Origin of the sequence: Erythrobacter sp. (assembly GCF_035194505.1) — a bacterium.
Lineage (GTDB): Bacteria > Pseudomonadota > Alphaproteobacteria > Sphingomonadales > Sphingomonadaceae > Erythrobacter.
This window is the reverse complement of record NZ_CP136573.1, coordinates 1,401,839-1,458,134: the sequence shown is the minus strand read 5'-3', so window position 1 is coordinate 1,458,134 and position 56,296 is coordinate 1,401,839. Positions and strand designations below refer to the sequence as shown.

General features: G+C 66.5%; 50 protein-coding genes and 1 tRNA gene (2 of these 51 cut by a window edge). 22 read left to right on the top strand and 29 right to left on the bottom strand.

Annotation, left to right across the window (positions count from 1 at the left end; genetic code table 11):
- The 4 genes in view from RSE14_RS07235 to RSE14_RS07220 are tightly spaced (at most 60 nt apart) and all read right to left on the bottom strand, a layout consistent with a single transcriptional unit that may run on beyond the window.
- Positions 1-235, bottom strand: the 5' portion of a protein-coding gene (locus tag RSE14_RS07235; protein ID WP_324076662.1) for a response regulator. The gene continues 131 nt to the left of window position 1, outside the view; only the first 235 of its 366 coding nucleotides appear in the window; its start codon is at positions 233-235; the stop codon falls past the left edge of the window.
- A 56-nt stretch (positions 236-291) separates the two neighbouring features.
- Positions 292-744 carry a chemotaxis protein CheW gene (locus RSE14_RS07230; protein WP_324076661.1) on the bottom strand — a complete coding sequence of 151 codons (453 nt, stop codon included), beginning with the start codon at positions 742-744 and terminating at the stop codon, positions 292-294.
- Positions 741-3,236: a chemotaxis protein CheA gene (locus tag RSE14_RS07225; RefSeq protein WP_324076660.1), complete on the bottom strand. Its 2,496-nt coding sequence runs from the start codon at positions 3,234-3,236 to the stop codon at positions 741-743. The genes RSE14_RS07230 and RSE14_RS07225 overlap by 4 nt, the downstream gene beginning before the upstream one ends.
- A 60-nt stretch (positions 3,237-3,296) precedes the next feature.
- Entirely contained in the window at positions 3,297-4,676 is a 1,380-nt protein-coding gene (locus RSE14_RS07220; RefSeq protein WP_324076659.1) for an MATE family efflux transporter, read from the bottom strand.
- 94 nt (positions 4,677-4,770) lie between these two features.
- Between RSE14_RS07220 and RSE14_RS07215 the strand changes: the two genes are divergently transcribed.
- Positions 4,771-5,535 carry a class II aldolase/adducin family protein gene (locus RSE14_RS07215; RefSeq protein ID WP_324076658.1) on the top strand — a complete coding sequence of 255 codons (765 nt, stop codon included), beginning with the start codon at positions 4,771-4,773 and terminating at the stop codon, positions 5,533-5,535.
- A 20-nt stretch (positions 5,536-5,555) separates the two neighbouring features.
- Positions 5,556-6,101: a (2Fe-2S)-binding protein gene (locus RSE14_RS07210; RefSeq protein ID WP_324076657.1), complete on the top strand. Its 546-nt coding sequence runs from the start codon at positions 5,556-5,558 to the stop codon at positions 6,099-6,101.
- A 26-nt stretch (positions 6,102-6,127) separates the two neighbouring features.
- On the opposite strand, the gene RSE14_RS07205 is transcribed toward RSE14_RS07210, so the two are convergent.
- Entirely contained in the window at positions 6,128-8,446 is a 2,319-nt protein-coding gene (locus RSE14_RS07205; RefSeq protein ID WP_324076656.1) for a TonB-dependent receptor family protein, read from the bottom strand.
- Positions 8,447-8,599: 153 nt separating this feature from the next.
- Here RSE14_RS07205 and arsC point away from each other — a divergent pair, with 153 nt between their 5' ends.
- The gene (gene arsC / locus RSE14_RS07200; RefSeq protein WP_324076655.1) at positions 8,600-8,944 is read left to right on the top strand and encodes an arsenate reductase (glutaredoxin); all 345 of its coding nucleotides are present in this window, start codon (positions 8,600-8,602) and stop codon (positions 8,942-8,944) included.
- Between the two features lie 241 nt (positions 8,945-9,185).
- Here the strand turns inward: arsC and RSE14_RS07195 are convergent, their stop codons facing one another.
- Positions 9,186-10,535, bottom strand: coding sequence for an MFS transporter (locus RSE14_RS07195; protein ID WP_324076654.1), 1,350 nt, complete (start codon positions 10,533-10,535; stop codon positions 9,186-9,188).
- A 20-nt stretch (positions 10,536-10,555) separates the two neighbouring features.
- Entirely contained in the window at positions 10,556-11,410 is an 855-nt protein-coding gene (locus RSE14_RS07190; protein ID WP_324076652.1) for a DUF7847 domain-containing protein, read from the bottom strand.
- An 80-nt stretch (positions 11,411-11,490) separates the two neighbouring features.
- Here RSE14_RS07190 and lipB point away from each other — a divergent pair, with 80 nt between their 5' ends.
- Positions 11,491-12,180 carry a lipoyl(octanoyl) transferase LipB gene (gene lipB / locus RSE14_RS07185; protein WP_324076649.1) on the top strand — a complete coding sequence of 230 codons (690 nt, stop codon included), beginning with the start codon at positions 11,491-11,493 and terminating at the stop codon, positions 12,178-12,180.
- Positions 12,177-12,485: a hypothetical protein gene (locus RSE14_RS07180; RefSeq protein WP_324076647.1), complete on the top strand. Its 309-nt coding sequence runs from the start codon at positions 12,177-12,179 to the stop codon at positions 12,483-12,485. Before lipB ends, RSE14_RS07180 begins: the two co-directional genes overlap by 4 nt.
- A gap of 11 nt (positions 12,486-12,496) precedes the next feature.
- Here the strand turns inward: RSE14_RS07180 and RSE14_RS07175 are convergent, their stop codons facing one another.
- Positions 12,497-13,609, bottom strand: a complete 1,113-nt coding sequence (locus RSE14_RS07175; protein WP_324076646.1) for an alkene reductase — start codon at positions 13,607-13,609, stop codon at positions 12,497-12,499.
- Between the two features lie 70 nt (positions 13,610-13,679).
- Here RSE14_RS07175 and RSE14_RS07170 point away from each other — a divergent pair, with 70 nt between their 5' ends.
- Entirely contained in the window at positions 13,680-14,579 is a 900-nt protein-coding gene (locus RSE14_RS07170; RefSeq protein WP_324076645.1) for a DMT family transporter, read from the top strand.
- A gap of 1 nt (position 14,580) precedes the next feature.
- Here the strand turns inward: RSE14_RS07170 and RSE14_RS07165 are convergent, their stop codons facing one another.
- From RSE14_RS07165 to RSE14_RS07145, 5 genes are all read right to left on the bottom strand, one after another.
- Positions 14,581-16,050 carry a hypothetical protein gene (locus RSE14_RS07165; protein WP_324076644.1) on the bottom strand — a complete coding sequence of 490 codons (1,470 nt, stop codon included), beginning with the start codon at positions 16,048-16,050 and terminating at the stop codon, positions 14,581-14,583.
- Positions 16,040-17,041: a quinolinate synthase NadA gene (nadA, locus tag RSE14_RS07160; protein WP_324076642.1), complete on the bottom strand. Its 1,002-nt coding sequence runs from the start codon at positions 17,039-17,041 to the stop codon at positions 16,040-16,042. Before nadA ends, RSE14_RS07165 begins: the two co-directional genes overlap by 11 nt.
- 69 nt (positions 17,042-17,110) lie before the next feature.
- A complete protein-coding gene (locus RSE14_RS07155) occupies positions 17,111-17,881 on the bottom strand; it encodes a hypothetical protein (RefSeq protein WP_324076640.1) in 771 nt (256 codons plus the stop codon).
- A gap of 111 nt (positions 17,882-17,992) precedes the next feature.
- On the bottom strand, positions 17,993-18,997 hold the full coding sequence (locus RSE14_RS07150) for a hypothetical protein (protein WP_324076639.1): 1,005 nt from the start codon (positions 18,995-18,997) through the stop codon (positions 17,993-17,995).
- Positions 18,994-19,872 (bottom strand): MBL fold metallo-hydrolase, encoded by an 879-nt coding sequence (locus tag RSE14_RS07145; protein WP_324076637.1) that lies wholly within the window; start codon positions 19,870-19,872, stop codon positions 18,994-18,996. Before RSE14_RS07145 ends, RSE14_RS07150 begins: the two co-directional genes overlap by 4 nt.
- Positions 19,873-19,927: 55 nt before the next feature.
- Here RSE14_RS07145 and glpK point away from each other — a divergent pair, with 55 nt between their 5' ends.
- Positions 19,928-21,400, top strand: a complete 1,473-nt coding sequence (gene glpK / locus RSE14_RS07140; RefSeq protein ID WP_324076635.1) for a glycerol kinase GlpK — start codon at positions 19,928-19,930, stop codon at positions 21,398-21,400.
- Positions 21,401-21,445: 45 nt separating this feature from the next.
- Here the strand turns inward: glpK and RSE14_RS07135 are convergent, their stop codons facing one another.
- Together RSE14_RS07135 and RSE14_RS07130 are read right to left on the bottom strand one after the other, a co-directional pair.
- Positions 21,446-21,907 (bottom strand): DUF1465 family protein, encoded by a 462-nt coding sequence (locus tag RSE14_RS07135; protein WP_324076634.1) that lies wholly within the window; start codon positions 21,905-21,907, stop codon positions 21,446-21,448.
- Between the two features lie 248 nt (positions 21,908-22,155).
- On the bottom strand, positions 22,156-22,365 hold the full coding sequence (locus RSE14_RS07130; protein WP_068863954.1) for a DUF465 domain-containing protein: 210 nt from the start codon (positions 22,363-22,365) through the stop codon (positions 22,156-22,158).
- Between the two features lie 298 nt (positions 22,366-22,663).
- On the opposite strand from RSE14_RS07130, the gene RSE14_RS07125 reads away from it, so the two are divergent.
- The 5 genes from RSE14_RS07125 (at position 22,664) to tilS (ending at position 28,540) form a co-directional block, all read left to right on the top strand.
- The gene (locus tag RSE14_RS07125; RefSeq protein ID WP_324076632.1) at positions 22,664-22,831 is read left to right on the top strand and encodes a YdcH family protein; all 168 of its coding nucleotides are present in this window, start codon (positions 22,664-22,666) and stop codon (positions 22,829-22,831) included.
- A 93-nt stretch (positions 22,832-22,924) separates the two neighbouring features.
- Entirely contained in the window at positions 22,925-25,195 is a 2,271-nt protein-coding gene (ptsP, locus tag RSE14_RS07120; protein ID WP_324076630.1) for a phosphoenolpyruvate--protein phosphotransferase, read from the top strand.
- 158 nt (positions 25,196-25,353) lie between these two features.
- Positions 25,354-26,346, top strand: coding sequence for a helix-turn-helix domain-containing protein (locus RSE14_RS07115; protein ID WP_324076627.1), 993 nt, complete (start codon positions 25,354-25,356; stop codon positions 26,344-26,346).
- Between the two features lie 149 nt (positions 26,347-26,495).
- A complete protein-coding gene (locus tag RSE14_RS07110; RefSeq protein WP_324076625.1) occupies positions 26,496-27,548 on the top strand; it encodes a tetratricopeptide repeat protein in 1,053 nt (350 codons plus the stop codon).
- The gene (gene tilS, locus RSE14_RS07105) at positions 27,539-28,540 is read left to right on the top strand and encodes a tRNA lysidine(34) synthetase TilS (RefSeq protein ID WP_324076624.1); all 1,002 of its coding nucleotides are present in this window, start codon (positions 27,539-27,541) and stop codon (positions 28,538-28,540) included. Before RSE14_RS07110 ends, tilS begins: the two co-directional genes overlap by 10 nt.
- A 4-nt stretch (positions 28,541-28,544) precedes the next feature.
- Here tilS and RSE14_RS07100 read toward each other — a convergent pair whose 3' ends face one another.
- Entirely contained in the window at positions 28,545-29,354 is an 810-nt protein-coding gene (locus RSE14_RS07100) for a L,D-transpeptidase family protein (RefSeq protein WP_324076623.1), read from the bottom strand.
- Positions 29,355-29,534: 180 nt separating this feature from the next.
- Here RSE14_RS07100 and RSE14_RS07095 point away from each other — a divergent pair, with 180 nt between their 5' ends.
- Positions 29,535-31,085: a hypothetical protein gene (locus RSE14_RS07095; protein ID WP_324076621.1), complete on the top strand. Its 1,551-nt coding sequence runs from the start codon at positions 29,535-29,537 to the stop codon at positions 31,083-31,085.
- Between the two features lie 10 nt (positions 31,086-31,095).
- Here the strand turns inward: RSE14_RS07095 and rimO are convergent, their stop codons facing one another.
- Positions 31,096-32,463, bottom strand: coding sequence for a 30S ribosomal protein S12 methylthiotransferase RimO (rimO, locus tag RSE14_RS07090; protein ID WP_324076619.1), 1,368 nt, complete (start codon positions 32,461-32,463; stop codon positions 31,096-31,098).
- Between the two features lie 39 nt (positions 32,464-32,502).
- Here rimO and RSE14_RS07085 point away from each other — a divergent pair, with 39 nt between their 5' ends.
- Genes RSE14_RS07085 through RSE14_RS07075 form a run of 3 tightly spaced genes read left to right on the top strand, consistent with a single transcriptional unit; the run spans position 32,503 to position 33,750 of the window.
- The gene (locus tag RSE14_RS07085) at positions 32,503-32,784 is read left to right on the top strand and encodes a DUF6356 family protein (protein ID WP_324076617.1); all 282 of its coding nucleotides are present in this window, start codon (positions 32,503-32,505) and stop codon (positions 32,782-32,784) included.
- Positions 32,785-32,827: 43 nt separating this feature from the next.
- The gene (locus RSE14_RS07080) at positions 32,828-33,349 is read left to right on the top strand and encodes a hypothetical protein (protein WP_324076616.1); all 522 of its coding nucleotides are present in this window, start codon (positions 32,828-32,830) and stop codon (positions 33,347-33,349) included.
- Positions 33,346-33,750, top strand: a complete 405-nt coding sequence (locus RSE14_RS07075) for a DUF1761 domain-containing protein (RefSeq protein WP_324076614.1) — start codon at positions 33,346-33,348, stop codon at positions 33,748-33,750. Before RSE14_RS07080 ends, RSE14_RS07075 begins: the two co-directional genes overlap by 4 nt.
- Before the next feature lie 4 nt (positions 33,751-33,754).
- Here RSE14_RS07075 and surE read toward each other — a convergent pair whose 3' ends face one another.
- The 3 genes from surE to RSE14_RS07060 all read right to left on the bottom strand — a co-directional run bounded on the left by surE (position 33,755) and on the right by RSE14_RS07060 (position 38,321).
- The gene (surE, locus tag RSE14_RS07070; RefSeq protein ID WP_324076613.1) at positions 33,755-34,516 is read right to left on the bottom strand and encodes a 5'/3'-nucleotidase SurE; all 762 of its coding nucleotides are present in this window, start codon (positions 34,514-34,516) and stop codon (positions 33,755-33,757) included.
- A 114-nt stretch (positions 34,517-34,630) separates the two neighbouring features.
- On the bottom strand, positions 34,631-35,908 hold the full coding sequence (gene serS, locus RSE14_RS07065; RefSeq protein WP_324076612.1) for a serine--tRNA ligase: 1,278 nt from the start codon (positions 35,906-35,908) through the stop codon (positions 34,631-34,633).
- Between the two features lie 94 nt (positions 35,909-36,002).
- Entirely contained in the window at positions 36,003-38,321 is a 2,319-nt protein-coding gene (locus RSE14_RS07060) for a TonB-dependent receptor (protein WP_324076611.1), read from the bottom strand.
- Positions 38,322-38,442: 121 nt separating this feature from the next.
- Between RSE14_RS07060 and RSE14_RS07055 the strand changes: the two genes are divergently transcribed.
- The gene (locus tag RSE14_RS07055) at positions 38,443-39,084 is read left to right on the top strand and encodes a TetR/AcrR family transcriptional regulator (RefSeq protein ID WP_324076610.1); all 642 of its coding nucleotides are present in this window, start codon (positions 38,443-38,445) and stop codon (positions 39,082-39,084) included.
- Between the two features lie 10 nt (positions 39,085-39,094).
- Positions 39,095-39,772 (top strand): Fe2+-dependent dioxygenase, encoded by a 678-nt coding sequence (locus RSE14_RS07050; RefSeq protein ID WP_324076609.1) that lies wholly within the window; start codon positions 39,095-39,097, stop codon positions 39,770-39,772.
- Here RSE14_RS07050 and RSE14_RS07045 read toward each other — a convergent pair.
- From RSE14_RS07045 to sppA, 6 genes are all read right to left on the bottom strand, one after another.
- Positions 39,746-40,492, bottom strand: coding sequence for a hypothetical protein (locus tag RSE14_RS07045; protein ID WP_324076608.1), 747 nt, complete (start codon positions 40,490-40,492; stop codon positions 39,746-39,748). The genes RSE14_RS07050 and RSE14_RS07045 overlap by 27 nt on opposite strands.
- 49 nt (positions 40,493-40,541) lie before the next feature.
- Positions 40,542-43,169, bottom strand: coding sequence for a M14 family zinc carboxypeptidase (locus tag RSE14_RS07040; RefSeq protein ID WP_324076607.1), 2,628 nt, complete (start codon positions 43,167-43,169; stop codon positions 40,542-40,544).
- Positions 43,170-43,273: 104 nt separating this feature from the next.
- On the bottom strand, positions 43,274-46,024 hold the full coding sequence (locus RSE14_RS07035; RefSeq protein WP_324076606.1) for a M10 family metallopeptidase C-terminal domain-containing protein: 2,751 nt from the start codon (positions 46,022-46,024) through the stop codon (positions 43,274-43,276).
- Positions 46,025-46,026: 2 nt separating this feature from the next.
- Positions 46,027-46,419 (bottom strand): hypothetical protein, encoded by a 393-nt coding sequence (locus RSE14_RS07030; RefSeq protein ID WP_324076605.1) that lies wholly within the window; start codon positions 46,417-46,419, stop codon positions 46,027-46,029.
- A gap of 224 nt (positions 46,420-46,643) precedes the next feature.
- Positions 46,644-46,718: transfer RNA gene (locus RSE14_RS07025), tRNA-Val, on the bottom strand.
- A gap of 107 nt (positions 46,719-46,825) precedes the next feature.
- A complete protein-coding gene (sppA, locus tag RSE14_RS07020; RefSeq protein WP_324076603.1) occupies positions 46,826-48,721 on the bottom strand; it encodes a signal peptide peptidase SppA in 1,896 nt (631 codons plus the stop codon).
- Positions 48,722-48,841: 120 nt separating this feature from the next.
- Between sppA and RSE14_RS07015 the strand changes: the two genes are divergently transcribed.
- Together RSE14_RS07015 and RSE14_RS07010 are read left to right on the top strand one after the other, a co-directional pair.
- Positions 48,842-49,858: an aspartate carbamoyltransferase catalytic subunit gene (locus tag RSE14_RS07015; RefSeq protein WP_324076600.1), complete on the top strand. Its 1,017-nt coding sequence runs from the start codon at positions 48,842-48,844 to the stop codon at positions 49,856-49,858.
- Positions 49,855-51,087: a dihydroorotase gene (locus RSE14_RS07010; protein WP_324076599.1), complete on the top strand. Its 1,233-nt coding sequence runs from the start codon at positions 49,855-49,857 to the stop codon at positions 51,085-51,087. The genes RSE14_RS07015 and RSE14_RS07010 overlap by 4 nt, the downstream gene beginning before the upstream one ends.
- A 341-nt stretch (positions 51,088-51,428) precedes the next feature.
- Here RSE14_RS07010 and RSE14_RS07005 read toward each other — a convergent pair whose 3' ends face one another.
- From RSE14_RS07005 to RSE14_RS06995, 3 genes are read right to left on the bottom strand one after another with little or no spacing between them, the layout of a single operon-like run.
- Positions 51,429-52,775, bottom strand: a complete 1,347-nt coding sequence (locus tag RSE14_RS07005; RefSeq protein ID WP_324076598.1) for an SPOR domain-containing protein — start codon at positions 52,773-52,775, stop codon at positions 51,429-51,431.
- A 41-nt stretch (positions 52,776-52,816) separates the two neighbouring features.
- Positions 52,817-53,542, bottom strand: coding sequence for a toxin-antitoxin system HicB family antitoxin (locus tag RSE14_RS07000; protein WP_324076597.1), 726 nt, complete (start codon positions 53,540-53,542; stop codon positions 52,817-52,819).
- 24 nt (positions 53,543-53,566) lie between these two features.
- Entirely contained in the window at positions 53,567-54,292 is a 726-nt protein-coding gene (locus RSE14_RS06995; protein ID WP_324076596.1) for an AAA family ATPase, read from the bottom strand.
- 252 nt (positions 54,293-54,544) lie between these two features.
- Between RSE14_RS06995 and RSE14_RS06990 the strand changes: the two genes are divergently transcribed.
- Both RSE14_RS06990 and RSE14_RS06985 read left to right on the top strand, forming a co-directional pair.
- Positions 54,545-55,717, top strand: coding sequence for an SPOR domain-containing protein (locus RSE14_RS06990; protein WP_324076595.1), 1,173 nt, complete (start codon positions 54,545-54,547; stop codon positions 55,715-55,717).
- Between the two features lie 85 nt (positions 55,718-55,802).
- On the top strand, positions 55,803-56,296 hold the beginning of the coding sequence (locus RSE14_RS06985; protein ID WP_324076594.1) for a DUF418 domain-containing protein. 808 nt of this gene lie beyond the right edge of the window; the window shows 494 of its 1,302 coding nt (coding positions 1-494); its start codon is at positions 55,803-55,805; its stop codon lies off the right edge, out of view.

Sequence of the window (56,296 nt, the reverse complement as noted above, 5' to 3'; positions counted from 1 at the left end):
CGACCTTGGGCCGGTCACCGCCGGGGAACTTGCGCAGGTGGACGAGGAATTCGATGCCCGTCATCACCGGCATGTTCCAGTCGAGCAGCACGACATCGGGCATGGATGCCTCGCAGGCATCCAGCGCCGCGCGGCCGTTCTCGACCTCGTCGACGGTAAAGCCGAGGGTTTCGAGGATATGCCGCGAAACCTTGCGGATGACCCGCGAATCATCGACGATCAGGCACGTTTTCATGGCATTTCCTGCGTTGGACCCGGCACCGGCATAGGCCCCATCTGGTAAGTATTGGATTAAGCCGCCGCCTCGATTTCGCTGCGGGCGCCTTCGGGGCCGGCGATCAGCGCAGCCAGATCGATCAGCAGGGCAGGGCCGGTCATGGTCTCGACCATGCCGGTCGCCACGCGCGACCATTCCGGGCCGAAGCCGCCGGGCACCTGCCCGGGCTCGGCGGTGGCGGTGGTGATATCCTCGATCGCATCGACCATCAGCGCATAGGAGTGCCCGCCATGGGCAACCACGGCAGCGCGATCATCGGTCGGGCTTTCGTCATTGGGCAGGCTGAGCGCGCGGCGGCAATCGATCACGGTCAGCGACTGGCTGCGCAGCGCGGTGATGCCGGTGATGAAATCGGGCGTGCGCGGCACCGGGGTGATGCTGCCCAGTTCGATCACCGATTTGACGTCATGCGCGCTCAAGGCGCAGCGCCGTCCGGCGATCTGGATGACGACAAGCAGTTCGGTCATTGCCCCAGCCCCCCGGCAATCTGGCGATGGCGCGTCGCGGCCTGCGCGGCAATCAGGCCTTCACGGTCATAGCGATAGATCGTGCCGCTGGCGGTTGCTTCGTCCGGATGATCGCGCAGGCGGATCACCGGGCCGGCGGGCATGCGCCCCAGCACTTCGGCGGCTTCATAGACATCATCGAACAGGATCGAGACGATATCGGGATCGTCCACCGCCGGTGCGCTGACCACCTCGTAACCCGCCGCGCTCACCAGCGGGGCAAGGATCGCGCGCGCCCATTCGCTGTCGGGCAGGGCGCAGCGCGGGCGCTGGCCGGGGGCGCCGAGCGGCGGCTCGCCGTAGCGGGCGAAAAGTTCGTGCGCGTCGATCAGAGTGACGGGCCTGCCCTCGACCAGCGTCATCGCCTCGACCAGCGGGTCTTCCGGCACAGCCACCAGCGCCTCGGCGAGTTCGGCAGCATCCTCGATCTCGCGCACCGCGTGGAGCAGTTCGCAGGCCCCGTCCGACAGGCGCAGCAGGCGCAGCTTGCCGCCGCGCAGTTGCAGTTCGCCATCCTCGGGCAGGCCTACCAGCGGCAGGATCTGCCCGTCGATCACGACACGCGGGCGCGCGGCAGAACGATCGATCGCAGAGGCAGGCGTGGTCTCGATGCGCTGCACCAGTTCCATCCGGATCGCCGAGCGGCGGCCGGCAAAATCGGTGAACAGCATCGCGCGCGGCGCAGCCTCGGCGGCAGCGGCGGCATCATCCTCGATGGGCTGGAGCACGCGCGAGCGGCCATCGGACACCAGATCATGCTGGGCGGCGATGTTGGTGACATCGAGCAGCAGCACCGGCTGGCCATCGTCGAGCAAGGTCGATCCGGCATAGAGCCCGCTCTTCATCACCGCGGGCGCCAGCGGCTTGACCACCAGATCGCCGTGGCTGTGGATGCGGTCCACCACCAGCGCGAAGAGGTCGCCGCTGGCCAGTCGCAGCAGCACCAGCGTCAGCTCGCGGCGTTTTTGGCCGGGTTCGATGCCGAGCACATCGGCCAGCATCAGGCAGGGGATGCGATTGCCGCGGAAGGTGACCAGTGCGGCCTCGCCCATGCGGGTGAATTCGAGCGCCTGCTCGCTCGCCTGGACGATTTCCTCGACATAGCCTTGCGGGATCGCGAAGCGCTGCGGGCCGATCTCGACGGTCAGCCCGGCAATGATGCTGAGCGTGAGCGGGATCTGGAGCGTGAACTGCGTGCCTTCGCCCGGAATGCTGGCGACCTTGATCGAGCCGCCGACCTTTTCGAGGTTCATGCGCACCACATCGAGCCCGACGCCGCGTCCGGAGACATTGCTGACTGTTTCAGCGGTCGAAAAGCCGGGTTCGAAGATCAGGTTAAGCAGCTTATCGCGGCTTATGATGTGCCGATCGCTGGCAGTTAGCAGGCCTGTGGCGAGCGCTTTTTCGGCGATTCTGTGCTCGTCGAGGCCGCGTCCGTCGTCGCGGATGACGATGGCGATGGTGTTGCCCGCCTGCCGCGCGGCAATCGCCAGCATCCCGATTTCGCGCTTGCCCTGCGCCAGACGGGCCGAGGGGGCTTCGATGCCATGATCGATGGCGTTGCGGATGATGTGGGTGAGCGGATCGCGGATCGTCTCGATCATCTCGCGGTCAAGCTCGACATCGCCGCCATCGATATCGACCATCACCTGCTTGCCGAGTTCGGCGGAAAGGTCGCGCACAAGGCGGGGAAGGGCGCTGAACAGGGTCTCGATACGCTGCATCCGCATCCGCGTGATCGCGTCGCGCACGTCGGTGAGGATCGCGGTGAGGCGCTCGAACGGGCCGTCGATGGTCGGCTGGGTGCCGGCCTGACGCAGGCGGTGGGCGAGATCATTGCGCGCCAGCACCATGTCGGACACGCCGCTCATCACCCGGTCGAGCAGTTCCACGGGAAGCCGGATGGTGCGCTGGGCGGCGGGGTTTTCGGCGCGGCGGGCGGCGGCAGTGCCAGCCTCTTCGCTGCGCTCCATCAGCGCGCTCGCAGGGGCGTGCAAGGGTGTGGGCAGGGCAGGGTTAGACTCCTCCTTGACCCCCTCCAGCCCCGTTATGGCGCTATCGAACCCTGCGTCATCGGATGTTTCACGTGAAACATTGACCGCGGCAATCAGGGTGTCATCGTCGCCTAGCGGGAATTCGTCGCCCGCTTCGATGGCATCGACCATCGCCGCAATCCGGTCGATGATGGCGAGCACGGCATTGACCAGCTCGCGGTCAGGCTCGCGCCGGCCAGCGCGGCAATCGGCCAGCGCATCCTCGGCGGCGTGGGACAGGGCGGCAAGGCGCGGGAAGTCGAAGAACCCGCAATTGCCCTTCACCGTGTGGACGAAGCGGAAGATCGTATCGAGCCGCGCGCGATCGGCCGGATCGGCTTCCCAGGCGACGATTTCGCCGCCCGAAGCCTCCAGCATCTCGCGGGTCTCGGCGATGAAATCCGCCAGCAGATCATCCATGCGGTTTGCGCCCCTTGTGCATACGGGCGCACTCTATGCGGCAGGTTGGTTAATGAACGCCTAGCGCGGGGCCCAAGCGGGCTGTTTTTGCACAAAGACATGGCGCACCAGCACCACCGCCGAAACCGCGCCGAACAGGTTGGCGGCCAGCTCTGCGGTGTAGATCGCGCTGCTTCCCATCGATGGTTGCAGAATGAGCGCGGTCGGCAGCATCACGCAGAACACGCGGGCGACCGATTGCAGCAGCGCAAAGCTCGCCTTGTCGACCGCGTTCATGATGCCGTTGCCGACGATCAGCAGGCCGAACCCGGCATAGCCCCAGGCGGCAATCTGGAGGTAGCGGGCGAACTCGGCAATCACGGCGGGATCATCGGTGAAGACGGTCGCAAAGCTGCGCCCTGCGGCCATCATCGCGCCCGCCACCAGCAGGCCCCAGACGATGCAGAACCCCGCCGCCCACAGCGCCGCCTCGCGCGCCCGGTCATGGTGGCCCGCGCCCCAGTTCTGCCCGACAATCGCGCCGATTGCGCCGGACAGGCCGAGCAGCGGGACAATCACGAAGCTTTGCAAACGGCCCGCCGCGCCGAAGCCCGCCACCGCCGCCTCGCCCTCCAGCGCCACGCGGGCGGTAAGGATCGAGAGGGCCAGGGGATTGATCGCATTCGAAAAAGCGGCTGGCAGGCCGACCTTGATGATCGCCCGGGCGGGATCGATGAGGTCGCAATCGCGCAAGGCACCGAGGCGGAAGGGCAGGCTGGTGCCGCGCAGCAGCACCATCGCCGTCACAACGCCGATGCCCCAGCCGATCACCGTGGCATAGGCCGATCCGGCAATCCCGAAGCCCTCGAAACCGCCCAAAATCTCGGGGGCTCCGGTGATCAGGATCGGGTTCAGCACCCAGTTGGCGGCGGCATAGGTGATGCTGACCGTGCTGGTGCGCTTGGCCTCGCCTTGCCCTCGTAGCACGCCGTTGAAGCCCATGATTGCAAGGCTGAAGGGGAAGCCTGCGGCATAGGGCGTCATGTAAGCGCGGATCAGCGGCATGAGGTGCGCGGGCGCGTTCATCGCGGCGAAGATCGGCTCGATCGCGAGCCACAGGGAAAGGCCCATCACCACGCCGATCAGGGCCGCGAACAGGATGCCGAAACTGGCCCGCCGCTCGGCGCTTGCATGGTCGCCTTCGCCAAGCGCCCGGGCCACCACCGAATTGATCCCGACCATCACGCCCACCCCCAGCGAGGTGCTGGCGACGGCAACCGGGAAGATGAAGCTGATCGCGGCCAACGGCGCGCTTCCCAGCTGGCCGATGAAATAGGCGTCCACGATCCCGATCGACATGATCGCCGCCACACCGATCACAGCCGGCAGCGTCTGGTTGACGAGGTGGCGGGGAATGGAGCCGCTGACCAGTTTGGCAAGCGGAGGGGCGGATGCGTTCATGTGGCGTAAGGCGTAGCCGCCTCGCGCGCGGCTTGCAAAGCATTCCCTGCCCATGCGATAGCGCAGGGCAACAGCAGACGGAGAGGAACAGGCCATGGCAACCCAGCTCAAACCGACGATCGAGTGCAGCAAGGAAGAGTGGCAGGCGCGGCTTGATCTTGCGGCTTGCTACCGCATTTTCGATCACCTCGGCTGGTCGGAATCGATCTACAACCACATCTCGCTGAAGGTGCCGGGGGAGAAGGATACCTTCCTCATCAACCCCTTCGGCCTGCTCTATTCCGAAGTCACCGCATCGAACCTCGTGAAGATCGATGTCGAGGGCAATAATGTCGGCGGCTCGCCCTATATGGTGAACAAGGCGGGCTTCACCCAGCACGCCTATTTCCACAAGCATCTGGGCGAGCGTGCGGACGCGATCTGCCATGTCCACACCACCGCGACCATGGCTGTGGCGAGCCACAAGGACGGCTTGCTGCCGACCAATTTCTACGCCTGCAACTTCCAGGGCCAGATCGGCTATCACGACTTCGAGGGCGTCACTGTGCGCCCCGAGGAAGGCGAGCGGCTGGTTCAGAACCTCGGCAACCACACCATCCTGATGCTGCGCAACCACGGCCCCGTGGTGATGGATCGCACCATCCAGGGCATGTTCGTGAAGATGTGGGCCTTGCAGCGCGCCTGCGAGATCCAGGTGGCGACGCTTTCGATGGGCAACCCCAACCTCGTCCCGCAGGCAGTGGTCGATGTGCACCAGCGCGATCTTTCCGTGATGAGCGGGCAGGGCGGCGCGGGGATGTTCGACTTCGAGGCGTGGAAGCGCCGGGTCGACAAGATCGACGACAGCTGGCGCAGCTAAGCCGCTAAAAGGGCGGCACAATGTCGCGCATGACCGTCAACGAGCGGCCGGTCGAGTTCGATCTCGATCCGCGCATGCCGCTGCTCTACGCGCTGCGTGAGGCGATGAACCTCACCGGCACCAAGGCCTGTGGCGGCGGCGAATGCGGCGGGGCCTGCATGGTGCTGGTTGACGGGGTTGCGCTCAGATCGTGCAAGATCACGCTGGCCGAGGCCGAGGGGCGGATCATCACCACGATCGAGGGGCTGAGCCGCGATCGCTCGCATCCGGTGCAGCAGGCCATGGTGGCGCAGCAGGCGATCCAGTGCGGATATTGCACGCCCGGGATCGTCATCGCCGCGGCTGCGCTGATCCAGCGCAATCCAGCCCCCACCCGCGAGGAGATCGAGGGGGCAATCCCCAATATCTGCCGCTGCGGGGTCTATCCCCGGCTGATCAAGGCGGTGGAGCAGGCTGGCCGCGTGGCGCAGCGCAGCGAAAGCATCAGCGCCGCGCCTGCGCCCGGCATCAGTCCCGAGGACGCGGCAAAAGCCGTCCCCGCGCTGCGGGTGGTGAAGCCGGAATAAGCGAGACGGGGCGGGGGGCTGCCCCCTCAAAGCCTGAACGTCACGCCGACCTGGATCGTGAAGGGCTGGCCCGGCAGGATGCCGCGCGCGCGATCAGTGATGTAGAGCCGGTCGAAGAGGTTGCGCGCGGTCGCGAACACCTCCCACTTGCCCTCCGGCGGGCCGTATGAGGCGGCGACATTGAACTGGGTCCAGCCTGGGATCAGCCCGCGCTGGCCATCGGGCGTGACGGGAATGAGGTTTACGTCGTCGGCAAAGATCGAGGACTGGCTGACCATCTCGATCTGGCCGGTGAAGCCCTTGTGCTCCACCCCGATTGCGCCCGACACCAGCCACTCGGGCGAGTAAGGCAGGCGATTGCCTTCGACATTGCGGGCAACGCCGCAAGGCACCGGGCCAGCGCCGGTTGCGACCAGCGTGCCGGTGGTGGCCCCGTCAAAGCACGGCGCGTTGGCGATACGGGTGCTGTTGTACTCAGCGTCCGCCACCCAGGTGACAGCAAGCCGCGCGAAGATATCGGTATCGCCTTCGGTAAGGCCCGCCGCGCGCGAGGAGGCGTTGAGCGCCAGCTCGCCGCCGCGGTGCATCGTTTCGCCCGCCGAGGTCAACGTCGCCCCGACCCCGCCGGCGACCGACTGGGCGACGATCTGGTTCTGGAAATCCATCACGAAGATGGTCGCATCGGCATTGAGACCGGGCAGCACTTCGCCGCGAATGCCGAATTCGTAATTCCAGCTGAGCTCCGCGCCGAGATCGACCGAGCCGCCCGCCGCGGTGATGATGTCCTCGACACGCGGGGGTGCAAAGCCGCGGTGGACGCCGCCGTAGAGCGTCACGTTCTCGGCAATATCCCAGGTCGCCCCGAGACCGGGCAGCACCTTGTCGAGGCTCTGGCTGCCACTCGAGGGGGCGGTGACAGCGCCCGAGGGCCGCCCGCCAACCAGCACGTCGATTGGCAGATTGCGACGGGCAAAGTCGATGAACTCGCCGCGCACGCCCGGGGTCAGGGCGAAGTTGCCGATCACAAAGCGCGACTGGATGAAGGCGGAGAAGGCGTTGGCGTCGCGCTCGTTGTTCTCGCGCACACCGGCGTTGACGCTGGTGCCGGGGGTGCGGGCGTCAGGCGTATCGCCGTTCCACTGGCGGCGGGTCTGGCGCTCCTCGTGATAGCGCACGCCGATTTCGGTCTCGCCCCCGATCCCCAGCAGTGCGTGTTCGATGGCAAGGCGGGTCTCGATCCCGTAGGTGTCGTAATCGCGCAGGCGGCCTTCATTGCCACAAGTGGTCAGCAGGTTGGCGAGCCCGCCGCAGGTCGGGTCGCTGGCATCGTTCGGGCGCTGGCCCGAGTTCGAGGATTGCCGCCACCAGTCGCGCGTGAAGTAGTGGTAATAGGCGGTGGTGCGAAGGGTCAGGTGCTCGGCCAGATCCCAGCGGTGGGCGATGGTGGCATTGAGCCGTTCGGTCTGGAATTCGTCATTGATGAAGATGTTGCCGCGCGGATTGGCAGCGAATTCGTCGCGGCGCAGGCCCGAGTAGGTGACTTCGCTGTCCTCGGTAAATCGCGACAGCTTGATCGTCAGGCCGTGGCTTGCGCCCAGCTCCCACGCACCCTTGATGAAGATGTCGGTGAACTTCATCGACTGGTTGTCGCGGTTGCCATCGGTCTGGTTGTGGTTGACGTGGACCAGCACCCCGCCGCCCAGCAGCTTGCCGCCGACCTGTCCGTCAAGCATCAGCTGATCGAGGTTGCCCCCTGCGACGGTCCCGCGTGCGGTGAATTCATCCGGCACGTCGGGCGTGATGTAGTTGACCACCCCGCCGATGGTCTGCGGGCCGAAGCGCACTTGCGCTGCGCCTTTCAGCACTTCGACCGATGTGAAGCGCTGGATCGGCGGGTGGTAATAGGCTGCATTGTCGCCATAGGGCGCATAGCCGAGCGGAATGCCGTCTTCGAGCAGCAGCACCTTGGTCGAACGCACCGGGTTGAGGCCGCGGATACCGATATTGGGGCGCATCCCGGCGCCTTCCTCGTCCCGCGCGAAGACGCCCGCCACCTGCCGCAGCGCGTCATTGACATTGAGCACGCGGCTGCGGCGCAAGTCATCGTTGGTCACCTTGCCGAAGGAGCCGGCGATGGCCTCGGCATCCTGGGCCTCGCCCACCACGACGATCTCGGTCGCGGGCTGGGCGGTGGTTGTGGCGGCGAGAGCGGAGGTCGAAAGGCCCTGCTCGGTGCTCTTGCTCGTACCCTTGGTCGCCTCGGCAGGCGCGGTTTCGGCCAGGGCGGGGAAGGCAAGGGTGGCGCATCCGAGGGCAAGGATGGTGCGCGCTTGGGCGAGAATCATGGAAGGCCTTTCGTGTCTTGCGGGCCAGATATTGCAACTCACTCGCAACTGCAACCCATGAAGCGCAATGAAATTGATTATCATCAATCTGTAGCGAATCTCTGCGCAGGGGCTTACTCCGCATCGAACTCTGGCAGTTTCAGGAGCACGGCCATGAAAGCGACGATCTGGCACAACCCGGCTTGCGGCACGTCGAGGAAGACGCTTGCGATCCTCGAGAACCTGAGCCGCGTCGAGGTGACGGTGGTGGAGTATCTCAAGACCCCGCCGAGCGCGGAAAAGCTCGCCCAGCTCTATCGCGATGCCGGGATCACCCCGCAGCAGGGCCTGCGTCTGCGCGGCACCGATGCCGCAGAACGCGGTCTGCCTGATGCCGACGATGGGACAGTGCTGGCCGCGATGGTCGCTAACCCGGTGCTGATCGAACGCCCGCTGGTCGAGACCGACAAGGGCGTGCGCCTTTGCCGCCCGCAGGATGTGGTGCTGGAGGTGCTTTGACTTCCGCAGCCCCTCCGGGCTGCGATATCCTCGCTCACACGGCCTGCCGGCCGCGTCGCTGCGGGCGGCCGTTCGGCCTTGCGGCCCGTCTAATGGCGGGCCGAGCTCTCCTGCCTCCTTGGGTTTGGCGAAAGCATCGGTCGCGCAGCGACCGCGAGCGCACGCGCGCGAGCCGCAGGCGCTCAAGCCCGCAGGGCTTGAAACAGCGCCGAGGACGGGCCCGTGGAGGCGGGCCCGCAAATCAGGAACGCGTCAGTTCCCGGTCCGCCTGAAGGCTCGTCCACCCGTGCAGCAGCACGGCGGCGCACAGGGCGACGATCAGGCCGAAGCCCAGCCAATTGGAATGGCCGTAGAGCCACACGCCGAGCGCAGGTGCGTAGATATAGCTCGCCCCGGCCAGTGACGCGACGATCCCGCTCGCCTGCCCCTGCTCGGCGCGCGTGACCGCCAGCGAGGTGCCCGCTGTGGTTCCCGGACGGAACAGCCCGAAGCCGAGGGAAGCGATGGCATAGCCCAATGCAATCAGGTGCAGATCGCCCGCCACCGCCAGCACCATGGTGCCGAAAGCAGCCGTCGCAATGCCCCACAGCGTCGCTGCGCGCGGGCCGAGGTCGAAGCGCGGGATCAGGCCCCATTGCGCGAGCAAAGTGGCAATCGCGCCGCTCATCAATACGAGGCCAACCGGCCCTGCGCCTTCGGTCGGCGTATCGCGCAGGCCCAGCCTGTCGAGCACCAGAAAGCCCGAGATCCCCAGCACCATCGCCTGCGCATGACCGCCGAAGAAGCCTGCGAAGACCCAGGGCCTCAGGCGCGGGTCACGCCAGCTGAGACGCGGCGGCTCGCCCGCAGCCTCGGCATCGAGCGTATCCTGCGGATCGCTCGGCGCGCCCGAAGGGCTTGAATAGGGGGCAGCGTCCCCGCGCGCGGCGAATTGCGGCTCGTCATTGGGCAGCCGCCAGCGCAGCAGCACCAACGCGACCACGCCGATGGCGGCAAAGGCGATGAACGGCCCCGTCAGCCCGATGCCGAGGAAAGGCACCACCATCAGCGGGGCCAGCGCCGGGCCGATCACGGTGCCGAGCCCGAAGCTCGATGCAATCAGCGAGAGCGCCTGGGTGCGTTCGGCGCGGGGCGTGCGCGAGGCGACATAGGCTTGCACCGCCGGGGGCGCAGCGCTGCCGAACCCGCCATAAAGGCTGCGCGCGGCGGCAAAGGCGGCGAGCGTCCAGAAGGCGCCCATCCATCCCGCAAGGCCCGCCCACAAGGCTGCGCCGCATAGCACGAAGGAGACGATGAAGCCGGCGAGGCCCAGCGCCATCATCGCCTTGCGCCCGCGCTTGTCCGAGCGCCGCGCCCAGAACGGCGCGCACACCACCCACAGCAGCGCCGACCAGCTATAGGCGAGGCTGATCCACACATCCTGCACCTTCAGCGCGGTGCCGATCGAGGGCATCACCGATTGCATCGCGGTGTTGCCCGCCGCGGTCACCAGCATGACGGTGAACAGCAGCGCCATGCGCGACGGCGGGATCGCGCCGGTGGCGGGCGCCTTTTGCGCAGACGGCGTCAGATGCGGGTCGGTTTCGGCCATGATGCGCGGGCGGTCAGAGCCTATTCGAAGGCTTCGGCAATCTTTTCGGGCGTCCCGCCGGACAGCTGGCGATGGATCGACGCGATCACGACGAGGAAGATCACCGTCATTACGGTGTTGACCAGCGCACTTACCAGCGCGACGCCGATGGCCTCCACCTGTCCGCCGATCGCCGAGAGAATCAGCGTCAGCACCCCTTGCACCAGCGCACCGATGATCACGATCACCGCAAACAGCAGCACGATGAAGGCAAAGATGCGCACCGAATTGCCCTTGGTCAGCCGCCACGAGCGGGTCATGGCGGCGATCGGATTGCGCTCCTGATCGATGGCGATCACCGGGGCGATCAGGGAGAATTTCACGAACAGGTAGATCACCAGCACGATCAGCGCGAGCCCGGCGGTCGCGGTGAGGGCGGGCGGAGCGAGTGCGGCCATCAGGCCCAGCGGAAGGCCCACCACCACCCCTGCGGCCAGCGCGCTGATGATCTGCGCGGCGATGTAGGTCGGGATCGAGCGGATGCCTTGCCCCAGCGCCTCGCCCACGGTCGGGCGGCCCTTGTCGGTCAGCAGGGCGAGCAGGCTGAGCGAGCCGATGAAGCCCGCGATACTGATCGCCAGCAGCACCGGCCAGTTATCGGCATAGAGCGCGGAAATCTGGTCGATCGCCTGTTGCATCGCCACCTCCGGATCGCCGCCCTGGCGTTGGCCGGCGACAGGAATGGTGGTGCTCGTTTCGGGCAGCAGCAGAGCGGCGGCAAAGGTCGGCAGGAAGAAGAACAAGCCGGCGATGGCCGAGATCGTGTCCTTGTTGGCCCCGATCAGCGCCGTGGTCTGTGTCCACGCCTTTCCCATGTCGAGCTTGATGTTTGCCATGTTGCTGTCCGATCCCCGGCTGAAAGGGCGATACGCAATCGCCTCTTGATATGCGCGTTCAATGCCCCCACCGGAGCATCATGGCAAGCACTGCTCCCCAAAACGAGAGGCCGCCCCTGCCCGAATGGCGGCGCGAGACGCAGCCGGTTCCCTACGGGGAGGCGCTGGCGGCAATGGAGGCGCGCAATCAGGCGGTTGCGAGCGGCGAGGCAGACGAACTGATCTGGCTGCTCGAACACCCGCCGGTCTATACCGCCGGCACAAGCGCCGACCCGTCCGAACTGGTCGACCCGCGCTTCGAGGTGGTCGCGACCGGACGCGGCGGGCGCTACACATATCACGGGCCGGGCCAGCGGGTCGGCTATCTGGTGCTCGACCTCAATCGGCGGGGCAAGGACGTGCGCTGCTTCGTCCATGCGATCGAGGGCTGGGTAATAGCGACGCTTCGCACCTTCGGGGTGGAAAGCTGGCGGGCCGAGGGCCGCGTCGGCATCTGGACCCGCGATATCGACGGATCGGAAGCCAAGATCGGCGCCATCGGCGTGCGCGTGCGGCGCTGGGTGACGATGCACGGCTTTTCGGTGAACCTTGATCCCGACCTCACGCATTTCGGCGGGATCGTGCCTTGCGGGATTGCCGAATATGGCGTCACCAGCATGGCGAAGCTGGGCCTTGCGGTTTCGGCCGAGGAATGGGACGCGGCCCTGCTGGCGACGCGCGATGATTTCCTTGACGCGCTCGATGCGGCAGCGAAAAGGGCTTGCCGATGATGCGCCCTGCCTGCCTTGCTTTGGCCCTGCTGGCCACCGCCGCCTGTTCGGAAGCGCCGGGCGCGCCTGCCAAGCAGGGCGGCGCGGCTGCGGGCGAGGTGCAGGGCGGCACTATCAGCGATGCGATGATCCCGCTGGAACAGCTGGAATCGCAGGCCCCGCTCGCCCCGCGTCAGGGCCCCGCGCCAACCGATCTCGATGCTGAACAGCCCGAAGTCGATCAGGCCGAGGGCGTCGAAGGCACCCCGACAAGCGAAGGGGCCGAAGCAGCCCCTGCTGCCCCGGCCCCCGCCAACGTCCAGTAAGGCCGCGCCGCTTACTCGGCGGCTTCGGCCTGCTCCTCTGCAAGGGTCGGGTAGTCGACGTAGCCTTCGGGGATCGGGAAGTACCAGCTCTTGGGCACGTCCTTGTTCGGGTTCCAGTGCGCGCCTGCCGCGATCCGCTTTTCGAGATCGGGGTTGGAGATATAGGGGCGGCCAAAGCTCACCGCATCGCACTTACCGCTCGTCACATCGGCCTCGGCTTCTTCCGCGGTGTAGTCCGAATTGAGGATCAGCTTGCCGGTGTAGATCTGGCGGATCAGCGGGCTTTGCTTGGGCACATCGGTCTGGCCGAAAGTACCGTCCGGCCCGGGTTCGCGCAGTTCGACGAAGGCGAGGCCCAGTTCCTCGCACACCTTGGCAGCAGCACCGAAGGTTGCGGCGGGGTTGCTGTCATCGGTGCCTTGCGAATCGCCATTGGGCGAGAGGCGGATGCCGACGCGGTCCGCGCCCCACACGTCGATCAGCGATTCGAGGATCTCGCGCATGAAGCGGGTGCGGTTCTCGGGCGAGCCGCCATATTCGTCGGTGCGCAGGTTGGTCTTGTCGCGCAGGAACTGGTCGACGAGATAGCCATTCGCGCTGTGCAGCTGCACGCCGTCAAAGCCCGCCTTCTTGGCGTTTTCAGCGGCGCGGCGGTAATCGCCGATGGTGCGCTTGATATCCTCGTGTGTCATTTCGCGCGCGACGGCATAGGGAGCCTTGCCGGTCGGCGTGTGGGCCTCGCCCGGAGCCTGCGTGGCACTCGCCGAGAAAGGCGGCTCGCCGCCGAGGAAGTAGGGGTGGACGATGCGCCCCATGTGCCACAGCTGCATGACGATGAGGCCGCCTTCCTCGTGCACCGCCTTGGTGGTCGCCTTCCACGCTTCGGTCTGCTCGTCGCTCCAGATACCGGGCGCCGAGGGCCAGCCAAGACCTTCGGTGCTGATGCCCGTGGCTTCGGTCAGGATCATGCCCGCGCCTGCGCGCTGGCGATAATAGAGCGCCATCAATTCGTTGGGCACGAACATCGGCTCGGCTGCGCGCCCGCGGGTGAGCGGGGCCATGTGGATGCGGTTCTTCGCGTGAAGCGCGCCCATCTGGAGCGGCTGGAACAGAGCGTCGTGCATTTGTGGGTAATCCTCATCGGTCAGTTTTGATTGGCTATCCACTTGGGGCGCGCGCGGCTAGGGCGCAAGCATGGAAAATGAGGGTGCGCCCCAAGAAGAAGTTGTTCCCCACGAGACACGCCCGGCGGCGTGGCTGCTGCTGTTCGCGCTGTTCGGCGGCAATGTGGCGCTGGCGATTGGCCCGTGGTTCGTGCGGGTGGCGGATACCGGTCCGGTAGCGGCGGGCTTCTGGCGGCTGTTTCTGGCGCTGCCCTTCATGGTGCTGCTGGCGCGGGCCAATGGCCAGCGGCTGACGGGGATGCCCGGCAAGACCCTCGCCCTTGTGGCGCTCGGCGCTGTCACCTTCGCGCTGGATCTCGCCAGCTGGCACATCGGCATCGAGATGACGCGGATTGGCAATGCCACGCTGTTCGGCAATGCCGGCTCGATCGTGCTGCTGTTCTGGGGCTTCATCATCGCCCGCACCCTTCCCGGGCGGCTCGAGACGCTGGCGATCATCTTCGCACTGGCAGGCGCGGCGATCCTGATGGGACGCAGTCTCGAAATCAGCCACGAGACCCTGATCGGTGACTTGTTCTCGGTCGCGGCGGGGCTGCTTTACGCGGTCTATCTCCTCACCTTGCAGAACGCCCGCAGTGCCTTCGGCTCGTGGAGCCTGCTGGTCTGGGTGAGCATCTTTGGCGCGCCGGTGCTCCTCGCCATCGCGCTGGCACTGGGCGAGCCTGTGTGGCCGCAGGCGTGGGGGCCGGTGGTGGGACTGTTCGTCCTCAGCCAGCTGGTCGGGCAGGGGCTGATGGTGTTCGCGCTCAGATACTTCCCGCCGCTGGTGGTCGGCCTTGCCCTGCTGACGCAGCCTGCGGTCGCCTCGATCTACGGCTGGCTGGCGTTCGGCGAGGTGCTGTCAGGGATGGATATCGTCGGCATGATGCTGGTCGGAGCAGCGCTGGCGGTGAGCCGGGCGAAGGCCTGACCTAGCGCCACTCGTCCTTCAGCGGTCTGCCGGGGTTGATCCACGGGCCAACGTTGAGGCCGTTCTCTTGCCGTTTGGCTTCGTAATCGGCCTTGGCGGGGAAGTCGGCCAGCATGTTCGCCTCGCTATTCTGGTCGCGCGCCTCGGCGATCATCCGCGTCCAGTCCTTCGCCTTCACACCTTGAGGGGCGCGTTTGTAGAGCGGAAACTGCAATTCGTAGCGGATTGCGCGCCGCCAAAGCGCCATCATCGCATCGTAATCGCTGCCCACCCATTCGAGCACGACCGGCCCCACGCCCGCGGCCAGCGCGCCGCGCAGCTGGGCGATGTTGCTGTCGGCCGCCATCCATGGGCGGGTGCGGGTCTGCCAGATGAAATACCAGAAGGTCGCGCGCTCCATGTCGCCGCGTTCGATAAGCGCTGTGACCGCGTAGATGAGGTTCATCGGATCGGCCGCATCGGGGTGATCGAGCAGGTAATCGGCTGCCGCCGCGCGCTCCGCCTCGTCCTCGCTTTGCAGCGCCAGTTGAAGGTCGAGCTCGGAATAGCCGGCGCTCTTTTCGCGATACTCCGTGCCGAGAAACTCCAGCACTGGCCCGAAGGCGGGCAGCATGTCCTTCAGATTGGGGCAGAAGTCGGGGACGCCGGGGCGCTCGTCCGCGTTGCCGTCCCGTTCGGGGTTGGCGTAGTTCGCCTCGAGAATGGCGATGATCGCGTCGAGGTTCATGCGCTCGTCGAATGTCGCGCCGCCGTCCTCGAAATACTTGCCGCTGATGGTGCAGCGGGTGTTCGAGACATCGAAGGGCGGCGTGTCGCCTTCAAACGCATAGCGCACGGCCCAGTCGGGGATGCCTGCGCGCAGGGTCTCGATCTCGCCATTGGGGCGCAGGCCGATGAGCAGCCAGCCCTTGGCGCGCTCCTTGTGGGCATAGGCGCGAAAGGCGATGCCCTGCACGGTAAAGCGGCGCTCGAGGGTGAAGCCGGATGCCGCCAGCGCCTGTTCATGGGCGTCGAGCACTGCGGGCCATGCGGCGTCGATCCCGCCGGTCATGGTCAGCGCCATCAGCCTTTCGGCCTGATAGAGCCCGTAGCTGCGATCCCCCGGCTGGACGTCGGCGCGGGCCAGCACTTCGAGCGCACGCTGCGGCTCGGCGTTAAAGCGTGCGCGCTGGGCATCGAGGATCAGGATATCGGCCAGCGCAGTCCGGTCTTTGGCGCAGATCTCGGCCAGCTTCGCAAGATCGCCGCGAAGCGGATCTCTTGTAAGTGCATTGGCGGGCTCTTCCACCACCGCAGCGGTGCCAATCGTGATGACGGGCGGATTGCCCGGGCGATCGGCGCGCACCAGATCGGGCCACTGCGCTGCCATGGCCGCGCGGCATTCGGGAACCGCGCCATCCTCTGCCCATGCAGGAGCGGCGTGCGCGAGAAGAGCGATCAGCGCCGCAGCGCCGAAAGCTCTAGTCCCCACTGAAGGGCACCTTGCCCAGATCACCCAGGCCCACGGTTCCACCTGCCATGTCCAGCATCCGGTCGAGGCTGCGCTTGGCTTTCAGGCGGATGCCTTCCTCGATCTCGATGCGCGGCTCCAGATCACGGAGCGCCACGTAGAGCTTCTCCATCGTGTTCAGCGCCATGTAGGGGCAGATGTTGCACGAGCAGTTGCCGTCCGCACCCGGCGCGCCGATGAAGGTCTTGTGCGGCAGCGCCTTCTGCATCTGGTGGATAATGTGCGGCTCGGTCGCCACGATCAGGGTGTCGCCTTCGAACTCCTGCGCATATTTCAGGATACCGCTGGTCGAACCGACGTAATCCGCGTGATCGATGATCGTCGGCGGACATTCGGGATGCGCCGCGATGGGCGCGCCGGGGTACTGCTCCTTGAGCTTGAGCAGTTCGGTTTCGCTGAAGGCCTCGTGCACGATGCACACGCCCGGCCACAGTAGCATCTCGCGGTTGAACTTGCGGCTGAGGTAGCCGCCAAGGTGCCGGTCCGGCCCGAAGATGATCTTCTGCTCGGGCGGGATCTGGGCAAGGATGGTCTCGGCGCTGGAACTGGTGACGATGATGTCCGAGAGCGCCTTCACCTCGGTCGAACAGTTGATGTAGGTGAGCGCGATGTGATCGGGGTGCGCTTCGCGGAAGGCGCGGAATTTCTCCGGCGGGCAGCTGTCTTCAAGGCTGCATCCGGCATCCATATCGGGCAGGATCACGGTCTTCTGGGGCGAGAGGATCTTGGCGGTATCGGCCATGAACTTGACCCCGCAGAAGGCGATCACATCCGCGTCGGTCGCCGCCGCCTTCCGGCTGAGTTCAAGGCTGTCGCCCACGAAGTCGGCAATGTCCTGGATATCGGGCGTCTGGTAATAATGCGCGAGGATCACCGCGTTGCGCTCTTTGCGCAAGCGATCGATCTCGGCCAGCAGATCGGCGCCGGTGGGGACTTTGGTCACGTAGCTCATGGGGCAGATCCCGCTGTTGAATATGCCCCGGGATATAGGCGTGCCCGCACGATTTTCGAGCGAAAAGCGTTACGGGGCGAAGCCCGGCGGGAGGAAAGCTTCCATCGGCCGCTCGGCCCCCGGCGTGCCGGCCACCAGCCACTCGGTGAAGGCAAATCCCGGCTGCGAATAGGCCAGCAGCATCGAGAGCACGAAAACCCCGACATTGATCCCCATGCCCCACCAATAGGCCCGATGTACCCGGCCATCGCGGCGCCAATCGGCCCACATTCCGATCAGCGGGAAGATCCAGGTCAGCACGATCGAGATCGGCCAGGCATAGGGGATCAGCAGCGGGGCAGGGATGATGCGGCCAAGGCCCGGCCCGGTCAGGATGCTCATCGCCACCAGCATCAGTCGCCGGTGCCAGCCCTGATGCCGCCGCACCCGCAAGGCCCACAAGGCCAGCCCGCCGAAGCAGTAGAGCCCCATCGCATTGCTGATCACGAATTCGTTCATCGCGAAAAAGAACGGCCCGCCGCGCGTCTGCGCCGAATGGACCATCACCGCCGTCCCTGCGATCATCATGGCCGGAACGAAGACATAGGCCAGTCGCCCCAACCGGCGGTGCAGGGCAACATTGCCGCTCGCGATGGTGATCGCCTGCGCCGCATAGAGCCCGACCCAGCCCATGAACATGATACCGTGAAGATGGACGGTGACCGGCTCGGCAAAGCTTGATCGGCCCATCAGCAGGTGAAAGCTGAAGCCGGCAATAATCACGCCCGCCATTGCGAGCGCCATGATCAGAAAGAACCGCGTATCTCTTGCGGTGCCGCCTTGCGATGCCAGCGTTGCCATTTGTCCGATCCCCCCGACAATGCGTCCCCGACGGCGTTGGACCACGGATTGCGCGCGGGTGCAAGCGGGCGCCTTCAGCGCGCGGCGGGGCCCTTGGCGGTCAGTTGCGGATCACGGCTGGGATCGGCAGCGCACCAAGCCCATGGACTGCATTCCGAGCCGTTCGATCCACGCGCCGCCCAGTTTGAGCACCCTGCCATATTCGGTAATTTCCCCGCGGCCGATTTCGAAACCGTCACTCGCGTTGAAGATCGTGGCCGGCGCGATCTCGACTGAGTTCCGCGGCAGCGGCCCGTCCGCCCGCACCACCTTGTTCGAAGCTTCGCAGGCCATCTCGAATGGTGCCATCGCTAACGCCTGATCAAGTGGCACTGTGGCGTAGAGCTGGTTCCAATCCCCGACCCCAACAGGCAGGACAGGTTTACCGTCAAGCCGAGCGCCGGGCAGTTGCGCGGCATATTTTTCGACCCGTTGCAGCCAAACAGTGGCAAACTCGGCCTCTCCTGGATTGAGCGGCGCGGCGAGCGCCGGACAATTGGCGCGGGCGATGCTGACCGTCGGACACAGGATGCTGAGAGCCCGCCCAGCCTCGGCATCGGCGCGCGCCTTGAGCTGCTTGGCGGCCTCCGGATTGCGGGCCGCGAGCGTGGCCATGACCTTTGACGCTACCGGGCCCTTGAGACCTGATATCTGGCTCATCGATGCCCAGTTCGTCGAGTTGCGCAAATTCCAGATTGCGATGATGCGCGAGGCCCAGACTTCCTGGTGGATGGTGGCAGCGTCCTGGATCGCCTTGATTGGGCCGACAAGCCGGGGATCATTGCACGGCACGCTCGCCAGATTGGTCTTCACGCCTTCGAGCCAGCCGCCGACGGTGGTCTGGTCGGCCGGGGTGACCAGCGCGCGGATCTCATCGGCAAATAGCTCCATCGCGAGCCGTTGATCGGGGTTGAGCACCTTGCATTTCGCATCAATTGTCAGCTGTTCTGACAGCTGCGCATAAAGCTGGTTCGGTGCCTGCGCGGCCAGCGTAGCAGGCGTAAGCATCCCTATCGCAGCCGTTGCCGCAGCAAGAACCGGACGGGCAAGGACAGAAATGGAGAAACCCTGTTTCATCGCAAGCTCCAGCTATCGTCGAAGTTTGCGACCCGGCCCCGCTTTGCAAGGTCCAGAAGGTGAGCCGTAACTGACATGCCGGCAGCGCCGGTCAGTCGCGGATCGAGCCCTACATACATCTTGGCAACCAGGCTATCAACGGTCTGGCTGGCCTCGCCCAGCAAGCGCAGGATCTGGTTTTCGCGCTGGCGGCGGTGGCCGATCATGCCCCGCACCAACTGCTTGGGCTTCTCGATCGCCGCGCCGTGGGCCGAGTGGTAGCGCACATCCTCGCGCGCCATCAGCTTTTCAAGGCTCGCCATGTAATCGCCCATGTCGCCATCGGGCGGGATGACGACGCTGGTGGACCAGCCCATCACGTGATCGCCGGTGAAGAGGGCGCCGCTCTCCTCCAGCGCGAAGCACAGGTGGTTCGAGGTGTGCCCGGGCGTGGCGACGGCGGTGAGCGTCCAGCCGGTGCCGCGCATCCCCTCGCCATCCGCCAGCACCCGGTCCGGTGCATAGGTGGGGTCGAAGGCCTCGTCCGAGCGCGGGCCGGCAACTTGCAGCATCAGCGGCGCACAGCCGACCACCGGCGCGCCGGTCTGCGCGGCCAGAGGCGCGGCAGCGGGCGAGTGGTCGCGGTGGGTGTGGGTGCACATGATCGCGAGGATGCGGCGCCCCGCCACGGCGGCAATGATCGCCTCGATATGCGCTTCCTCGTCCGGCCCCGGATCGATCACCGCGCAATCTGGGCCATGCGGATCGCCCACGACATAGGTCTGGGTGCCGGTGAAGGTGTAGGGCGAAGGATTGGGCGCAAGCACGCGCCGCACCAGCGGCTCGACATCTTCGGCCAAGCCCGTGGGCCATGGTTTGGGCGGAATGGTCACCATGGGCTTGCATATGGCGGGCGTCATGGCAGATGTCACGCAAGAGAGAGGGGATTTCATGGACGACTATATTCTTGTGCTCGACGAGGGCACGACTTCCACCCGCGCGATCCTGTTCGCGAGCGACGGGGCGCTGGTGGCGAGCGCGCAGGCACCGCTGACGCAGCACTATCCGCAGGCTGGCTGGGTCGAGCATGATCCGCGCGAGATCTGGGACAAGACGCTGGCTTGTGCACGCGAGCTGCTGCCCAAGGCGGGCGGGGCGGGCGGGATTGCCTGTATCGGCATCACCAACCAGCGCGAAACCGTGGTGGCCTGGGACAAGGCGACTGGCGAGCCGCTGACCAACGCCATCGTATGGCAGGATCGCCGCACCGAGCCGTTCTGTGCCGAGCTGCGCGATGCGGGTCACGAGGCCGCGGTGCAGGAGCGCACCGGCCTGCTGCTCGACCCCTATTTCTCCGGCACCAAGATGCGCTGGATGCTCGACAATGTGCCTGAAGTGAAGGCGGCTGCGGAGCGCGGGACGCTGGCTTTCGGCACGGTCGAGAGCTGGCTCGTCTACAAGCTCACCGGCGGGGCAGCCCACATCACCGATGCCTCCAACGCCAGCCGCACGCTGCTGATGGGGCTGGAAGATGCGCAGTTCGATGACGGGCTGTGCAACCTGTTCGGGGTGCCGCTCGCCGCACTGCCCGGAGTGACGGACATGTCCGGTCCGCTCGCTCTCACCGATCCCGCGCTGCTTGGCCGCGCGATCCCGATCACCGGCCTTGCAGGCGATCAGCAGGCAGCAACCATCGGGCAGGCCTGTCTTGCCCCCGGCCAGACCAAGGCGACCTATGGCACCGGCGCTTTCGTGCTGACCTGTCAGGGCGCGACGATCCCGCGCTCGACCAACCGCCTGCTCGGCACGGTGCTGACCCAGATCGACGGTCAGCGTACCTATGCCATCGAAGGCTCGGTGTTCGTCGCGGGGAGCCTCGTGCAATGGCTGCGGGATTCGCTCGGCATCGTCCAGGTGGCCGAAGAGACCGAGGCGCTGGCGCGCTCGATCCCCGATAGCGGCGGGGTGGTGATCGTGCCTGCCCTGGCGGGGCTTGGCGCGCCGCACTGGCGGGCTGACGCGCGCGGGGTGATTGCCGGCTTGAGCTTTGCGAGCGGCAAGGCCGAGCTTGCGCGCGCGGCGCTGGAGGCGATGGCGCACCAGACCCATGATCTCGCCGCAGCCTTTGCTGCTGACGGGACGCCGTGGGAAACGCTGCGGATCGACGGCGGGATGTCGGCCAACAACTGGATGGCTCAGGATCTCGCCGATGTGCTCGGCATCACGGTCGAGCGCCCGGGCTTCGTCGAGACCACGGCGCTGGGCGCGGCGATGCTGGCGGCAAGCGGCGCAGGGCTCTACCCGAGCCTCGATGCGGCCGCGCAGGTGATGCGCGGACAGCTCGCAAGGTTCGAGCCGCAGATGGACGAAAGCGTGCGCGCTGCGCGGCTGGGGGCTTGGAAGAAGGCGCTGAGCGCGGCGTAGCGATTGCGATCGGGCAGGGGCTCTGTGCCACCGAAAGGAGGCCGATCACCCCAAACGCCCGAATTCGCGGCCGATGCGTTCCTGAAAGGCACGAGCGGGCGAGGCCATCTCGAAATGCTGGCGCCAAGCCTCGTCTAGGCGGGCGATCCGCTGGTGCAGGCGCTCGGTCTCGGCGATCAGCTCGCGGGTTTCCGGTTCGAGCAGGGCCAGCTGCTTGGGATCTGCCCCGCGATCAGGCGGGAGCGCGCCGTGGAGGCGCACCTGGCTTTCAGACAGCTCGCCGGAAAACAGCGCGCGCTGGTTGAGCAGCCAGGCCAGGATATGCATCATCCGCGTGGTGGTCTTGAGCCCCTCGGTCGATAGCGCGAGGCGCACGAAGGCGTCCTCGCCGATAGCGGGCTCGCGCGTGCCGGCGCTGAACACCGCGCGCACGTCGTCGGCCAGCACCAGCGCTTCGGTGTAGAGCGCCTCGATGATCGGGCGTGAGAGATTGGTGGTCCGGGCCATGTGCGCTGTAGAATAGGCTTGCCCAGCCGCTCCCGCCACCGGAGCATGGTTACTTTCCAAGTAATTTTTGCCCGCGTCCCGCACGGGAACAGATTTCTTTGGGATCGCGCTCGCGCGCGATGCAGATCTCCCGCCCCGCCTCCCCACCCGGCCACCATAGCCTGATGGTATCATTGGTGGCCGGGTGGGGCCAAAGAACAAGGAGGCGGGGCGGGTGGTCTGCGCCACCGAAGGTGGCCGCAAACCAATCACGCGATGATATCGGGCAGCAGCGTGTCCTCGATGATCGCGATCTGGTCTTTCAGGCGCAGCTTGCGCTTTTTCAGGCGCGCGATCTGGAGCTGGTCGGCAAAGGCGTTCTGGCGCGCGGCTTCCGTCAGGGCGGCAATCGCGGCATCGAGGTCGCGATGCTCGGTCCTGAGCAATTCGAGCTTTTTCCTGAGCTCCTGCTCGGTCATGCCAGATGAAATCCCCCAGAATAACTGGCGTGTGCCGGACACCGTTGCCGATGCGCCCGCTAACGCCCCGCCGCGCTACGCGTTCCTGTGCGATTCGGTAAGATGCTGTGCGCTTTTTTCCGCCACCGGCGTCCAGCGGTGTCGCTTCGTCGCGCAGCAGTGCGGATACGGCGATTCCGGATGTAGTAATAGTTTGCATTCCACTGTGGCTGTGGTTTCACTGAAGCCAGCGGCTCGGCCGCGTTTGGTCCGAGTCGCCGTTGCGGGGGCATCCCCCCGCGCAGACAGGAGAACGCATATGGCATCGACCGCAGTGTCTTCCCACCTTCACGCCCTCCAGGCCAAGCACGCCGATCTTGACGCACGGCTGCATCAGGAAATGGCGCGGCCCGTGCCCGACACTGCGACGATCCAGGCCCTCAAGAAGCAGAAGCTGCGATTGAAAGAGGAAATCGCCGGTTTCTGACCGGCCGCTCCGCTTCCATCACAGGGCGTGCGGGCGGCTTAAGTCATCTGCCCTTTTGCATTTGCCGTGCGCAGCGAATAGACCTGCATTGTCATGAGTGCAGCCGCAGCAGCCCGCCAGATTCTTACCCGCCTGACCGAGGTCATGGCCTCGCGCATGCACGCGCAGGCCAAGCTCGATCAGGTGGTCGAGATCATCGGCGAATGCCTGTCGAGCGAGGTGTGCTCGATCTATCTCCTGCGCGAAGGCATGCTGGAGCTGTTCGCCACCCGCGGCCTCAATCAGAGCGCGGTGCACGTCACCCGTATGGCGATCGGCGAGGGGCTGACCGGCGCAATCGCGCAGAAGGTTGAAACGCTCAACTTGGCCGAGGCCAAGGCCCACCCTGATTTCCAGTACCGCCCGGAAACCGGCGAGGAAAAGTTCCATTCCTTCGCCGGCGTGCCGATTGTCTATCGTGAACGCGCGGTGGGCGTCTTGTGCGTCCAGCATGTCGAGCCGCGCCGCTACGAAGAGGTCGAGATCGAGGCGCTGCAGACCACCGCCATGGTGCTCTCGGAACTGATCGCCAATGCCGAACTGGTCGACGAGGAGGAAGCCCGCGTCCTGACCCAGGAGCAGACCGGGCCGCAGACCCTCACCGGCCTCACGCTGGTGAAGGGGCTGGGCGCGGGCGTGGCGGTGTTCCACCAGCCGCGGGTCGAGATCACGCAGGTCATGGCCGAGGATATCGAGGCCGAGCGCCAGCGCGTCTACCGCGCCTTCGACAAGATGCGCGAGCAGATCGACACCCTCGCCAGCCAGGCCGAATTCGGGGTCGGGGGTGAGCACGAAGAGGTGCTCGAGACCTACAAGATGTTCGCCTATGACGAGGGCTGGTCGCGGCGCATCAACGAGGCGATCGACAGCGGCCTCACTGCCGAAGCCGCGATCGAGCGCGTCCAGCAGCATACCCGCATGCGCATGCGCGAGATCGACGATCCGCTGCTGGCGGACCGGATGCACGATCTGGAGGATCTGGCGAACCGCCTGCTGCGCATTGTCGCAGGCCAGGTCGGCACGGCAGCCTCGCAGGGGCTGCGCAAGGATGCGATCCTGATCGCGCGCAACCTCGGCCCGGCCGAACTGCTCGAATATGACAAGCGCCGCCTGAAGGGTGTGATCCTCGAGGAAGGCTCGCTGACCGCCCACGTGGTGATCGTCGCCCGGGCGATGAACGTGCCGGTGATCGGCCGCACCAAGGATGTGCGCGCCACAATCCGCGAAGGCGACGAGATCCTGCTCGATGCTACTGCAGGCAGCGCGATTGTCCGCCCGTTGCCGCAGGTCGCCGATGCCTTCCACGCGCGCTTTGCCAAGAGCCGCGAGAAGCAGGCGGCCTATGCATCCTTGCGCGATGTCGAGCCCTTCACCCGCTGCGGCACGCGCATCCAGGTGATGATGAACGCCGGCCTGCGTGACGACATGAGCATGCTGGCGATGACCGGCGCGGACGGGGTCGGCCTGTTCCGCACCGAGTTCCAGTTCCTCGTCTCGGCAACGCTGCCCCAGCGCGAGCGCCAGACGCGGCTCTACCGCGACGTGCTCGATGCGGCGGGCGACAAGCCGGTGATCTTCCGCACGGTCGATATCGGCGGCGACAAGTCGGTGCCCTATCTCGCTTCCGAGATTGCCGCGCAGGACGAAAACCCGGCGATGGGCTGGCGCGCGCTGCGGCTGGCGCTGGAGCGCGAGGGGCTGATGAAGATCCAGGCGCGGTCGCTGCTCGAAGCGGCGGCCGGGCGCTCGCTTTACGTGATGTTCCCAATGGTGTCCGAGCCGTGGGAGTTCGATGCCGCCAAGGCCGTGTTCGACGACCAGCTCGATTTCCTGCGCACGCAGAAGAAGCTGCTGCCTGAGCGCATCCACTTCGGCGCGATGCTCGAAGTGCCAGCGCTCGCCGAGGTGCTCGACATGCTGTTGCCGCGCCTGTCGTTCCTGTCGATCGGCACCAATGATCTCACCCAGTTCCTGTTCGCCGCCGATCGCGCCAATCCCAAGCTGGCCGAGCGGTATGACTGGCTCAGTCCGTCGATCCTGCGTTTCCTGAAGCGGGTGATCCAGTCGAGCATCGGCAGCGGGGTCGAGGTCGGCGTGTGCGGCGAGATGGGCGGGCGCAGGCTTGAGGCGCTGGCGCTGCTCGGTATCGGCTATCGCCGCCTGTCGATCACGCCGGCTGCGGTCGGCCCGATCAAGGAACTGGTGCGCAAGGTTGATCTGGCCGAGCTTTCCGCTGCGATGACCGGCTGGCTGGCCGAGCCCCAGCGCGATCTGCGCGCCCAGCTTTCGGCCTGGGCCGAGGCGCGCGATATCGAATATGACTGAGGCGGCAACAGGGCTGCTTGCGGCGCTCCGTGCGCGGTGCGGGCCGCTTCGTCCTTTGCCCGCTTGACAGGAGGCGCGCAGGCAGGCTCTTTCCTGTTCAAGCGCAATTCACGCAATCCTTTGCAAACAGCCTCATCAGAAGGCGTGGAAACCGGGTCATGGACAGCGAACTGGATATCAGCGCCGATGGTGCGCACCTTGAGGTCTATGACGGGGCCGGGGCCCGGCTGCGTGTAGCGCGCGAGGCCCGGCGGCTCGAACTGATCAATATCGCCAGCGAGACGCGGATCCCGCTGCGCCATCTCGAAGCGATCGAGGAGGGCGACTTTGCCGCGCTGCCTTCGCGCACCTATGCGATCGGTTTTGCCCGCACCTATGCCAAGGCGGTGGGGCTGGACGACGCCGCGATCACCGATGCGGTGCGCGCCGAACTGGCCGATGGCTCCGGACACCGCGCAGCCGCAGGGAGCGGCGGGATCGAGCCGGGCGATCCGGCCAAGCTGCCCTCGGCAGGCCTCGCATGGTTCGGTGCCTTTGCCGCGCTGCTGCTGGCCGCTGGCCTGATCGCCTTCTTCTCGACCCGCTTTGGCGCCGGGATCGGCCCGGCCCCGCTGGCTGCGCCCAAGCCTTCGCCAAGCGTAGCGGCCGCTACCCCCGCTGCTGCTGCTCCTGCCGCGAGCGGCCCGGTGGTGATCACCGCGCTCGCCGATGTGTGGCTGAGGATCGCCGATGCGGGCGGGGCGCGTCTGATCGAGAAGGAATTGAAGCAGGGCGAAAGCTTCACGCTGCCCGCCACCGCTGCCGATCCGCGGATCAACACCGGTCGCCCCGATTTGCTGGCGATCACCATCGGCGGCAAACCGGTTCCGGCGCTGGCGAGCACGCCGACACAGATTGCGGACGTGCCGATCTCGGCTGCGGCGCTGCTGGCGCGCGGACAGGAGCAGGCGGCTGCGGGCGCCCCCGGTGCGGCGGCGACGGGAGCAGCACTGCTCGCCCCGCCGCGTCCTGCCCCGCGCCGCGTGCCGCGCACCGCCGCCACGCCTTCCGGTGATGCCGCGTCCGCCCCGGCACCAGCCGCTGCGGCCCCGGTCGAAGCTCCGGCACCTGCGCCTGCGAGCGATACAAGTGCCAGCCCGCCGACAGTCTGAGCGCAGCTGCCTCCATCGCGGTGCGAATTCCCGTTGATTAGGGGGGGCCTCGCTCTCGACTTGCCCGGCCCGACAAGGCAGGGATTCGGCCCGTGTTCATCTGTCCCGCGCCAGAACGGGGCGGCCAATCGCTAGGGAGCCTGCCGCACATGACCACCGCCTCCGCCCAGACCTTTGCCCCCCGGCTGCTCCAGCGTGCGCTGCACCTGCGGATGGCGCGCGTGTTGCTGGCCGCTGCCGCGATTGCTGCCGTGCCCGCTCCTGCTTTTGCGCAGGACAGCGTGGCCGAGACGCGGCTGCGCAAGATCGAGGCCGAGGTGCGCGCGCTGCAGCGCAAGGTCTTCCCGGGCGGCGATGCGCGCCTGTTCGAACCGCAGATCGGTGCGAGCAGTCAGGCCCCTGCAAACCCGGCCCAGCCGACTATCGGGGTGATCCCGCCTGCCAACACGCCGGTGACCGATATTCTGGTGCGGCTCGATGCGCTCGAAGCCCAGCTTCAGGTGCTGACGGCACGCTCGGAAGAGCAGGCGAACCAGCTTGCCCAGCTCGAACTGCGGCTTGCCGCGCTCGAAGGCGGGCAGGTCGCGGCGGTGGATCCGGCGCCCGTCGGACCGCCGGCGACTGAACCTGCGGTAACGCCCGCGCCCACGCCCACGCCCACGCCTGCGCCTGTGGCAGCTCCCCGCACGGCCACACCTGCGCCCAAGCCCGTAGCCACGCCGCCGGCAACCGCGCCCGCCACTGCCCCCGTCCGCGCACCCAGCGCCGAACGGCTCGCCGCGGTGCAGGCCATCGCCAAGCCGCAGACCGCCGATGCGGGCGACGACGAATATTCATATGGGTTCCGCCTGTGGAGCGGGGGCTTCTTCCCCGAAGCGCGTCAGCAGCTCACCAAGTTCGTCGAACAATATCCGAACCATGCGCGCATCAGCTTCGGCCGCAACCTTCTGGGCCGCGCCTTCCTTGACGACAAGATGCCCGAAGAGGCGGCGCGCTGGTTCCTCAAGAACTATCAGGCCAACAAGAATGGCGAGCGTGCGCCGGACAGCCTGCTCTATCTCGGCGCTTCGATGATCGCGATGAAGGACACCAAGCGTGCCTGCATCGCGCTCGCCGAATTTGCCGAGACCTATCCGCTGCTCGCTGCCGGACGGCTGGCAAACGACTATCAGGCCAACCGTGCCAAGGTGACGTGCAGCTAGAGCAGGCCGCCGCGCGCTTTGCAGCCGATCTGGCCGCTCTTTGGCCGGAGGAGGAGCGCGAGGGGCCGCTTGGCCTTGCGGTATCGGGCGGGCCGGACAGTCTGGCGCTGATGCTGCTCGCCCATGCGGCGATGCCTGGGCAGATCGCCGTCGCCAGTATCAATCACGGCCTGAGACCCGAAGCGGCAGTCGAGGTCGCGCTGGTCGAGAGGTTGGCGCGCGAGCGCGGCATTCCCTTCACCGCGATGACGTTGACACCATTGATCGGCAACATCCAGGCGCAGGCGCGCGAGGGGCGCTATTCGTCGCTCGAACAATGGGCCGAAGCGACCGGGCTGGGCGCGGTCGCCACGGCGCACCACGCCGATGATCAGGCCGAAACCCTCTTGATGCGGCTGAACCGCGGAAGCGGGCTGCCGGGGCTGGCCGGGGTGCGCGCTGCCTTGAGGCCAAGTTCGGGCAGGCACGCGCTGCTTCGCCCGCTGCTGGGCTGGCGCAAGCGCGAGCTGGAGGCGGTGGTGGCCGAGGCCGGGATTACAGCCGTCCGCGATCCCTCCAACACCAACCCTGCCTTCGAGCGGGTGCGGGTCCGCCAGACGCTTGCTTCCGCCGACTGGCTCGATCCGGTCCAGTTCGCCGCCAGCGCCGAACATATCCTTGAAGGCTGGCAGGCGCTGCAATGGTATGCCGAACTCGACTGGCACGAGATGGTGATGCGCGATGACAGCGCGCCGGGGGGCATCGGCTACACTTATTGCGCCAATGTGCCGCGGGTGATCGGGATCGAGACGATCCTCGGGATCATCCACGCGTTGGGCGGCAAGGCCACGCGGGCCGAAGCAGCGCGGGCGTGGGACCGGCTCTGGGCGGGCGAGAATGCCTCACTGGGCGGCGTGCTGGCGCGGGCCGGGGTTGAAAAGGTAGAGAAGGTCGGCGTGCCGATGCGCGTCTGGCGCTTCCGGCCGGAGCCTGCGCGGGGCAGCGTGAACTAGCGCCCTAAAGCACCTTGTCGCCGATGCCCACCAGGCGGCCGCGGGTGATGATCACCCTGTCGCCGCGCCGCGCTGCTGCGAAAAGCTTTGCAGCAAAGGCATCGGGCACGCCGATGCAGCCGTGGCTGGCATAGCCGTTCATCACCGGCGAGCCGTGGATCGCGATGCCATCCCAGGTCAGGCGCAGGGTCCAGGGCATCGGCGCGTCGTTATACTTTTCCGACACATTGTCGCGTTCCTTGGTGAGGATCGGGAAGGTGCCGGTGGGCGTCGGATGGGCGCGGGTGCCGAGCAGCGCCACCGCCGTCCCGATTTCGTGCCCGTCACGGAAGGCGCTGATCACGCGCGCTTCGAGATCGACGGTGATCACCAGCTTGCCGGTGCCCGGCGCGGCGGTCTCGTCCCAGAACCAGTCGCCGTAACGGATGCTGCCCTCGATCGGCAGGATCGACTTGATCACGAAGGGGTCGCTGCTGGCGAGTGCGGCGGGCTCTGCCTGCATGGGGGCGCTCTCGATCATGCGCGAGGCGGGGCCGCGCGGGGCCGGGGCGATCTCGGTGAGGGCGGCGGGGCTGAAGGTCACTTCGTCATCGCCGGGATAGATCAGCGGACGTTCGAGCGCGATCGCCTCGGGCGCTGCGATCGCCGGGGTCATCTCGCTATCGGGATCGATCCGCTCGAAGGCCTGATCCGCGCGGGCGGCGACCAGCTGGGCTGCCTCCGCCGCATCGCCGGCAGAGGTTTGCGCCAGCAAGGGTGCACAGGACGCCGCCAGAGCGACGAAAGCGATGGGGATGACGAGCGATCGGATCATGCACGCGATTATGCCGTGCGCTGCCGGTGGTTTCCAGCCGTTAACCTTTGCCCGTCCCTTGCGGGGACGGTGAAGTGGGAGGGGTTAACGCCTCCGTCTTTCTTTGCGGCTCGCGGATTTTCCGCTTCCCTTCGCGTGCGTCTCGCGAGAAAAGGCAGGATGAACAAGGGGATCGCGCAAATGATGTCAGGCATCCGTCCGTTTCTGGCGCTCACCTGCGCATTGTTGGCAGCGCCGCTGGCCGCCGATGAGCCTGCCGCCGATCCCTTGCCCGATCTCGCGGTAATGGATGCCAAGGCGCTGGTCGCGCTGTTCACCGAGGACGAGAATCGCTGGTCGCGCGAGCCCTGCACCTTCGGCGCGCCGCTGCTGGTTGCGCTTGAGGCCAAGGCGGCAAGGCCCATTCCGGTGCGCCGCGTCCGGCTGTTGGCCGAAGCGCTGTGTGCCGACCGCGAGAAACGTTACGCCGATGGCGCGCGGCTGGTGGGCGAGATCGCCAAGCTTACGCCGGACGAACCGGAGACCGGCATGGCGATCTATTTCGCCAACCGGATGGAGGATCCCGATGGGATGCTCGCGGTGCTGCGCGGGCTGGACGATAGGGGCCTCGGCCAGCTTGACGAGGATGATTACTGGCTCGCCGGCCGCGTCCTCACCCGCAGCGGCCGCCAGAGCGATCTCGATGCATTGGCGCTTGGATGGGCCGAGGGCGGCAAGCTCGCCTTCATCGATACCCAGCTGCACGAGAGCATCGCTATCCGGGCACTGCGTGCGGCAGCGGTTGCGGGGCGCGGCGATCTGGCCGATCAGCTGCTGCTGCCGATCACCAGCCCCACCGCGTACATCAGGCTGCTCACCAGCCGCGAATTCGAACCCCTCTGGCCGCAGATCGAGATGCGTGCCGGGCCAAACCTTACGCTGGTCGGGGACGAGCATGTCAGGGCCACGCGCATCCGATTTACCAATGCCCCGAATGATCGCGACCGCTTTTCCGATGCGGCCCATGCGCTCCACTATAATGGCCAGTTCGCCGAGGCGATCACGCTCGCCCAGCGCTGGCGCGAGCGCGAGGCGCGGGGCGTGGGGATCGAGGAGGGTGATGCCTGGGCGCTCAACATCGAGGCCTATGCCTATGATTCCCTCGGTCAGCCCAAGCAGGCCGACAAGGTGTTCGACGATCTGGCGAAGCTTGATCCGGACGAACACAACTGGGTCGTCAATTTCGTGATCAACCGCGCCTCGCGTCTCGTGGGGCAGGGGCGCTGGAAGCAGGGCCTTGCCGCGAACGATCTGGCGCGCAAGGTGGCCGAGATGCAGGGCAGCACCTATGCCAAGCTGATCGTCGCCGCGAACCGCGCCTGCGCGCTCCAGCGATTGGGCCGGGCGCGCGATGCAGCGGGCGAGCTCGCCTACCTGCGCGAGAACTGGAAGGAGGGGATCGCGCTGACTGTGCGCGGGCTGCTTTGCCACGATCTCAAGGACGAAGCGGCGGCCTTGCTGCTTGCTGGGCTGCGCGATGAGAGCCTGCGGGACTTCGCCATCAACGCCTTCCAGACCGACGAGCTCGACCTGTTCTACACCGCGACGATCCTGCCTCAGGCGGGCGACATCCTGCCCGATTATCCCGAGCTTGCCGCCGAACTTGCAAAGCACATGCGCCCAATCCCTGAGGCCTATATTCCGCAAGCCGCACTCAAGCGTGTGGCTGTGAAAGAAGGTGTGGCGCGCTAGGCGCGCTGCCTCAGGCGATCACCCCGAACAGGTCATGCGCGTCGGCATCCTCAATCGTCACGCTGACGATATCGCCGGCCTTGAGGCTTGATGGCACGTTGCGCAGGTACACCGCCCCGTCGATTTCGGGCGCGTCGGCCTGGCTGCGGCCCGTCGCGCCGATATCGCCGTCCTCGTCCGGCTCGCCCACCTCGTCGATGATGACGGGAAGCGTGCGGCCGACCTTGGCGGCGAGTTTGGCAGCGGAGATGCGCTCGGTCACTTCCATGATCCGGGCGTAGCGTTCTTCCTTCACCGCCTCGGGCACGTGATCGGGCAGGTTGTTCGCCGCCGCGCCTTCGACCGGCTCGAACCGGAAGGCGCCGACGCGATCAAGCTGGGCTTCTTCCAGCCAGTCGAGCAGGTATTGGAAGTCTTCTTCCGTCTCGCCCGGGAAGCCGACCACGAAGGAGCTTCGGATCGCGATATCCGGGCAGATTTCGCGCCAGCTCTTAAGCCTCTCGAGCACCTTGGCCTCGTTGGCGGGGCGGCGCATCAGCTTCAGCACCTTAGGCGCCGCGTGCTGGAAGGGAATATCGAGATAGGGTGTCAGCAGCCCCTCCGCCATCAGCGGGATGACCTGATCGACGTGCGGGTAGGGGTAGACATAGTGCAGCCGCACCCAGGGCGCATGGCCTTCCGGGGTGCGCAGGCCTCCCAGTTCGCGGGCCATGTCGGTCATGTGCGCGCGCACATCCCGGCCCTTCCACGTCTGGCTCTCGTGACGGATGTCAACGCCATAGGCGCTGGTATCCTGCGAGATGATCAGCAGTTCCTTCGTGCCGGCCGCGACCAGCTTTTCCGCCTCGCGCAGCACGGCATCGATGCGGCGGCTGGCGAGCTTTCCGCGCAGGCTCGGGATGATGCAGAAGACGCAGGAGTGATTGCAGCCCTCGGAAATCTTGAGGTAGCTGTAATGGCGCGGGGTGAGTTTAATGTCCGGCTGCGGGATCAGGTCGACAAACGGCCCCATGCTCGGCGGGGCGTAGGTGTGTACCGCTTCGACCACCTGTTCGTATTGATGCGCGCCGGTGATCGCGAGGACCTGCGGGTGTGCGGCGCGGATCGCGTCGGCTTCCTCGCCCATGCAGCCAGTCACGATCACGCGGCCGTTTTCGGCAATCGCCTCGCCGATCGCGGCGAGGCTTTCCTCCTTCGCCGAATCGAGGAAGCCGCAGGTGTTGACCAGCACCACATCGGCGCCTGCATAATCGGGCGACATCTCGTAGCCATCTGCGCGCAGCCGGGTGAGAATGCGCTCGCTATCGACCAACGCCTTGGGGCAGCCGAGGGAGACCATGCCGACTTTGGGCGGCTGGGGGATGGTGATCGTGCTCATGAAGGCCGCGCGCATAGCCCAAGCGGGACGTGGAGTCACGTGGGCTTGACCGCAGGCCTGCCGAGCGGGCATTGGGCGGCCATGATCGCCAAGCTCTTCATCGAACATCCGCGCGCCATCGGCGAGACCTATGGCCAGCACGCCCGCACCGCCTGGAGCTTCGGCTGGCGGATGGTGACAGGCGGGCTCGCCTGCATGGTGCACGCCGTCATCCCCGGTGTCTTCGTCAAGACCGCGAGCCGCACTGTGGTGCAGCTCGACGCCGAAATGCGCGGCCGCAAGCCTGCGCCGGGCGACGAGGAATTCGCCTACGTCATCTGAAGGCGGGCTACCGGCCTTGCGCGATTGCGGCTAGACTGCCGCCATGCGCATCACCATCACCAAGGGTTCTGACGGCGACCGGATCGCGGTGACCCGGGCTGACGGCTCGCAGGAGGCCTTCGCCTTCCCGCGCAAGGGGCCCTATCCCCACGATGCCTTCCACTTCTTCATCGAGCGCGAACTCGGGATGGCGCGCGGCTTCTGGGGACTGCTGGCGAGCGGGCTTGCCCCTGATGCGGTGCAGACCCTTGCCCACGCGGGCGGCCACGCCAGCGCCAAGCGCGCGGCCACGCCCGATGCGGCGATCATCGAACTGGTTCAGGCCGAAAGGCTGGTGGAATGTTTCGAGGCCGCAAGCTGGAGCGGCGGAGCTGACGACGCGATGATCATGGCCATGGCCGAGCCCGCTTGGGCCGCCAGCCACGTGCCTGCCCCCGAGGGAGTGAACGCGCGGCTGGGTGATATCCGCGCAGCGCTCGACGTTTTTCTCGAGGACTGGCGCGCGCTGCGCGATGGCGGGGCGCTGGCGCTGGAATGGCCGGATGTGGCGGGAGAGCAAGGATGAGTGATTTTGCACTGTGGCCGGTGCTGGCCGGAACCGCCGCTTTCTTTGCGGTCGGTGCGCTATGGTATGGCGTGATCTTCGCCGCCCCGTGGCAGCGTGCGGCGGGCCTTTCCAACACGCAGATGCGTGATGGCAATGCGATGCCGCTGATCTTCGGCCTCACCTTCGCCTTCGAGATGCTGATCGCAATGGTGCTGTGGCACCTTATCGCCCGCACCGATCCCAAGCCCTTTGTGGTGATGATGATGGCGACGGGCTTTGCGGTAGGCGTGATGATCCCCGCCATCGGGATCAACTACCTCTATCTCAGGAAATCGCTGACGCTGTTCCTGATCGATGCCGGACACTTTCTCGTCGGCATGGCGGCGATGGGTGGGGTATTCGTGTGGTTCCGCGGGTAACGCCTCAGGCGAACCGCTCGGCAAGGATGCCGATGGTCGAATAGTGGGTGAGATCGAGCTGGAGCGGGGTGACCGCGATATAGCCTTCCTCGATCGCTTCGAGATCGGTGCCGTGATCGAGGGTGTGCTCGATCGAATCCAGCCCGAACCAGAAATAGCGATAGCCGCGCGGATCGCGTCCTTCGACGATGGTGCCGCGCGAATAGTCGTGAAAGCCCTGCCGCACCACGCGGATGCCCTTCACATCCTCGGGAGCAAGCGCTGGGAAGTTGACGTTGATGAGTGTGCGCTCGGCCATCGGCGCATCGATCAGGGGCGCGAGCACCTTTGCCCCCCATTCGCGCGCGGCGCCGAAGGGCACATCGTCGCCCATGCCTTCGCGGGCATAGACCTGGCTGAAGGCGATCGAGCGGACGCCTGCCAGCGCGCCTTCGATCGCAGCCGAGACCGTGCCCGAATAGGTGATGTCGTCGGCAAGGTTCGCGCCGCGATTGACGCCCGACAGGATCAGGTCGGGCGCTTCGGGCATGACCGTGCGCAGCGCCATCATCACGCTGTCAGTGGGCGTGCCGGTGACGGCGAACCGCCGCTCGCCAAGCTTTTGCAGGCGCACGGGCCGCGTCAGCGTGAGCGAATGGCCCGCGCCCGATTGCTCCTCGGACGGCGCGCAGATCCAGATGTCGTCCGAAAACTGGCGCGCGATTTCCTCCAGCACCTTGAGGCCGGGGGCGTTGATGCCGTCGTCATTGGTGAGGAGGATTCTCATCGCGCTGCCATCCCTAACCGTTCGTGCTGAGCTTGTCGAAGCACTGTATTTCCTTTGGTTGCGCGGTTCGCGAAGAAGAAAGGCGGCCCTTCGACAAGCTCAGGGCGAACGGGGTTATTTTGGCGAAATGACGCTCACCCCGCCCATATAGGGGAGCAATTCGTCAGGCACGGTGACGCTGCCGTCAGCGTTCTGGTAATTCTCGATCACCGCCACCAGCGTACGCCCGACCGCAAGGCCGGAACCGTTGAGGGTGTGGACGAACTCGGTGCGCTTCTCGCCTGCCACGCGGTAGCGGGTGTTCATCCGGCGGGCCTGGAAGTCGCCGGTGTTCGAACACGAGCTGATCTCGCGGAAGGCGCCTTGCCCGGGGAGCCAGACCTCAAGATCATAGGTCTTCTTCGCGCCGAAGCCCATGTCGCCGGTGCACAGCAAGAGCTTGCGATAGGGCAGGGCGAGGCGTTCGAGGATTGTCTCTGCCGCCCGGACCATGCGCTGGTGTTCGGCCTCGGATTCCTCGGGGCGCACGATGGAGACCAGCTCGCACTTTTCGAACTGGTGCTGGCGGATGAACCCGCGCGTATCGCGCCCCGCCGCGCCGGCCTCGGAACGGAAGCACAAGGTGAGCGCGGTGAGGCGCATTGGGAGCGCGGCTTCGTCGAGCAACTCGCCCATCACGCTGGCGGTGAGGCTGACTTCCGAGGTGGGGATGAGCCAGCGGCCATTGGTGGTGCAGAAGCTGTCCTCTGCAAACTTCGGCAGCTTGTCGGTGCCATACATCGCATCGTCGCCCACCAGCACCGGCGGGTTGCATTCGGCATAGCCGTGCTCGCCGGTCTGCACGTCGAGCATGAACTGGCCGAGCGCGCGGTGCAGGCGCGCCATCCCGCCCCGCAGGAAGGTGAACCGCGCCCCCGAGAGCCGCGCGCCGGTCTCGAAATCCATGCCCAGCATCGGCGCAATGTCGGCGTGTTCGCGAGGGGTGAAGTCGAACTCCCGCGGCGTGCCCCAGCGCGAGATTTCGACATTCTCCTCCTCGCCTGCGCCGTCAGAGACGTCCGCGCCGGGGAGGTTGGGGATGATCTCGAGCGCGGCCTTCAACTGGCCCGCCAGCGCGTCGGCGCGCGCTTCGAGTGCGGGCATCGCGTCCTTCAGCGCGGCGACTTCGGCCTTGATCGCCTCGGCGGCGTCCTTGTCGCCCTTGGCCATGGCGGCGCCGATCAGCTTGGAGGCTTCGTTGCGGCGGCTCTGCGCGACCTGCACTGCGGTGGTCGCGGCGCGGCGCTCCTCGTCAATCGCGATCAGCGAAGCGGCCTGCGGCGGGAGGCCGCGGCGGGCGAGGCCGGCGTCAAAAGCCTCGGGGTTCTCTCGGATAAAACGGATATCGTGCATGGCACGGGCCTATGCCTCTTCAGGCAGGCCAAGGAAAGAGGGAAGGGGCGGCGGTGATGGACACAAGAGGCCGCCGCCCCATCCGGGGAGAGGTTTAGAAGTTGACCTGCGCGGTCACGAAGATCCGGCGCGGATCGCCATAGAAGCCGGTCAGCGTGCCTTCGCGGCCCAGTGTCGGGGTGAAGGGCGCGCCGTTCACGCCGCCTGCCACGAAGTTGTAGCCGGCGACGATATACTCCTTGTTGAACAGGTTCTTGCCGTGCAGCCCGATCGAGAACAGGCCGCTGTCGACGGTGTAGACCATGCTCGCATCGACCAACACGAAGCCGTCCTGATCGAGGAAGGGGTTGGGTACTTCGAACTGGCTCGCATCCGAGCGCAGCGCGGCAAGACCGATGAAGTCCATCATCCCGCCCGCCATCGGCACGCCGAGATTGAAGCCCATGTGCGCGGTGATTTCCGGCGTGTTCTGGAACACGCGTTGATCGGCGACGTCGCGGCCAAAGGCGTCGATGAACGTGTTGTACTTGGCATCGATCACGCCCAGCGACCAGTTGATGCTGAAGCGGCTGCCGTCGCCAGCAAAGTCCTTGCCGACCAGCGCATTGCCTTCGAACTCGAGCCCGTTGACGCTCGCATTGGCGGCGTTCGAGGTGATGCCGATGAAGGTCTCGTTCACCCCATCGCCATTCGCATCGAAGCCGACCGAACCGGGGATCTGCACATCCGTGTAATCGGCGACAAAGCCGGCGAGACTGATGTTCAGGCGATTGTCGAGCAGCGAGGCCTTCCAGCCCAGTTCGAAGCTGTCGACCGTTTCAGGGTCGAAGGCCATGAAGTCGAACACCTCGTCAGCCGTGCAGGCTCCGCCGCGGCTGTTGCGGCAAGCGGTGGTCTGGCCGCGCGGGTCAAACCCGCCGCCCTTGAAGCCCTGCGAATAGGTGAAATAGAGGTTGTGATCGGCATTGGGCTGCCAGCTGATCGAGGCGCGCGGGTTGAAGTCCTTGAAGGTCGCGCTGCCGTTGAAATTGCTGGTCACCGCCGCGGCCACGCCCGCCCCGCCGAACAGCGGGGAGAACCCGCCGACGAAGGTCGTACGCAGCACCTGGCTGGTGCGCTTGTCGTTGGTGTATCGCCCGCCGACCGAGACGCTGACCGTGTCGGTAAGGTCATAGGTGAAGTCGCCGAACACCGACCATGTCTTGGTGTCGACATCGCCCAGCGTCTGCGCGGTGAGGCCGGCAACGGTGGTGAACAGTGCCACGTCAAAGGCGGTGAAGGCGTTGGCATCGAGATAGTAGAAGCCGATTACGCCCGAGAGATTGTCGCTCTCGTAGAGCAGCTGGAGCTCCTGACTGAACTGGTCGTTCTCGTAGATGCCCGGCACATCGAGGTCGGCGGCAGGAAGGCTGTCGAAATCGATCGGCGTGGTCGACTTGTCCTGACGGTAGCCGGTGATCGACTTGAGAGTGATCGTGTCGGACACCGCCAGCGCCATGTTCAGTGCGCCGCCATAGGCCTCGACTTCCTGATCGATGATGTTGAGCCCGGCGCGGGTGTCGAACACGTCATCGAGCACCGGCGCGCCGGTGCGCAGGCTGGTGATGAAGCGGTGGCCCTGACGCGCCTGCGAATTGTCCTTGACGTAATCGCCGGACAGGCGCGCCGAGAATGCCCCGCTCTCGAACTCGATCGTGCCGCGCGCGGCCCACACGTCCTTGTTGTAGTTCTCGGTACCGAGCGTGAGGTTCTCGCCGAAGCCGCCGCGCGACAGGCGGGCGCCGCTCGCGCCGATCTTCAGGCTGTCGGAAATCGGGGTCGAAGCGCTGACGATGAGATCTGCCTGATCATAGGAGCCATAGGTGCCGCGCACCATCAGGCTGGTCTCGTCGGGCAGGGCGGCAGTGACATACTTGATCGCGCCGCCGATGGTGTTGCGGCCGTAGAGCGTGCCCTGCGGCCCGCGCAGCACTTCGATCCGCTCGACATCGTAGATATCGAGCACGGCGGCCTGCGGACGGTTCAGATAGACATCATCGATGTAGAGGCCGACGCCCGCTTCGAACCCGCCGACCGGATCCTGCTGGCCGACACCGCGGATGAAGGCGGTGAGCGTGGTGTTGGTGCCGCGGCTCACCTCAAGCGTGATGTTGGGCACCTGCTGGCCGATCTGGGTGAGGTCCTGAATGCCCTGCTGGATCAGTGCATCGCCCGAAAGCGCGGTGACCGAAAGCGGCACGTCGATCAGGCGTTCCTCGCGGCGGCGGGCGGTGACGATGATCGTGCCATCATCCTCGGCGGTCGAGGCGGCCGGATCGGCAACGCTGTCCTGCGCGGCGACAGGTGCGGCGAAAGTGGCAAGTGTGGCGCAGCCGGCCAGCAGCACTGCGCGCGAGCAAAGCATCTTGGTCATGGGGGTGGTCCTCTCCTATCCCTCTTGTGCGCTCATCAATATTGAAAGTTGAACCACCTTTCAAGTTTAGACTTGTGCACGCCCCTTGCGCGGCTTACCGAAAGCGTGGAGGGAGATGCGGATGGGCAACACTCGGGTCAGCACTGTGATCGACGCGCCGCTGGTTGCGGACGATCCCAAGGCGCCGCGCACCGAGCGCGGGCGGCGGACCTTGCGCAAGCTGCTCGATGCGGCCGCCGAGGAATTCGGCGAGAAGGGCTTTCACGAAGCCTCGGTCAGCTCGATCACGCGGCGAGCAGGCATGGCGCTGGGCAGCTTCTACACCTATTTCGACAGCAAGGACGCGCTGTTCCGGGCGCTGGTCGCCGACATGAGCGAGAAGGTGCGCACCAGCGCGCGTTCGGCCCTCAACGACGGCATGGGCCCGCTCGAAATCGAACGTGCGGCGCTGACGGCGTTCCTGCGCTTTGCGGCCGAACACAAGGAAGTCTACCGCATCATCGACGAGGCCGAATTCGTCGATCCGGCGAGCTACCGCGAACACTACGAGACTATCGCTGCCCGCATTGCCGATCGCCTGCGCGCCGGTGCCGAGCATGGCGAATTCCGCGACGGGCTGGGCGAAATCGAAGCCTGGGCGATCATGGGCATGAACGTCTTTGCCGGCCTGCGCTTTGCCGTATGGGGCCAGTCGGACAAGTCCCCGGAAGAGGTCGCAGACGGGGTCAACCGATTGCTGGCGGAAGGCCTGCTGCGGCGCTAGAGGGGCAGGGATGATCCTTGCCATTCACGCCATTCCCGATGCCGAACACCTCGCCGCGATTGCCGAGCGCGTTGCCCTGCTCGAATGGCGCGACGGGCGCGAGACCGCTGGCGCGGTGGCCCGTGCGGTCAAGAGCAACCTTCAGGCCAGCATGGACTCTGTCCCCGGCCGCCGCTTGTCTGACGAGCTTTCGCGCCTGATTGCCGATCATCCGGTGGTCAAGGCCGCCGCTCAGCCCCGCCGCATCTCGCCCCTCTTGATCAGCAAGACGGGCGTGGGCGGGCATTACGGCAACCATGTCGACAATGCGCTGATGGGCAAGGGCGATGCCCGGCTGCGCACCGATCTGTCCTTCACGCTCTTCCTCACCCCGCCGGAAGAGTACGACGGCGGCGAGCTGGTGGTCCATGCAGCCGGTATGACCCAGGAGCTGAAGGGCGAGGCGGGGCACATGGTGCTCTACCCCTCGGGCAGCATCCACGAGGTCCGGCCCGTGACGCGCGGCACGCGGATCGTATGCGTCGGCTGGATCGAAAGCCTCGTGGCAGATCCCTCGCAACGCGAGATGCTGTTCGATCTGGAAAACCTGCGCGCCTCGCTGCGCCGCCAGCTCCCCGCGCAATCGGCCGAGCTGCTGACGCTCGACAAGACCATCGCGAACCTATTGCGGATGTGGGCGCGACCCTGACGGCTTGGCGGCGGCCTGCTTCTTTCCCTTGAGGGTGAAGTAGATGATCAGGCTCACCCCGATGACACTCGGCCCCGCCCAGATCGCGGGGTTGAACACGTGCTCGGGGATCATGCGGATCAGGCCGACCGACAGAAACGCGGTATAGGCCGAGATCCCCATGCCGATCAGCGCGCGGAAATGCTCGCCAACATAAGTCTGCCGCGGTGGATCGCTGGTCTGCCAGATGTAGCGCTGCTGGATCAGCATCGACACGATCCCGATGAATGCCACCAGCATCATCAGCGGATGTCCGACCTTGAAGCCGAACCAGCCGCACCACGCGCCCGAGACAATCACGGCGGCAATCACCGCCTGATAGCGCGGAGCCCTGAGGGCAGTCCGATCACGACTGTGGCGCACCACGGCGAGACCATAGTCGACAAAGCCGATGGTGAGCATGCCGAGATAGAGCATCATCCAGCCGAACAGCCCCTCATACAGCGTTCGGTCGGTGATTTCGGGGTGGCGGTATTCCGGCCCGTAGAGCGAGAGCAGCGCCATCGCGATCGCCAGCATGCCCGCGCCCAGAAAGCCGTAGCAGGCCGCCTTGCCCCATTTGCGATGATTGACGGCGCCCTTGCGGGTGACAATCGGCCCCCAGAACGCCGTCAGCCCCACCACACCGGTGGCGACATGAAGCACGACGAGCGCGTGGAACAGCGTCATGCCAAGCAGCATGACACATTCCGTGTCAGGTTCCTAGATCACTCCGCCCTGCGCGCCGGTCTCAGCGCACCCGCGAGGGTGCGATCAGCACAGCATTGGCGATCAGCAGGTCGAGCCCGTCGAGATAGGCGCGGGTCGCGGGATCATGGGCAAAGCCGATCACCAGCCCGCGCCCTTGCCGCTGTGCCATCAGGTAGGGCTTGTAGGCCAGCTGCCGCCGGTTCTCGTCCCACACATAGCCGCTGGCGATGAGATCGCCGGGCGCGGCAAAGCGCAGCACGTTGATGCCATCAGCGCGGTCGAGCGGGGTGAAGATCTGCGTCCCCGTCGCCAGCACCACGGCCCCCGCGTCATAGCCTGCCGAGAGGAAGTGATCGCGATCCGCCACCGCATTGAGCAGCGCGCCGGGCATGGTGTCGGGCAGGGCCTGCTGGTCCTTGATCGCCTCGCGATATTCCGCGTCACTGGCAATCTCGACCGCTTCGGCGAGGCCGCCCTCCTTGCTCTTGTCGCCGGCTGCCGGATCGCGGCCCAGCGCGGCTTCGCGCTTGACCTTGAGCATCGGCGCATCGCCGCCGCTGAAGGTCTCGAGGCTGTCGCCCACCGCCACCAGCACGCCTCCGCGCCGCACGAAATCGCGGATCGTGCGCTGGCCGCCTTCGCCGAGGATCGCCGAGGGCTCACCCTCGGGCACCAGCAGCACATCGTAGTCGGCGAGGTCCGCGCGGGCGAGGCGCTGGGTGCGGATCGGCACCACCGGCACGCCGAGGCGGCGTTCGAGCACATAGCGCATCGCGCCTGCGCTGAGCTGATCAATGCCGTCGTCCCATGCAATAGCAACGCGCGGCAAGGTCAGCCGCACAAAGCTCTCGCTGCCGAGATTGGGGCCGCTATCGACCCATCCGGAATCGAGCGCGACCGTCTGCGCGCCGACTTCGCGGGCGAGTTCGGCAAGTCGGGCCATCTTTTCAGGGCTGTTGCTACCCGCCGGGAACACCACCGTGCCGCGCGGGAATTCGCGACCGGCCTTGGTGAAGGCCTTGTCGGTGACCCGCGCCTCGACCCCTTCGCGCAGCGCCAGTGAGACGAGCCGTGCCTGACCGCTGTCGTTCCACGGCACGGCGATCCCGAAGGTGCCTGCGCCTTCGCTCAGCGCGGCCACCGGCGTGTCACCGGCGAGCGCATCGCCCGTGGCGGGCGCGTTGCACAAGGTGACATCGACGCCGGCCATGAGGCCAACCGACCAGGCGGTCACATCATAAAGCTCGTGCGGCAGATCCTGCGCGCGGCGACGCTCCTGCTCGGCAAGGAAATCCGGCGGAAGGGGCGTGTCGCGATCAAGCAGGCTCTTCACCAGCCGCGCGGCGGGCTGGGCCTGCGGGACGGCGAGATAGCCTTGCGGGTAGCTCTTGCCGCACAGGCTGGCCGCGCCTTCACGGCGCTGTACGGTGATGCCCTGCGCGGCGAGGCGGCGGCCGAGGGTCTCGGCATTCCAGCGCCGCTTGCTAAGGTCGATCACATAGGTCCCGCGTCCGGCGGCACCGCTGGCATTGCCCGCGCGATATTGCGCGAAGTCGGTCAGGAAACGCTGCGGATTGTCCGCCACCGCGCCCGCGGTTGCCAGGCTGGTGGTGAAGTGGTTGCGCACCCCGTCGGCATAGGTCAGCGTGGTGCCGTCCCGCCGTTCGAACTCCAGCCCGCGCGCCGAGGCCTGTTCATAGGTGCTGCCGATCGCACCCTGATGCGCGTTCCAGGTGTCACCATAGCCGGGGTAGAACAGGTCATAGACCTCGCGGGTGAAATAGGGCTCGCCCATCGCGTCGAAAGCGGCGGCGTTGGCGCGGCCGATCAGCTCGTAGGCGCGGATCTGCGCAGGCGACAGATTGGGGTTGAAGGGCTGGGCGGCAGGCGAGAAGAAGTAGCTCTCGTCCCCGCCCATTTCGTGCAGATCGACCACCACCACCGGATTCCAGCTGCGGATCGCGGCGACCTTGCCGCGGGTTTCGGGCTGGCTGAGGGTGAACCAGTCGCGGTTGAGATCGAACATGTAGTGGTTGACGCGCCCGCTCGGCCATGGCTCGTCATGCTCGGCGGCCTGCCGGTCGGCGGCGGCATCGATGCCCTTGGCGGCGAGGAAGTTGTTCACGAAGCGCGCCCGGCCGTCGGGGTTCTGCATCGGGTCGATCACCACGATGGTCTCGCGCAGGATCTTGGCGGCGCGGGCATCCTCCTGCGCGGCGAGCAGGTGATAGGCGGTCATCAACGCGGCATCGGTCGAGGAGATCTCGTTGCCGTGGACGCCGTATGCCAGCCAGGTGACCGGCAGCGCCGCCCCGTTCGAGGTGCGGCCTGCGGCGATGTTCGCCAGATCGGCGCGGATCGCATCGAGCCGGGCGATGTTTTCGGGGCTCGAGACGATCACGTAATAGAGCGGTCGGCCTTCCCAGCTGGTGGCATATTGCACCATCCGCGTCCGGTCAGGCGCGGCGGCGACCAGCGCCTTGAGATAGGCATAGGTCTCGTCCGGAGAGGTGATGCGGGTGCCGGGCGCATGGCCGACGGTCGCCTGAAGCGTCGGGATCGCCGGATCGAAGCGGCCGTCGATGAAGGACTGCGCACTGGCCGGTTGCCCGCCCGCCGCAAGCATGGCCAGCACGACGAGGCCGAGGCCCCAGATAGTCTTCCGCATGATTTTTCCTCGTTTGCCCGGAACCGGGGCGCGCGGTCAGCCTTGCCGCGAACGGGCGGTTCCGGTCAAGCGGGGAGGGGCGTTCACCGCAGGCGGAAAAGGCTCTAGTAGAACTCCGACCGCAGATGATCCTCGAAGGGCCGGGTGGCAAAGGCGAAGCTGTCCGCAAAGACGAGGCCGGGGGTGGCTGCGTTCTCGCCGCCCAGACCTGCCGGCACTGCGCTGCCAAGATCGCTCTCTTCGGCCCCTGCGATCGTATCTTCCGAGAGGCCCTGCACGCCGCCGCTGGTGTTCGGGAACCATCCCGCCCAGGTATCCGGCCCGAAGCCGTTGGCGGTGAGATAGTTGATCACCTCCTGCTGCGACTGGTAGTTCGCATAACGGATATTGCCGTCGTTCTCCATGATCGCGCGCAGGTAGGCGGTGCCATCGGTGAGCGCGAAATAGACCTCCTGCAATCCGTCACGATCATAATCATTCGCGCCCAGCACGCGGTTGATGTTCTCGATCTGGAGATCGTTCTGGAAGCGGCGCTGGCTGTCGTTCGGGCCAAAGCGCTCGACCACACCGGCCAGCACCAGCGGATCGATATAGATGCCAGCGACCCGCGTCTCGCCCGCCCAGCCGTGGTCATTGAAATAGACCAGGCCATCGGGCGCGGTGCCGACTGTCGCAAAGCGGCCGATGAGGCGGTTGACGAGGATCTGGTCGATATCGCCGTCCCCGTTCACATCCGCCTGCCCGATCCGCAGCCAGCCGCCATTGCCGCCGAGCGCGTTCCCATCAAAGTCGCGGATGTCGTTCATCGCGGTCTGGTAGACAGTGCGGTCGGCGGTGTTGAAGGTGACGCTGACGCCCGTGCCGGGACGCAGACGCAGGATCTGGTCGTCGAATTGCAGGAACTCGATCGCGGTGAGGGTATCTGTCCCGTCCGGGCCGGTCACCTGGAACACGCCCGTGGAGGTTTGCGTCACGGTATATTGCGAGCGGGTGCCGCGCACGATGGCGAAGTCGACGTTGGAGCCGCCATTGATCGTGTCATTGCCGAGCCCGCCGGTCAGGCGGTTGGCGACATTGTTGCCGATCAGCGTATCCGCCCCCGATCCGGCGATCGCGTTCTCGATCACCGTGCCGCGCGCGATGCTCATATTGCCGGTGCTGCCGCCGACATTCGAGAAGGTTTCGGGGTTGAGGTCGATCCGCTGGTTGGCGGTGAAGGTCGAATAGTCGAGCGTGTCGGTGCCGCCATGATCGACGATGGTGAATGCGAGCAGATTGCCGGCCGCATTGCGCACCGCGGTGCTGACCCCGTAGATCTCGCGGCCCGAGGTGTTGCCCACGCCATAGATCGTGTCACCCGTGCGGGTGGAGGACGCATTGCCGTAGGACTGCTGGAGCGCCACGATATCGCCCTGCATCGGCGAGATCGCGAACACCCGGCTGAACCCGCGCGCGGCAAAGAAGGTGTTCTCCGCCTGATCGAAATAGGACATCACCGTCGTCGCCCAGGAATCGTTCAGATAGAGCGCGTCCTGCGTGTAACTGGCATTGGCGTTGTAGTTGCCGCCATGCCCCAGCCCCAGCGCGTGGCCGATCTCGTGGACATAGGTCTGGAACGAGTAGGTGTTGAGGCCCGTGCCATATTGCGTGATCCACCCCGTGCCGACGTTGATCGACGAGTTGGTGATGAACCCGTTGACGATGGTGGAGCTGGCGAAGGCGCCTTCCTCCGTGTCGTCAAAGGTGATCTGCGCGCCGCTGGTGACTTCGGAGAAGGTGATCCCGGTCACATCGGTCCACAGGCTCAGCGCCTCACGCGCGAGGAAGATCCCGTCGCTCGTCAGGCCGGTGAGGTTCACCGTCAGCGTGCCACCCGGGCCGACATTCCAGCGCCGTGCCGAACCGCCCCAGTAATTGACCAGCAGCTGGTTGGCGATCTGGTTATAGGTGAATTCGGTGAGCGGCGCGGCCTCGTTGATCGCCAGGCGGTAGCCACCGCTGTCCGAATCCACGAAGCCGCCGACATCGACGAAATAGGTGCCGCTGGTGGTCGCGGTGAAGCGGATGCGGGAATAGGTGCCCGCGCTGTCATCGTTGAAGGCCAGCACCGATCCGCTCGCCGAGCGCAGGGTGAGCGTGGTGTCGACATCCGCGCCCGGCCCGGACGGGGTGGCGCTGGTGATGATTTCATAGGTCTGACCGGCGACCAGCGTGACGGCATACCAGTCCCGGTCGCCATTGACGTCGATCGCTGCCGTTGTCGCCGCTGCACCGACGGTGAGGCTCGCCGTGGTCGAGGCATTGCCGAGCGCCGCGTCGACATGGGGCTGCGAGACGTGGAGTATGTAAGAGCCGGTCCGCGTCTGGAAGCCGCGCACGTCGAGATAGTAGTTCCCGCTGGTCGTCGCGGTGAAGTTGATCTCGGAATAGAGCAGGTTCGCCGCGCCGTTCGCGTCGTCATTCTCGATCAGCGAGGTGCCGTTGGCATCGCGCAGGGTGAGGATCGAATCGCGCAGCGCGCTTGGGGGAAGGAATACGGTGAAGGTGTAAGTCTGGCCGGCCACCAGCGAGATCCGGAACCAGTCGGAATCGCCGCCGGTTTCGATCGAGCCCTGCACCGAAGTCCCCGGCGCGATCGACGATGTCGTGCCGACCCCGCCGATCACGGTGTCGCTGGGCTGATCGTCCGAGCCGCCGGTGAGCCCCTTGTTGCTCAGCCCGCCGCAGCCCATGCAGGCGCAGCCGCCGGTGTGGACGATGGTTTCGCGGTAGGTCTCGAGCCCGCCACCCGGAACACCATCCTCGGCGATCATCCCCAGCCGCTCGCGGTTGCCGGCGAAGGTCTCGATGAACATGGCTACTCCCCTTTGTGTGGCGCAGTCGGCTGCGCAGTCTGATCGGTTGGCGGTTCGGCCAGCACCGCCGCAACCGCGCGGGCCAGACGATCAATATCATCGGGCTGCAGGGCGCGGTCGGTGGATTCGACCGAAATAGACGGATATTGCGGGCGCGCGCCAGTTCCTCCGGCGGACAACTGCGCATCGATCGCGCCGCGCTTGTGCAGGGTGAGGGCAATCGCCAGCCCTTCGGGCGCAGGGCGCTGTCCGAGCGCGGCGGCAAGATCGCTTTCGAAGCGCTCGCAGATCGCGGCGGCATCCATGCCGGGCAGGGCTCCGGTCGCGCCGGTGACAGTGCAGGTGGTGGGCATCGGGCTGGTTGCGCAGGCGGGTTGCAGGAATGCTGCTGCCATCAGAGCGGGAACGGTGTGCTTTGGCAATGACATCGCGGTGGTTCGGACCCGGCCCTTCACGGCAGCGCTGGAAACAGGCCGCCTTCATAACAGAAAACCGCGAGAGTTTAAGAAGATAAAGATTAACCGCAGGCAAATTTCCCTGCATCCGCCGCGCGGGCGGAACAGCTGGCCGAGCGGTCCGCCTCTGGGGGAGCCGCCATCTCTCGTCATCGCAGGAAAGATGGTGGGCGCGACAGGGATTGAACCTGTGACCCCACCCGTGTGAAGGGTGTGCTCTACCGCTGAGCTACGCGCCCGTCCGAAGGGCCATTTGGCCGGGACAGGGGCGCGCCTTTAATCGGGTCCTTGCGGCTTGGCAAGCGGTGCCGGCCATCCAGCCTGCGACTTTTTTGCCTTGGCCGCCTCAGTCGGCAAGCAGCAGCCGCATCAGCCCTGCCATCCCGCCCTGCGGCGCATGGCGTGCAGGCGCGGGGACGAGGCGGCCGGGGCATTCGAGGCACATGACCTGCACCCCGCTCGTGCCCATCAGGCGGCGGGCATCGTGCAGCAGCCTTGCGGCCAGATCATCCTGCTGGCGGGCGATCATCGCAAAGGGATCGCCGCCTGCCATGCGCGCTGTCTCGCCCCCGTTCTCGCTGGCGAGCAGCTGGCGGATCAGCGGATCGAAGTTCTGTTCCGCCGTGCCGAGGAACACCGGATGCCACTCACCCTGCTTGAGCCCGGCCTTTTCACCGGCCCAGGCGAGCGCATCCTCGAGCCCGCCGAACTGGTCGACCAGCCCGATCTGGCGCGCCGCGCCGCCATCCCACACGCGGCCCTGGCCGATCGCGTCGACCCGCTCGACCGGCAGCTTGCGGGCGCGCGACACGCGGGTCAGGAAATCGCGATAGGTCGAGGAAACGCCGGCCTGCAGCACCGCGTCGATCTCGGGCGTGAAGCCGCCGATGATGTCGGGCTGGCCGGCAAGCGGCGTGGTCTTGAAGCCATCGGCATTGACCCCGATCTTCGCCGCAAGCGGCTCGAAGGTCGGCAGCACCGCGAAGACGCCGATCGATCCGGTGACGGTCTCGGGCTGGGCGAAGATGCGGTCGCTCGAGGTGGCGACCCAGTAGCCGCCGCTCGCTGCGACATTGGCGAAGGAGACCGCGACCGGGATCTTGCGATCGCGGTAGCGCTGGATCGCGCGGCGTATTTCCTCCGATGCGGTGGCCGAACCGCCGGGCGAATCGACCCGCACCACGAGCGCGGCCAGATCATCGTCGAGCGCCTCGTCGAGCAGATCGGCAATCCGCGTGCCGCCCGCCGTGCCGGGGCCGGCCTCGCCATCGACGATCTCGCCCGCGATGGTGACGACGCCGATCGCCTTGCCCTTCCGCTCGGTTCCGATGTCGGCGAGGAAGGCATCGAGATCGCTCGAGGCAAAGGCGCCCGGCGTGCTGTCGAAGCGGTCCTTGCCCGCCAATTCGGCGACCCGCCTGCCGAACTGCACGCGGTCCCCCAGCTTGTCGACCAGACCCGCCTTCAGGGCCGCATCGGCGAGATCGCCACCGCCTGCCGCGAGCCACTCGGCGGTCTTGCCGGTCACCTGAGCGATCTGCGCCTTGGGCCGGGCCTTGCCGACATTGGCCTGCCATTCGGCCCACATCGCATTGTAGAGCCCGCCGATATTCTCGCGCGCTTCATCCGACATATCGCTGCGCGCATAGGGTTCGACCGCCGATTTGAAGGTCCCGGCGCGGTAGATGCGGGCGTTCACCCCGACCTTCTGGAGCAGGTCTGCGAAGTAGAGATTATTGCCGCCCGGCCCGGTGACGATCGCCGCGCCCTGCGGATCGAGCCACACTTCGCTGGCATGGGCGGCGAGCAGCATTTGATCATCGCCGTAACCCATCGCATAGGTCAGCACCGGCTTCTTGGCCTTGCGCACGCGGTCCATCGCCTCGCCGATTTCGGTGAGGTGGACCTGCCCCCCGCCCATGAACATCGTCATGTCGAGCACGACTGCGGTGATCCGTTCGTCGGTGGCGGCGGCATCGAGCGCGCGGATGATGTCGCGGGCGCGGTATTCGGAGACCGGTGCGGAACCGGAGAGCAGCGCCTCGAGGGGATCGAGCACCGACTTTTCCTCGACCAGCCGGCCCGACAGATCGATCAGCAGCGCCCCGTCACGCACTTGCCCGGCAGAGGGGCGGGCGGAGAGGATGCCGAACAGGGCGACGAAGAACAGCAGCATGAAAACCAGCACGAGCCCGTCCTTGATCCCGACGAGCACCTTCCACACCTTGCCGACAAAACTCATGCATTGGCCCCTTCATGCGCAACGGCGCAGGTTTAGCGGGTGATCCTTACGACTTCCATTGCAAAGCACGCCCTTAATGGGTTGAGCGACGGACACCGCTCGACTAAGGGCATTGCTTTAATGACCGCGAGCAACCTTTCCGCGCCTTCGGGCCGCTTTCCCGCCGGGCGCCTCGCCTTTCCGCACCGCGATCTCACCGGCATTGGCAAGCTCCAGCGGCACGAGATCCTGTTCCTGCTGCACGAGGCGGAGCAGTGGGTCGCGCTCAATCGCCAGAGCGCCAAGCATTCCGATCTTCTGGCGGGCCTGACCATCATCAACGCCTTCTTCGAGAACTCCACCCGCACGCTCTTGAGCTTCGAGATCGCGGGCAAGCGGCTGGGGGCGGATGTCGTCAACATGCACGCCGCGCAAAGCTCGGTGAAGAAGGGCGAGACGCTGATCGACACCGCGATCACATTGAACGCAATGCGCGCCGATGCGATCGTGATCCGGCACGGCTCTTCGGGGGCGACGGGGCTGATCGCGGACAAGGTCGATTGCCCGGTTCTGAACGCGGGCGATGGCAGCCATGAGCACCCGACGCAGGCCCTGTTGGATGCGCTGACATTGCGCCATGCCTTGCAGGAACGCGGTGAGACGGCAGAGGATTTCACCGGCCTCAAGGTCGTGATCTGCGGCGATATCCTCCACAGCCGCGTGGCGCGCTCGAACATCCTGTGCCTTACCGCGCTGGGCGCAGAGGTGCGGGTCTGCGCGCCGCCTGCGCTGATGTCGGCCGGGGTCGAGGCGATGGGGGTGCACGTGTTCCACCGCTTCGAACAGGCGCTGGCGGGCGCCGATGTGGTGATGATGCTGCGGCTCCAGTCGGAACGGATGAGCGGCCAGTTCATCCCTTCCGCGCGCGAATATCGCCACCTCTACGGCCTCACCATGGACCGCCTGGCGCTCGCCGCTCCCGATGCTCTGGTGATGCACCCCGGGCCGATGAATCGTGGGGTCGAGATCGATAGCGAGGTCGCCGATATGGAAGGGCGTTCGCTGATCACGCGGCAGGTGGAGATGGGGGTCGCGATCCGCATGGCCTGCCTTGATATTCTCACACGCGAAGCGCGCGGGGCGGAGGGCTGGGCATGAAGCAGACCGCGCCTTTCACCATCACCAATGCGCAGGTTGTCACGCCCGCAGGAATTGTCACAGGTGCGCTGCGCTGCGCCGATGGACTGATCGCGGGCGCAGGGGCCGAAGTCGCGCCTGCCGAGGGCGACCAAGTGATCGACGCCAAGGGCAAGCTGGTCGCCCCCGGCCTCGTCGATTGCGGGGTCTTTGCGGTCGACAAGCCCGCGTTCCATTTCGGCGGGATCACCCGTGCTGCCTTGATGCCGGACCAGTCCCCGCCGCTCGATCTGCCGAGCCGGGTGGGCTTCATCGCCAAGAGCGGGAAGCCCGATCTGTGGGTCCATCCGCTCGCCGCCGCGACCCGCGCGCTGGAGGGCAGCGAGCTGGCCGAGCTGGCTCTGATGCAGCAGGCGGGCGCGCGGGGGATTGCCACCGGACGGCGCTGGATTGGCGATAGCGGCGTGATGCTGCGGCTGCTGCAATATGCCGCGATGCTCGATCTCGTGGTGGTCGCCCATGCCGAGGATGCCGGGCTGGCCGGAAACGCCGTCGCCACCGCAGGCGAGATCGCGACGCGGGCTGGCCTTCCGGCTGCGCCTGCCGAGGCCGAGGCGCTGGCGATTGCCCGCGATATTGCGCTCGCCGAATTGGCGGGGGCGCGGCTCCACATCCGGCAGGTGACGACGCGGGCCGGGCTTGATCTGGTGCGCGGGGCCAAGGCGCGGGGTCTCCCCGTTACCTGCGGGATCACGCCTGCGCATTTCATGCTCTCGGACCTAGCGACCGTTGACTACCGTAGCTTCGCCCGCCTCTCGCCCCCCTTGCGCTGCGAAGCGGACCGGCAGGCCGCCCGCGAGGGGATTGCCGATGGCACGATTGACGTGATCGCCAGCGGCCATGATCCGCGCGGGCCGGAGGACAAGCGCCTGCCCTTTGCCGATGCCCTGCCCGGCATGGCGGGGGCCGAGACGTTGCTCGCCATGGTGCTGGGTCTGGTTCGGGACGGGGTGATTGACATGGCCCGCGCTTTCGATCTCGTGTCGCGTAATCCTGCCCGCCTGCTGGGGGTTCCGGCAGGCGGGCTTGCCGAAGGGTTGGAGGCCGATATCGCGCTGATCGATCCCGACCAGCCGTGGATCATCGACCGGCGCAAAATGGCGGCCACCGCCGACAACACCCCCTTTGACCGGCAGGGCGCGCAGGGCCGCGTGCTGGGCCTGTGGAAGGGCGGGGTGCGGGTGGTCTGAGAGCCCCCTTTCCTACAAATCACCCCTTGGCAAAGGCACCCTTGCGCGCGCGCATCGCGGGGCCAAACCGGGCCTAAGCGGGGGTCAAACCGGGGCTAGCGGGGGTCTGGGAGGGGTCTAAAACGACCCGGCTCTGTTGGATTGGAGCGGCATTTCCCGAGGATTTCCGCCATTCTTGCGCCCTGCGGCAATGTTTCACGGTCTGAAAAAACCGAAAGTCCGACCAGCGGCGCAAATTGACCCTATCGCGGGGGCCATTCTGTAGGAAAGCGCCAAAAAAGAACTCCCGGAAAGCCGTGGCCTTCCGGGAGCAGTTTCGCTCATTCAATCAGGGGGAAACTTCAGCGCGCGCGCGAAGCCATGCGCACGCCGCGATCCACCGCGCCGGCCGGCGGGCTGGAGGCGGCATAGGCAAAGCAGCCGCGACCGGCCGACTTCACCGTGCCGCACATCGCCTGCGCGCTCGACTTGCCGAAGCCCTCGGCGGCGACGCGCCAGAAGGTGCGGCCACCCACCACCGCTTCGGTGATGACGACATTGCGGTCCTTCAGCTGCGGGAACTTGCCCTTGAGCACGGTCCAGCCGCGCTCGGCCTCGACCTTGCTGCTGTAGGCGCCGAGCTGCACGAGGTGCGTGCCCGCGTCCTTGCCGCTGGCGGCAGGAGCAGTGAAACCGGCGGTCGCGGCCATGCGGCGCTGGGCGACACGGGCTGCGGGGCGAGCGGGAAGCTCCTGCACCACCGGGTTCGAAACAAACTGGATGCCGCCGCGTGCGGTCGCCGGGCGGGCCGCAGGCGCGGCAACCGGCTGGGCGAAAGCCTCGGCAAAGGAGGGCTTGGCTGCGGCCACGGGGGCGCCAACCGGAGCCTGGACGGGGGCAGGGGCAGGCGAAGCGACAGCCACCACCGGCGCATCGGCCTGGGTCGCGGCTTCGGCCACCATCACCTCTTGGGCGGGGAAGTTGGCGAGGGCGAGCTGCTGCGGCTGGCCGTCATCGGCACGCGGGGTCACGCCGAGCATGGTCGCGACGCGCTGCTGGAAGTGTTCCGGCGCGCTCATCAGCGCCCATTCGGTGAGGCGCGCATCGAGCTGGTCGGCCGGCACGTCTTCGGCGGCCATCACCCGCGCCGCGCGCCAGTTGCCGGCGAGCGCATAGGTGTAAGCGAGGTTCTGGCGCAGCTTGGGCGTGGCTTGCTCGGCGCTGCGGACAGCGTTGATCAGCACGTGCACGCCGCGCTCCGGCTGGCCGGCGAGCGCATAGGCAAGGCCCAGATCAGCCGGATCGATCAGACGCGCATTGTCGTCCAGCACCTTGACCGCAGCCTTGCCGTCGCCGGTGGCGGTGCGGGCCAGCGCTAGGCTAAGCACGGTGCGCGGGTCTTCATTGCCGAGATCGAGCGCGTCTTCAAAGCTGGTCGCGGCCGACTGGAAACGTCCGGCTTCGAGATAGGCGGCACCCAGCAGGGCGCGGAAACCGGGGTTGCGCGGTTCGGCCAGCACAGCCGCTTCGGCGTGGATAATCGCCTTGTCGGTCTGGCCCTTGGCGAGCGCGGTCTGGGCGCTGGCGAAAGACATGTCCCCGCGCGGTGCCGCCGTGGAGCAGCCCACGAGCGCGAGGCCCGCCAGTGCGGTGGTGACGGCGAGCGCGAGGCGCGGCGCGGTGAAGCCGGTCTTGATGCTGCGGTCCATGGTCATTGTCCCCTTGTGATCCTGTCGGTTCGCGGTGGCTGTCAGTGGCGTTTCAGATGAGCGGCGATCACATCAAGATCGTCGAATTCGGCAAGCATGGCGTCGAGCGCCTCGGTCAGAAGCGCCTGCGCGCTCACGCCCTGCATGGTGGCCGCAAGGCGCAGCTTGAGGTGGCGCTCGGGATCGAGCCGCAGGGTGAAGGCAGCGCGGCGTTCTGCGGCCTTGCTGGCAACGCGGGGTGCGCGGGGCGCAGGAATGGGCGCGGCAACGGGTGCAACGGGGGGCGCGGCGACGGGTAGGGGAGCTTCGGGCACATAGCCTTCAGCGCCGTCCGCCTCGTCTTCGTGGTATTCGGCTTCGGCCTCGGCCTCGAAGGCGGCATAGTCGAAGGAATCATCTTCGCCCGCGTCATCGAACGCCCCTTCGAAACCTTCGTCGAAGGCCTCTTCGGTTTCGTCTTCCGGGCCGGTCATCACCGCATCGGCGAGCACGCGCTCTTCAAGGCGGCGCTGCTGGCGGCGGACGATAGGATTGTGGGGCGCGGCAGCTTCGGGGCCGACGACAGCGGCGCTGATCGGCACGATCTGCGCGCCCGATTCGTCGCCCATATCGTTCCAGCCGAGATCCTCGAGCTTGTCCTCGGGCAGGGCTGCAACTTCGGCCTCGTCAACCACGAGCGGAGCGATTTGCGGACGCATCGCGGGCTTGGCGCCGCCCTTGCGTGCCAAGAGAGTGGGGCCGAGCGAGGCAAAACCGGATTCGGACATCGCCCTGGTTCCCTGTCTTCGCGCTTACTGGGCCACCCGGCGACCGAAGCCGCCAGCCGGACGCGGCACGCCGCCCATCTGCTGGGCCGCGCCATTGGCGGGGGCAGGGGCAAACACGGTGCGACGGAAATTCTTTTCGAGCCGGTCGGCGATATAGCGCCACAGCGCGCCGATCTCGGCCGCCGAGCGGCCTTCGGGATCGACTTCCATCACCGTGCGGCCATCGATCATCGAGGCGGCGAAATCGGTGCGGTGGTGCAGGGTGATCGGCGCGACAGTGCCGTGCTGCGAGAGCGCGACGGCGGCTTCCGAGGTGATCTTGGCCTTGGGGGTGGCGGCGTTGACGACGAACACCAGCGGCTTGCCGGCGCGTTCGCACAGGTCAACCGTGGCGCCCACGGCGCGCAGATCGTGCGGGGAAGGACGGGTCGGCACCACGATCAGCTCGGCCACCGAAATCACCGACTGGATCGCCATGGTGATCGCGGGCGGAGTGTCGATCACCGCCAGCTTGAAGCCCTGCTGACGCAGCACCTGAAGATCGTTTGCGAGACGTGCGACCGTGGTCTGGGCGAAAGCGGGATATTCCGCCTCGCGCTCGTTCCACCAGTCCGCGAGCGACCCTTGCGGATCGATGTCGATCAGCACGACCGGTCCGGCGCCTGCGCGCTGGGCCTGGACGGCCAGATGCCCGGACAAGGTGGTCTTGCCCGATCCGCCTTTCTGCGATGCCAAAGCGAGTACACGCAACGCCTGGGTCCCCCTGGATTAAGACCGCTTGGGCCCGCCCTATTGCGACCCCGACCAGCGGCTGGATGGGAACGGGATCGCAGGACACCCCTAATTTTGGGTTAACGCCTTGCGCTTTAAGCGATTGCGGGGCGGTGCGATGGTAGGCTTGCGGCTGCCCGCAGCAGCGCGTGATGCGCAACAAGGATTTGCTAACCCTATTGTGATTAAGAAAGCGCAACGAAACCCTCACAGGATGACGCGAGGCGAGCAATGGCTGGAATGATCGCAGGAACGGGTACGCGCGCTGCAATGGCGTTTGCGCTGATGGCACTGGCAGCAACGCCGGTGCTGGCCGATGTGAAAGCCGGGGTCGATGCCTGGACCGCAGGCGACTATGCCCGCGCCGTCACCGAATGGCAGGGCCCCGCCGCCGAGGGCGATGCCGATGCGCTGTTCAATCTCGCGCAGGCCTATCGCCTGGGTCGCGGGGTCGAGGCCAGCAACGAACGCGCGCGTGCGCTCTACGAGAAGGCGGCCGAGCGCGGCCATGTGAAGGCGGCCGACAATTTCGGGCTGATGCTGTTTCAGGAAGGCGAGCAGGACAAGGCCATGCCGCTGATTCGCGCCGCCGCCGAGCGCGGCGATCCGCGCGCGCAATATGTGCTGGGCCTGTCGCACTTCAACGCCGATTACGCCCCGCGTGACTGGGTGCGCGCCTATGCGCTGATGACTCTGGCGCAGAGCCAGGGCCTGCCGCAGGCGCAGGACGCGATTGCGCAGATGGACCGCTATGTCCCGATGGTGCAGCGCCAGCAGGCGCAGTCGCTCGCCCGCCAGCTTGAAGAGCAGGCCAAGGCGCAGCGCAGCACCATGCTGGCCGCCGCCGAACTGGGGAGCGATGGTGCCTCGTCTTCCATGCCCGCAGCCGCCGCTCCCGCGCCCGTGGCGCCGAAGCCGCGTGCCGCAGTGCTGGCATCCGCAGCGCCTGCACCTGCGTCTGTGCCCGTGACCGCGAATGGCCCGGTACGGGTCAGCAGCCGCGCGCCCGCCGCCGCGATTGCCACAGCGCCTGCGCCTGCGCCTGCGCCCCGGCCTGTTGCAGCGCCCGCGCCCGCTCCTGCTCCCGCGCCCGTCATGGTTGCGGCTGCCCCCAAACCTGCGCCCCGGCCCGTCGCCGTTGCACCTGCCCCCGCTCCGGCCCCGCGCATGGGCGGCAGCTGGCGCGTGCAGCTCGGCGCTTTCGGGGTCGCGGCCAATGCCGAACGCCTGTGGGGCCAGCTCGCCGGCAATCCGGCGCTCGCGGGCACCCGCAAGACCCTGATCCCGAGCGGCAAGGTTACCCGCCTGCTCGCCACCGGCTTTGCCAGCGAGGCCGAAGCCAGCCGCGCCTGCGCGAGCCTCAAGCAGCAGGGGCAGGCCTGCCTCGTGGCCGGACAAGGCTGAGCCGCCGACACCGCTCGACCAGCGTCCCTTCCCAAACCCTTGCGATTTGCTAAGTTCTCCCGACCAACAGGCCGGGGGATCAGCCATGGATGATGCAGTGACGCTGCGCGATGCGCAGGACTTCGACGGGGCAGATGCGCCCGCGGCCATCGCTCCGGTCAGCACGGCCGAGCGCATCGATACGCTCGATTTCATCCGCGGGCTGGCCGTCATGGGCATCCTTGCGGCCAATATCGTCGCCTTCGGACAGCCGTTCGAGGCCTATATGTATCCCACCGCCTTCCTCACCGATCCGGGCGATCCGGGCGGGTGGATGTGGATCGCGCAGTTCATCCTGATCGACGGCAAGATGCGCGGGCTGTTCACCGTGCTGTTCGGCGCGGGCATGTATCTGTTCATGGAGAAGGCCTGGGCGCGGGGTGCCACCCGCAAGCTGCAAGCCTGGCGCCTCGCGATCCTGATGGGCTTCGGGATGGTGCACTTCTTCTTCATCTGGCCCGGCGACATCCTGTTCTACTACGCGCTGTTCGGCTTCCTTGTGTTGCCCTGCATGAAGTGGGCGGTGAAGACGCAATTGCG

Coding starts and splice junctions, on each gene's coding strand:
- RSE14_RS07155 (WP_324076640.1), bottom strand. CDS start 17,881: ATGGCAACGCTGGCATCGCAAGGCGGCACCGCAAGAGATACGCGGTTC.
- RSE14_RS07180 (WP_324076647.1), top strand. CDS start 12,177: ATGATGCGCCCTGCCTGCCTTGCTTTGGCCCTGCTGGCCACCGCCGCC.
- RSE14_RS07050 (WP_324076609.1), top strand. CDS start 39,095: ATGATCCTTGCCATTCACGCCATTCCCGATGCCGAACACCTCGCCGCG.
- RSE14_RS07230 (WP_324076661.1), bottom strand. CDS start 744: ATGACCGAACTGCTTGTCGTCATCCAGATCGCCGGACGGCGCTGCGCC.
- sppA (WP_324076603.1), bottom strand. CDS start 48,721: ATGAGTTTTGTCGGCAAGGTGTGGAAGGTGCTCGTCGGGATCAAGGAC.
- RSE14_RS07075 (WP_324076614.1), top strand. CDS start 33,346: ATGAGTGATTTTGCACTGTGGCCGGTGCTGGCCGGAACCGCCGCTTTC.
- RSE14_RS07010 (WP_324076599.1), top strand. CDS start 49,855: ATGAAGCAGACCGCGCCTTTCACCATCACCAATGCGCAGGTTGTCACG.
- arsC (WP_324076655.1), top strand. CDS start 8,600: ATGAAAGCGACGATCTGGCACAACCCGGCTTGCGGCACGTCGAGGAAG.
- nadA (WP_324076642.1), bottom strand. CDS start 17,041: ATGAGCTACGTGACCAAAGTCCCCACCGGCGCCGATCTGCTGGCCGAG.
- RSE14_RS07000 (WP_324076597.1), bottom strand. CDS start 53,542: ATGTCCGAATCCGGTTTTGCCTCGCTCGGCCCCACTCTCTTGGCACGC.
- RSE14_RS07170 (WP_324076645.1), top strand. CDS start 13,680: ATGGAAAATGAGGGTGCGCCCCAAGAAGAAGTTGTTCCCCACGAGACA.
- surE (WP_324076613.1), bottom strand. CDS start 34,516: ATGAGAATCCTCCTCACCAATGACGACGGCATCAACGCCCCCGGCCTC.
- RSE14_RS07125 (WP_324076632.1), top strand. CDS start 22,664: ATGGCATCGACCGCAGTGTCTTCCCACCTTCACGCCCTCCAGGCCAAG.
- RSE14_RS07060 (WP_324076611.1), bottom strand. CDS start 38,321: ATGACCAAGATGCTTTGCTCGCGCGCAGTGCTGCTGGCCGGCTGCGCC.
- RSE14_RS07190 (WP_324076652.1), bottom strand. CDS start 11,410: ATGGCAAACATCAAGCTCGACATGGGAAAGGCGTGGACACAGACCACG.
- RSE14_RS07035 (WP_324076606.1), bottom strand. CDS start 46,024: ATGTTCATCGAGACCTTCGCCGGCAACCGCGAGCGGCTGGGGATGATC.
- RSE14_RS07040 (WP_324076607.1), bottom strand. CDS start 43,169: ATGCGGAAGACTATCTGGGGCCTCGGCCTCGTCGTGCTGGCCATGCTT.
- RSE14_RS07150 (WP_324076639.1), bottom strand. CDS start 18,997: ATGAAACAGGGTTTCTCCATTTCTGTCCTTGCCCGTCCGGTTCTTGCT.
- RSE14_RS07220 (WP_324076659.1), bottom strand. CDS start 4,676: ATGAACGCATCCGCCCCTCCGCTTGCCAAACTGGTCAGCGGCTCCATT.
- RSE14_RS07095 (WP_324076621.1), top strand. CDS start 29,535: ATGATGTCAGGCATCCGTCCGTTTCTGGCGCTCACCTGCGCATTGTTG.
- RSE14_RS07100 (WP_324076623.1), bottom strand. CDS start 29,354: ATGATCCGATCGCTCGTCATCCCCATCGCTTTCGTCGCTCTGGCGGCG.
- RSE14_RS06990 (WP_324076595.1), top strand. CDS start 54,545: ATGGCTGGAATGATCGCAGGAACGGGTACGCGCGCTGCAATGGCGTTT.
- RSE14_RS07005 (WP_324076598.1), bottom strand. CDS start 52,775: ATGGACCGCAGCATCAAGACCGGCTTCACCGCGCCGCGCCTCGCGCTC.
- RSE14_RS07130 (WP_068863954.1), bottom strand. CDS start 22,365: ATGACCGAGCAGGAGCTCAGGAAAAAGCTCGAATTGCTCAGGACCGAG.
- RSE14_RS07030 (WP_324076605.1), bottom strand. CDS start 46,419: ATGGCAGCAGCATTCCTGCAACCCGCCTGCGCAACCAGCCCGATGCCC.
- rimO (WP_324076619.1), bottom strand. CDS start 32,463: ATGAGCACGATCACCATCCCCCAGCCGCCCAAAGTCGGCATGGTCTCC.
- RSE14_RS07175 (WP_324076646.1), bottom strand. CDS start 13,609: ATGCACGACGCTCTGTTCCAGCCGCTCCAGATGGGCGCGCTTCACGCG.
- RSE14_RS07225 (WP_324076660.1), bottom strand. CDS start 3,236: ATGGATGATCTGCTGGCGGATTTCATCGCCGAGACCCGCGAGATGCTG.
- RSE14_RS07205 (WP_324076656.1), bottom strand. CDS start 8,446: ATGATTCTCGCCCAAGCGCGCACCATCCTTGCCCTCGGATGCGCCACC.
- RSE14_RS07055 (WP_324076610.1), top strand. CDS start 38,443: ATGGGCAACACTCGGGTCAGCACTGTGATCGACGCGCCGCTGGTTGCG.
- RSE14_RS07215 (WP_324076658.1), top strand. CDS start 4,771: ATGGCAACCCAGCTCAAACCGACGATCGAGTGCAGCAAGGAAGAGTGG.
- lipB (WP_324076649.1), top strand. CDS start 11,491: ATGGCAAGCACTGCTCCCCAAAACGAGAGGCCGCCCCTGCCCGAATGG.
- RSE14_RS07135 (WP_324076634.1), bottom strand. CDS start 21,907: ATGGCCCGGACCACCAATCTCTCACGCCCGATCATCGAGGCGCTCTAC.
- RSE14_RS07210 (WP_324076657.1), top strand. CDS start 5,556: ATGTCGCGCATGACCGTCAACGAGCGGCCGGTCGAGTTCGATCTCGAT.
- RSE14_RS07080 (WP_324076616.1), top strand. CDS start 32,828: ATGCGCATCACCATCACCAAGGGTTCTGACGGCGACCGGATCGCGGTG.
- ptsP (WP_324076630.1), top strand. CDS start 22,925: ATGAGTGCAGCCGCAGCAGCCCGCCAGATTCTTACCCGCCTGACCGAG.
- glpK (WP_324076635.1), top strand. CDS start 19,928: ATGGACGACTATATTCTTGTGCTCGACGAGGGCACGACTTCCACCCGC.
- serS (WP_324076612.1), bottom strand. CDS start 35,908: ATGCACGATATCCGTTTTATCCGAGAGAACCCCGAGGCTTTTGACGCC.
- RSE14_RS07110 (WP_324076625.1), top strand. CDS start 26,496: ATGACCACCGCCTCCGCCCAGACCTTTGCCCCCCGGCTGCTCCAGCGT.
- RSE14_RS07195 (WP_324076654.1), bottom strand. CDS start 10,535: ATGGCCGAAACCGACCCGCATCTGACGCCGTCTGCGCAAAAGGCGCCC.
- RSE14_RS07115 (WP_324076627.1), top strand. CDS start 25,354: ATGGACAGCGAACTGGATATCAGCGCCGATGGTGCGCACCTTGAGGTC.
- RSE14_RS07015 (WP_324076600.1), top strand. CDS start 48,842: ATGACCGCGAGCAACCTTTCCGCGCCTTCGGGCCGCTTTCCCGCCGGG.
- RSE14_RS07145 (WP_324076637.1), bottom strand. CDS start 19,872: ATGGTGACCATTCCGCCCAAACCATGGCCCACGGGCTTGGCCGAAGAT.
- RSE14_RS07045 (WP_324076608.1), bottom strand. CDS start 40,492: ATGCTGCTTGGCATGACGCTGTTCCACGCGCTCGTCGTGCTTCATGTC.